Below are 56,537 nucleotides of genomic sequence, written 5' to 3' on the forward strand. Positions count from 1 at the left end.
GGGCCCGGCTTCTAGAGGGCGCCCGGGCGGGGGGTCGCCGGCCCCCGGGGGGCCCGGGGGGGGCCCGTGGGGCCCGTTTCCCGGCGGATCCCCCTTGGGGGGGGCCCGGGGCCCACGCCCCGGGGCGCCCCCTTCGTCATGTCCTCATGTCGGGCCCGGGTAACGGGGTCTCCGGGGGGACGGTGTCCGCACGCAGGTCTCCGGTCAGGTGCCGTTGGCGTTGCTGTCCCCGGTGGTCTCCTTCTTGTCCAACGGGCGGATCTCGATCTTGGTCGGCATTTCAACTCCCCCTTTTCGCCAAGGACGTTGAGTGCCCTCATGGGAACTCCCGGCATGACGGCTGTCAAGGGTGCACCCGAGTCCCTGCTCCCCATCACCCAGGCGGAGTTGAGTACCTGTGCTCACGCCGGGGGTGTCCGTGGGTTGCGAGCATCGGTGCAACGGCGCGGCACAGAGCGCCGGTTAGTCCAGTCGAGGCAGTCCTCAGTCATGGAGAAACCGTCATGTCCCGTCGTATCGCTCTGTCCGTCGCCGCCGGTGTCGTGGTCCTCGGAGGGGCCGGCGCCTTCGCCCTCGCCTACGCGGGGGACCAGCCGCCCGCCTTCGCGCACAGCACCGCCCGCTACACCGCGCCCGACGGCGGCCGGAACGGTTCGGTCACCTTCTCCACCGAGGTCACCGCGTCCGCCGGGGTGAAGAGCCTCAAGGTGCTGGCCTGGCCGGAGAAGTCCCAGTTCGCGAAGGAGCCGCCGACCGCCAAGGACATGGCCGAGGTGGAGTCGGCGACCTGCGCGCCGGCCGAGGGAGACACCGCGCGGTGCGTGTACAAGGCCGTGGTGCCCGCCGCCGACGCCGCGTCGGCCCCGCACGGCACCTGGCACATCGCCGTACTCGCCACCGCCAAGGACGGCCGCACCACCCTGGACACCAAGGTCACCGACTTCACCGTCGGCTGAGCCGGTCCGCCGCCGGTGGGATCCGCTCAGCCGACGTGTGCGGCCAACGCCGACCCGATGTCCGCGGCCCGGGCGTCCTCCGCCGCCCAGGCCGCGTACCCGTCGGGCCGCACCAGCAGCGTCGTACCGCGGTCGCTCGCCCAGTGCGCCACCGCCAGCCGGTCCGCGCGCCCCTCGCCCGCGTCGTACGCACCCGGGGTCACCAGGACGAACCGGCCGCCGCGCAGGGCCTCGTAAAGGCGGCCGCCGCCGGCCAGGGCGAGGTCGGGAACGCGCGCGCCGGTGAGGGGGTGGGCACCCCTCGGGGCCGGGTACCTGTACCCGACGCCGGTGATCCGGCCCATGATCCTGCCGCGGACGGGGGCCAGCCGGTCGAGGGCGGTCACGAGCACGGAACGCACCGGCAGCTGCCAGCCCTTGGCCATCGCCAGGCGGACGATCGCGCCGCTGCTGCGCAGCACCGACCTGCCGACCGGGTGCCGTTCGGCCTGGTAGGTGTCGAGCAGGTCGGGGGTGGCGTGGCCGTGCAGCACGGCGGCGAGCTTCCAGCTCAGGTTGGCCGCGTCCTGCAGACCGGTGTTCATTCCCTGGCCGCCGGCCGGGGTGTGCACATGTGCCGCGTCGCCGGCCAGGAAGACCCGGCCCACCCGGTAGCCGGGCGCCTGCCGCTCGTCGCTGTGGAAGCGGGAGATCCAACGGGCCTCGCGCATCCCGTAGTCACGGCCCAGGGCAAGCCGGGTGATCTCCCTGACCTCGTCGAGGTCGACCGGCTCGTCGTCGGGGACGTCGCGGCCGCGGTGCCAGCAGATGACACGGTGGTAGCCGTCGCCGAAGGGCGCGAGGAAGGCGAACGCGTCGCCGACCGCGGCGGCCGTGATCAGCGTCTCGGGCTTCTCGTCGAGCAGCACGTCGGCGAGGACGACGGACCGGATGGCCGACCTCCCCGGGAACGGCAGGCCGATCGCCTCCCGCACGGCACTGCGCATCCCGTCGGCGCCGACGACGTACCCGGCGCGCAGGTCCGCGGCACCCTTGACATGCACGGTGACCCCGTCGGCGTCCTGCGTCAGTCCCGTCACCTCGGACTCGTGGCGGAAGTCGACACCCGCCTCGACCGCACGGCGCTCCAGCACCTTCTCCACCTCGTACTGGGGGATCACCAGCACATGCCGGAAACGGGAGGGGAGACCGCCGAGGTCGAGGGTGAGCCCGTCGAAGAGGTTGAGCCGGGTGAGCGGCTTGCCGACGGCCTCCAGTTCGTCTGCGACGGCGCGGGCGTCGAGTTGCTCCAGGGCCCGGGCGTGCAGGACGAAGGCGCGGGAGAGGTTGCTGATCCGGTGGGGCCGCTTCTCCAGGAGGGTGACCGGGACGCCGGCGGCGGCGAGGTCACCGGCCAGGAGCAGGCCGGTGGGACCGGAGCCGACGACGATCACGCGGGAGGTTTCGGGGGCGGCGGTCGGGCCGTTCATGGGGGCCTCCTCGATGCCTACATTCGTTGACCAACTTCTGTTGACCAACAGGTGCTGGCCAACGCTTGTTGGCCAACGCTTGTTGACAAGAGTAGGGCGGGACGATCGCGTGAGTCAACACGCGTTGGCCTACACCTGTTGGCCTCCACTTGTTGACCGACCGACGTTGACCCACAGACGCTGGCCCACAGGCGTTGACCCACAGACGTTGGCCCACATTGTTGGCCCACGGATGTTGGCCTACGCTCGTTGACATGACCGGCACCCCCAGTAGAAACACTGAGCCCAGGAACGGTTCGGCGACGCGCCGCTCCGACGCCAGCCGCTCCGCCATCCTGGCCGCGGCCCGCGAGCGCTTCGCCACCGACGGCTACGAGCGCGCCACCATCCGCGCCATCGCCAAGGACGCGCATATCGACCCGTCCATGGTCATGCGCTACTTCGGCAACAAGGACGGCCTGTTCGCGGCGGCCGTCGCGCTCGATCTGCGGATGCCCGACGTGTCCCAGGTGCCGCGCACCGAGGTCGGGCGGGCGCTGGTGGCCCACTTCCTGACCATCTGGGAGGCGAACGAGGAGCTCACCGCGGTGCTGCGGGTCGGCATCACCAACAAGGCGGGGGCCGAGCGGCTGCAGGGCATCTTCCGGGAGCAGGTGGTACCGGTGGCCCAGCGGGTGTGCCCCGACCCCGAGCAGGTGCAGACACGGGCGGGGCTGTGCGCCGCGCAGCTGATGGGGCTCGCACTCACCCGTTACGTGCTGCGGCTGCCACCGGTGGTGGCGCTGGCGCGGGAGGAGATCCTGGCGTGGCTGGGGCCGACCCTGCAGCGGTATCTGACCGCGCCGAGCCCCTGAGCGACGCACCGAGGGCGCCGGTCAGCTTCCGTAGGTCCCACCACGGGACGTACGGAAGGCGACCGGCGCCCTCGGTGGAAGAGCGGAGGTCAGGCCTTCGCCTTGGCCTTCGTCGTGCCCGGCTTGGTGACCCGGATCTTGGACTTGTCCAGCACCATGACCAGGCCCGCGATGACCGCGAACAGCACGAGGGGGATCAGGACGTAGAGACCCAGCGTCTCGATGACGCTCAGGCCCTTGCCGGGGTCGTCGCCGTCGTCACGCGTGAGCGCGAGGGCAGGGGACGACAGGAGCAGCATCATCAGCGTCGTACCGGCAGCCAGGGCGCCGGCGCGCAGGGCGTTCTTCTTGTCCACGCTGCCCAAGTTAGCGGGCCGACTTGAGGGGCGCGCGTCCGGGGTACCTCTACGAGCCGCCGCACACTGCCGTGACCGCCCCCGAGAGCTGCCGGCCACCCGAAAGGCGATACCGGTCTCACGCCCCGGACGGGCCGGAAAGGGATACCGAGCGGCCGTCGCCCTCCGGGTCGGGCGGGTTGTCCGGCCGCAGTACCTCCAGGAGTGCCCGCACCCTGGCCGACGCCTTCAGCTCCTCCAGGGTCACCGGGCGGCCCGTCGCGTCGGCGATCGGGAGGCGCCAGTTCGGGTACTGGTCCCAGGTGCCGGGGAGGTTCTGGGGGCGGCGGTCGCCGACCGTGTCGGGGAGCCAGACACCGACCATGCGGGCCGGAGTGCGGAGCAGGAAACGGTGGACGGCCCGGATCTCGGCCTCCTCGTCACCGGCGTCGGACGCGGCCAGCAGGCCCAGCCGGGTCAGCAGGCCCAGCCACTCCGCCGTGTCGGCCGCCGCGTCCGCCCCTTCCTCGGCCACCGGGCGGGTCAGCAGGCCCAGCCGGTCGCGGAGTTCGACGTGTTCACCGGTGAGGCGGGCGGCGGTGGGCGGCAGGTCGTGTGTGGTGGCGGTGGCGAGGCAGTCGGCGCGCCAGGTCTCCGGGGGGAGCGGGCGGCCGTCGCCGTCCCAGTCCCGTTCGAACCAGAGCACCGACGTTCCGAGCACCCCGTGCCGCTGGAGCGTCTCGCGGACCCCCGGCTCCACGGTCCCCAGGTCCTCCCCGATCACCACCGCGCCCGCCCGGGTCGCCTCCAGGGCCAGCAAGGCCAGCATCGCCTCGGCGTCGTAGCGGACGTAGGTGCCCTCCGTGGGCGGCCGGCCCTCCGGCACCCACCACAGCCGGAACAGGCCCATCACATGGTCGATGCGCAGGGCGCCGGCGTAGCGGAAGAGGGCGCGCAGCAGCTGGCGGTACGGGGCGTGGCCGGAGGCGGCGAGGCGGTCGGGGCGCCAGGGCGGCAGGCCCCAGTCCTGACCGCGGGCGTTGAAGGCGTCGGGGGGCGCGCCGACGGACATCCCGGCGGCGAAGAACGCGCGCTGCGCCCACGCGTCCGCGCCCTGGGGGTGCACGCCGACGGCGAGGTCGTGCACGATCCCGACCGGCATCCCGGCCTCGCGGGCGGTGCGCTGGGCGGCGGTGAGCTGGGTGTCGGTGAGCCAGGCGAGCCGGGAGTGGAAGGCGACCCGGTCGCTCAGTGCGGCGCGGGCGCGGGCGGTCTCCGCCGAGCGGGGGTCGCGCAGGGCCTCGGGCCACCGGTGCCAGTCGGAACCGTGCCGCTCGGCGAGCGCGTACCAGGTGGCGTGGTCCTCCAGGGCCTGCCCCTGTTCGGCGCGGAAGGCGTCGTAGGCGGCCTGCCGGGCGGCGGTGAGCGGTACGGCGGCCAGCGCCTCCAGTGCCTCCCGCTTCAGCTCCCAGACCGCGTCCCGGTCGATGTGGGCGTCCTGGTCGAGGACGGTGGCGCGCAGCCGTCCGGCGCGTTCGGCGAGCGCGGGGTCCGGGACGTACTCGGGGACGGACTCCAGCCTCAGGTGCACCGGGTCCGGGAAGCGGCGGGAGGAGGGGCGGTACGGGGAGGGGTCGGTCGGGGGTCCGGGCACGGCCGCGTGCAGCGGGTTGACCTGGACGAATCCGGCGCCCGCGGTGCGTCCGGCCCAGTCGGCCAGGTCGGCGAGGTCACCGAGGTCGCCCATGCCCCAGGAGCGGTGGGAGAGGAGCGAGTACAGCTGGACGAGGAGTCCGTACGAGCGGCCGGCGGGGGTGGGCAGCCGGTCGGGGGCGACGATCAGGTGGGCACGGGCGGTACGGCCGTCGGGCGCGGCGGCGGTCAGCAGGTGCACGCCCGTCGGCAGGTCCGTCACGTCGTCCCGGGTCTCCCCGTCCTCCGTCCGCACCTCAAGGCGGGTGCCGGCGGGCAGGCCGAGGGCGGGGTCGCCGGAGCCGGCCCAGTGGACGACCGTCGGCGGCAGCAGCCGTTCCGCGAGGTCCCGCTCCCGGTCGGCGAGGGCGGTGCGGACGGCCTCCGGGCCGCTCGCGTCGACGCCCAGGGCGGCCAGTGCGGCGGTCACGGCGCCGGCGGAGGCCGCGACCGTACGGTCCGGGGACGGGCTGTAGGAGGTGGCGACGCCGTGCAGCTCGGCGAGCCGGCACAGCCCCCGGTCCAGGGCTCCGCTCATCTACAACCCCGGCTCACTGGTCAGCGGGGCCAGGTCGGCGAGCGGCGGTTCGCTGGTCAGGGGCTCGGCGTCGGGCAGCGGCGGCTCGCTGGTCAGCGGCGCCTGCGCGCAGACGGTCTCGGCGCTGAACACACACAGCAGGGAGTCCTCCTCGGTCTGCACCGCGGGTTTGAACTGGGCCGGGATCGGATGGTGAACCGTTGCGGCCACGGTGGCCTCCTTGTCCTTGACGTCGGGTACGGCGGCGGATGCCGCGTCCTGGCAGGCCTACCCCGTCGTGGCGAGCGCACTCCCCACGGCCGTCCCCGCACCGGGTGAACCGATCGCGTCCGGGTGATCGATAAAGACGGTGTGAGACTGTTCCGCCCCATGGGGGGCCACCGGGAGAACGAGGAGACGGCGGGCGGGGACGCGGCGCTGCTGCGGGCCGTCGCGGCCGGCGACGGCTCGGCGCTGGCCGTCCTGTACGACCGGCACGCGGGCTGGCTGCACGCCCGCCTGACCCGGCGCTGCGCCGACCCCGAGGTGGTACGGGAAGTGCTCCAGGACACCTTCGTCACGGTGTGGCGGTCGGCGGCCGGGCATCGCGGGCAGGAGGCAGGCGGCTGGCTGTGGACGATCGCCGCCCGCCGGCTGGTGGACGCCCGTCGGGTGCAGGAACGGGCCGCACGGGTGGAGCCCCTCCCCGACCCCGCCGTCACGCCCTCCGCGGAGGACCGGGTGCTCGCGGGCCTGGAGTACGGCGATGTCGGCACGGCCCTGGGCCGGATCTCCCCCGAACTCCGCGAGGTGCTGCGGGCGACGGTCGTGGACGGCCTGTCCACCCGGGAGACCGCGCGGCTGCTCGGCATACCGGAGGGCACGGTGAAGTCCCGCGCACTCCGGGCACGGGCCGAACTCCGCGCCGCCCTGGCCCAGTTGAACCCTTCGCCGACGGGAGGCCCGGCATGACGGCGATCTGGCACGCCTCGGACGACCTCACCCTGCGTTATGCCGACGGCTCCCTGCCGGAAGCGGACGCGTGGTCCCTGGAGAAGCACCTGGAGGTATGCACCGACTGCGCGACCCGGGTGTCGGCGGCGGTACTGGAGACAGCGGCGGGAGTGGAGCTGGCGGAGATACGGGACTTGATACTGACGGCGACCGCGACGCGCCCCAAAGGGGCGCGGGGCTCTGACATGTGCGGCTCCGCCGCGTGGGCGCGAGCAACCCCCGCCGGCCCGCGGCGACCCCCCCGCCTCCACCCCGCCCTCTGGTCCCTCGGCCCCGCCCTGCGCGGCACCTGGCTCCTGGCCCTCCTCGCAGTCGTCGTCGGCGCCGTCCTCCTGAACCGCGCCGCCGGCTACGAAGCCGCCCGCACCGTCCTCCTCACCCTCGCCCCGGTCGTCCCCGTGGCCGGCGTGGCCCTCTCCTACGGCCCGCACGCCGACCCCCTGTACGAGATCACCGCGGCCACCCCCTCCGGCGGCCTGCGCCTCGCGCTCACCCGCACCGCCGCCGTCCTCGCCGTGAGCCTTCCCGCGCTGACCGTGACCGGCGCCGCGCTGCCCGCCTCGGGCGCCCCCGGCGCCGCCGCCTGGCTGCTGCCGGGCCTCGCGCTGACCCTCGGCTCCCTGGCGCTCGCGTCCTACGTCGGCTGCCGTACCGCGACCGCGGTGACCGGCGGCGGCTGGCTGGCCGCCGTCCTCGTCCCGGCCGTCGCCGCCCACGGCGGCCCGTTCACCGCACGGCTGGCCGGACAGCTGTCCGCCCGCTTCGACGGCACCCAGGCCGGCTGGGCCGCGGCCGCCGTCGCGTGCGCCGCGCTCCTGGCCGTCCGCCGGGGCGCCTACGACCACCTGGAGAACCGTTGAGCATACGAGTGACCGGCCTGTGCGTCCGGCACCGCCGGACCGTCGCCCTGGACTCGGTCGACCTCACGCTCGGCACCGGCGTGCACGGGCTGCTGGGCCCGAACGGCGCCGGGAAGACCTCGCTGATCAGGGTGCTGGCGACGGTCGCCAGGCCGACCGCGGGCCGGGTGGAGCTGCTCGGCCGGGACACCGCCGGGCATCGCGCCCTCGGCGAGGTACGCGCCCGGCTGGGCTATCTGCCCCAGGAGTTCGGCTTCTACCCGGGGTTCACGGTGCGGGAGTTCGTGGCGTACGTGGCCTGGCTGAAGGAGATGCCGGCCGCTGAGGTCCCGGCGGCCGTGGAGCGGGCGGTGACCCGGGTCGGGCTCGCCGACCGGGCCGACGCGAAGATCCGGACGCTGTCCGGGGGCATGGTCCGCCGGGTCGGTATCGCGCAGGCGGTCGTCAACGAACCGGAGGTCCTGCTGCTCGACGAGCCGACCGCCGGCCTGGATCCCGAACAACGCGTGGAGTTCCGGGAGTTGCTGCGCGAGCTGGGCGCCTCGTCGACCGTGGTCGTCTCCACGCACCTGGTGGAGGACGTGGCGGCGGCCTGCACGGAGGTCACCCTGCTGGACGCGGGCCGGATCGCCTACCGCGGCACACCCGAAGCGCTGGCCGCCCTGGGCGAGGTGTCCGACGGCCCAGGCGACCATCCGATCGAGCGCGGCTACACGACGGCCCTGCGCACCCACCGCACCGCCCAGGAGGTATCGCGATGAGCGTCGTGACGGCGGCGAAGGCTCCGCTGCTCGCGGAGGCGCGCCGGGGCTTCGCCCCCTGGGCCGGGCTGACCGTGCTGCTGACGCTGGGCGTGGTGCTCGCCGCGTCGGCCGACAAGTGGCAGGGCGGCTGGGCGGAGACGGCCACCGAGCTGCACACGGCCGTGCTGATCACGGTTCCGGCGGCCGCGGCGGCGGGCTGCTGGCAGGGCGGGCGGGAGCGGCGGCGCCGTACGCGGGAGCTGTGGGGGACGGTCGTACGGCCGCCGCTGGCCCGGTTCCTGGTGTCGGCGCTGCCGACGGCGCTCTGGGTGGCCGCCGGGTATGCGGGCGCGGCGGGTCTGGCGCTGCTCGCGACCTGGCCGTACGCCCTGGGTGACGGTCCGCGGCCGGCCCTGCTGCTCACCGACGCGTTCGTGTCGGGGGCCGCCGTGCCGGCCGGCCAGGTGGTCGGGCGGGTGGTGCCCTCGCGGCTCGCGGCTCCGCTGCTGGCCGTGGCGGGCTATGTGGGGCTGGGCGTGCCGGCGGTGGCGGGCTCGGGGTCCGGGCGGTACCTCGACCCGGCGTTCGTGGTCATGGACACCTCGGTGCCGGTGTGGTGGCAGCCGGTGACGATGGCGGTCTGGACGGGCGGTCTGGCGGGGGCGGCCGTACTTGCGTACGCGGCTCGGCGCCGGTGGACCGCGCTGCTGCCGCTGGCCGCCGCGACGGCCGCCGCCGTGCTGCTCACGCAGACCGGGGACGGGCTGTGGCGCACCGACCCGCTCGTCCACCGGCAGGTGTGCGACACGTCCGTCACCCCGGCGGTGTGTGTGAACGCCCGGTACGCGGGTGCGCTTCCGCAGCTCACCGAGGCGCTGTCGGGCGTCACCGGGAGGCTGGAGGGCGTACGGAACCTGCCGGTGCGCTGGGCGGACCGGTACGGCGGGCCGCGCGCCGACGAGGCCGGCCTGCCGTCGCTGACGCCGCTCGGCTGGTCGTTCGTACGGGGGCGGCTGACCGATCCGGAGCAGTTCGCGTGGGAGGCGATGAAAGCGCTTCAGACGCGCGGTGACTGCCCGGACGAGCTGACCGACCGGCGGATCCTGCGGGCCGACGACGCCGTCGAGAACTACCTCGCGCCGCTCCCCGCCCGGCGGCACTTCGACGACCTGGCCCCCCGCGCCGAGACGGCCGCGCGCCGGGCGGCCCGGGCCCGCCTCGCGGCGATGGGCGCGCGGGAGCGCCGGGCCTGGCTGTCGGCGTACTTCGCGAGCCGGGCGGACTGCGACCCGAGCGGGGTGCCGGCCCTGTGACGACGACCACCGGTCCCCTGCTCTACGCCCGCTCGCGCACGCTCCCGGCCACCCTGGCCGCGCTCGCCGCCACGACCGCCTTCGCCGTCTGGGCGGCGGCCCGCCTGGACGGTTTCCTGGACCCCGACCGCCGGGTGCCGGTGGTCGCGCTGGCCCCGCTGCTGGCGGCCGCGGTGATCGGGGTGAGCCTGTACTCGCCCTCCGACGAACTGGACCGCACGGCGGTACGGCCGTGGTGGCCGCGCCGGCTGGCCCAGCTGGCCGGGCTCACCGCGCTCGCGGCCGTGCTGCTGCCGCTGGCGGTGCTGGGGCATCCGGAGACCTTCGGACCGCCGGCCGTCATACGCAACACGCTGGGCTGTACGGGAGTGACGGCCGCGGCGGCGGTGCTGCTCGGCGCCCGGCTGAGCTGGCTGCCGGCCTTCGGTTACGTCAGTGCCGTGTACCTGGGCTCGGTGGGGGCGCACGGAAGCGCGGCGACGGTGTGGGCGTGGCCCGTGCAACCGGGCGCGCAACCGGGCGCCTGGGCGGCGGCGCTAGGGGCGTTCGCGGTGGGCGGCGCGCTGTATGTCGTACGCGGTGCGCGTGCCGAAGGGCCCCGTGGCTGAGGCGGACAGCCACGGGGTGTGCGAAAGCCCGGATCGTCAGGCGGAGATGCCGTCGATCCGGGCCAGGGCGTCGTCCGCGCCGTACGGTTGCAAGTACGGCAGCCAGCGCGGGTCCCTATGGCCGGTCCCGATGATGCGCCAGGCCAGGCCGGTGGGTGGGGCTGGTTTGTGGCGCAGCCGCCAGCCGATCTCGAAGAGATGGCGGTCGGCCTTGACGTGGTTGCAGCGGCGGCACGACGCGACCACGTTGTCCCAGACGTGTTGACCCCCGCGACTGCGCGGGATGACGTGGTCGACGCTGGTTGCGACGCCACCGCAGTACATGCACCGGCCCCCGTCGCGCGCGAAGAGCGCCCTCCGGGTGAGAGGAACGGGCCCCCGGTAGGGAACCCGTACGAATCGCTTGAGCCGGACCACGCTGGGTGCCGAGACTGTGACGGTTGCGCTGTGCATATAGGCGCCGGATTCCTCCAAGGCGACTGCCTTGTTCTCCAGGACGAGGACGAGCGCGCGGCGGAGCGGTACGACGCCGAGCGGCTCGTACGACGCGTTGAGGACCAGGACATGCGGCACGGGGGCCTCCTTGGGCGTCGGCGGCGCGTGGCTCGCGCCGGGACGATCTGTGGCCAGTCTCCCCTCTTGCCTGGTGGACGCGCCACCATGTCCGCGTAACGGCCTGGGAGTGTTTTCGACCACACCGTATTCATCCCCCGGATACGCGCCTTTTCAAGCGAGCCTGTTCAACCGGGAGGCCCGCGAAGTGAGCACTGTCTCTCCTTCTCGTACCGGTCGGGCGCACACACAATGCCCCGTTAGTGTGGTGGTCCTGCCCGTCCGGTGACCTTTTCGTGACCTTGAACGCCGTACGTGACCGTGAACGCCGTACCGGAGGGCAGTACCGCACCGCCTGGAGGTACCCGCCGTGTCCTTGCCCGCCGTCCTACTGGCCGCCGGTCCGTCGCCGTCGCCGACCCCCTCGGGGTCGGCCACCCCGGCGGTGCCCACGCTCCAGGACGCCCAGGAGAGCGCCACGAACGCCGCGAGCTGGGTCGAGCAGAACTGGTCGACCTGGCTGGCGATAGGTCTGAAGGTGCTGCTGATCCTGGTGATCGCGGTGGTCCTCAGAAGGGTCGTGCTGCGGGCCATAACCAAGCTCATCGACCGGATGAACCGGACCGTCGAGTCGGCGGAGGGCACCACCCTCGGCGGACTGCTGGTCAACGCCGAGCGGCGGCGGCAGCGCTCGCAGGCGATCGGGTCCGTGCTGCGGTCGGTGGCGAGCTTCGTGATCCTGGGCACGGCCGCGCTGACGGTGCTGTCCGCCTTCCAGATCAACCTGGCGCCGCTGCTGGCATCCGCCGGCGTCGCCGGTGTGGCGATCGGTTTCGGCGCCCGCAACCTGGTCACGGACTTCCTGTCCGGCGTGTTCATGATCCTGGAGGACCAGTACGGCGTCGGCGACTCGATCGACGCGGGGGTCGCCTCCGGCGAGGTGGTCGAGGTCGGCCTGCGGGTGACCAAGCTGCGCGGCGACAGCGGCGAGATCTGGTACGTCCGCAACGGCGAGATCAAGCGCATCGGCAACCTCTCGCAGGGCTGGGCCACGGCGGGTGTCGACGTCACCCTCCGGCCCAGCGAGGACCTGGACCGGGTCCGGGCCACCCTGGACGAGGTCGCCGAGAAGATGGCCAAGGAGGAGCCCTGGAACGAGCTGCTGTGGGGCCCGATCCAGATCCTCGGCCTGGACTCCGTCCTCATCGACTCGATGGTGGTCCGCCTCTCCGCCAAGACCATGCCGGGCAAGGCGCTGACCGTGGAGCGCGAACTGCGCTGGCGGATCAAGCGGGCCTTCGACGAGGCGGACATCAGGATCGTCGGCGGGGTCCCCACGGGGCTCTCGGAGGACGAGACCCCGGACCCGACGGCGGCCGTGGCGGCACCGTCGGCGTTCTCCAACGCGGACTCCCCGCAGGTGGCGGCGACGACACCGATCGCCGCGCAGCGGCCGACGGCGGCGGGGAAGTAGCGGAACGGTTCAGCACACTCGTTCGAGTGAACGGTGGGGCATTCCGGCGTCTCACGACGTGCGGGGTGCCCCATCGTTCTGCCGGGGCGCCCGGCGCGGGCTTAGCCTGGCAGGGGCGTGAGGAGAACCAGGGATGAGCGCCGAACCGATCATGGAGAAGCTCATGACGGAGCAGGACCCCATCGATCTGTTGATCGCGATCGAGGAGGCGTCGGTAGCGCCGATTCGACCCGAGTACGTCGAGGGGACGGTCATCGTGCCGCCGCAACCGAACAACCAGCACAATTCCGGCGCCTTCCAGCTCGCCGTCCAGTTCTTCACGGCGGGGCTCGACTTGGCCGGCATGGGCAACGGCTACCGGGGCGCGCACCAGGACGGCAGCACCATGGCCCTCGTGATCCCGGACTTCTACGTGCTGCGACGCACCCCGACGGAACTCGACGAGGCCTACCGCAAAGCCCACAAAGGCTGGTATCCCATCGACATGATCGCCCTGGTCGGCGAGGTCACGTCAACCAATCACGCGGTCGACACCGGCGCCAAGCTGGCCACGTGTGCCGCAGTCGGCATCCCGGTCTACGTCCTCATCGACCGCCACACCAGGACCGCCCACTGCCACACCGACCCCGTCCTCCCCGGCGACGACCCCACCGAGGCCTACTACCAGACCGACGAGAAGGTGAGCCTCGGCGACCCGCTCCCCCTCCCGGCGCCGTACCCCACCCTCGACACGGCGCCCTTCGTCGGCGACTGACCGGCCACCGTCGGCTCAGCGGTCTTCGAGCGTGCGCACGACCTGACAGAGCGCGATGAAGACGGCACCGCGGCGAAGGAGGACATTGCCCCTGAGGCCTTTGCCCGCACGCACCTCGACGCGCGCCTGGCCCGTGGAGTCCTCATAGGCAACCGTCCCCTCGGCCCACGCCCGGCTGTGGAACGGACGCCACCGGAAGTCGACCGGATCGCCGCCGCGGATCTCGGACGCCCGCCGGGCCGCGCCCAGTCCGGCACGGACGCGGGAGAGCGGGACCCCGGTGAGGGTGTGTGCTTGGATGTCGTCGAGGGCGCTCCCGGAGACCTCGACGCCCAGCCCGCGTGCCACCCGCACCAGCGAGCGGGTCCGCCAGGCCGCCCACAGCAGGGCGAGCAGCCACCACGTCAGCGAGAGCAGGGCCGCCTCGCCCACGGCCGACCAGGTGATGCCGTGGTTCACGAAGGCGAGTACCCACATCACCAGCATCGAGGGTACGAAGTCGGTGAACGTGCTCCACAGCAGCCTTAGGAACAACCCTTTCAGAGGGGTCACGTCTCAGCCGCCGCTCTCCTGGTCGGTATCGGGATGCAGGAGCAGGAAGCCGTACCCGGGGCGCGTTTGACCAGGGGTGACGAAGATCGTGACGGAGTCGTGATCACGGAGCGGGGGACCGGGCCGCACCCGGACGTTCTTCACAGGACCCCCGCATCCTCCGCCCATCTCGCAGTGATCTAGGGTCGCTCCACCACGGGTCCTTGTTCTGGAGCGCGAAGCCGCCCGGGCACCCGTTGCGAATGTGGGGACACATGAGAAAGCTCGCCATAGGCGCCGCCCTGTCCGGCGCCCTGGCCCTGGCCGGTGTCGCGGCGCCCGCCGCCTCCGCGGCCCCGACCACGCCCGACCTGAAGTTCACCGGCATCCAGGTGAACAACGGCAAGGCGATCGTGGTCGGCACCACCAAGACGGTGCACGTGCCGGTGACGTACACCCTGACCCGGCCCGTGGGCGTGGACGTGGACGGCGACTCGTCGTTCGCCGGCGTGATCCTCTACCGCGGCACCCTGAAGTCGGTGGGCAACATCGCCGGGCCCGACGACCTGCCCACCTGCACGACGACGGCGACGACGGACACGACCGTCACCGCGAGCTGCTCCGAGAAGATCGTCTTCGTCCCGGAGGACGGCCTGCTCCAGGCCGCCGACGCCACCACCTGGAAGGCCGGCGGCTTCTACAGCTACATCGACGGCACCGTCTCGGACGACTTCCTCAGCTCCAATTCCGGCACCGCGATCTGGGGCAACCTCGGCACCGCCCAGGTGCAGCGCGCCGCGAAGCTGACCGCCGACGCCTCCCCGGAGCCGGTGGCCAAGGGCAGGACGATCACCGTCAGGGGCAAGCTGACCCGGGCGGACTGGGACGCCTTCGCGTACAAGGGCTACCAGGGACAGAAGGCCGTCCTGCAGTTCCGCCCCGAGGGCGGCAAGACGTACACGAACGTCAAGGGCATCACCTCCGGCACCGGCGGCGCCCTGTCCACCACGGTGAAGGCGTCGAAGAGCGGCTACTACCGCTACGTCTTCGCGGGTACGACGACCACCGCGGCCGCGACGGCCACGGGCGACTTCATCAAGGTCAAGTAGCACCTGCGGTCGCCTCACCACAAGGGCCCGTCCGGTCTTCCGGACGGGCCCTTCGCGCGTCCGAGCCCAGGTAACGAGTGGGTTGCCGCGCAGTCGGGCTATTGACGCTCTCCTTCCGGCGGCCTACGTTTTCCAGCCAACAGGAAACTTTCCTAACAGTGATCATGGGTGAGCGGTCCCGGGCGGGTGACCCCCGTGCGTGATCCCGAAGCGTCACCCGGGGTGGACGGATCACCCAGGTCACTGGGAAACTGAGCGGCTGGAAAGGCAGGTGTCGAACCGCATGGCAGGAACCGCCGGTACGCCGGGCACCCCGCGCGTACTCCGCGCCATGAACGACCGCGCCGCACTGGACCTGCTGCTGGAGCACGGCCCGCTGTCGCGGACCCGGATCGGCAAGCTGACCGGCCTCTCCAAGCCGACCGCCTCCCAGCTGCTGGCCCGCCTGGAGGCGGCCGGGCTGGTGCTGGCGACCGGCACCAGCGAGGGCCGGCCGGGCCCCAACGCCCAGCTGTACTCGGTGAATCCGGGCGCCGCCCACGCCGCCGGCCTCGACGTCAACCCGGCCCGGATCCGGGCCGCCGTCGCCGACGTCACCGGCCGTACCGTCGGCGAGTACGAACTGCCCACCCCGGGGCGGCGGTCGGCCCAGTCCGTCGTACGGCAGGTCACCGACGCCCTCGACGGTGCCGTGAAGACGGCCGGGCTGGCCCGGGACGACGTCCGCCGGCTGGTCATCGGCACGCCCGGCGCCTTCGACCCCAACACCGGCCGGCTGCGCTACGCCTCGCACCTGCCCGGCTGGCACTCCCCCGCGCTGCTCGACGACCTCGCCGCCGCGCTGCCGATGCCCGTCGAGTACGAGAACGACGTCAACCTGGTCGCCATCGCCGAACAGCGGCTCGGCGCGGCCCGCGGCCACGGCGACTTCGTGCTGCTGTGGAACGAGGAGGGCCTCGGCGCCGCCCTGGTCCTCGGCGGCCGGCTGCACCGCGGCTGGACCGGCGGCGCCGGCGAGGTCGGCTTCCTGCCGGTGCCGGGCACCCCGCTGGTCCGCCAGGTCATCAAGGCCAACAGCGGCGGTTACCAGGAACTCGCCGGTGCGCAGTCACTGCCCAGGCTGGCCGGCGCGCTCGGCATCGGGGACCTGCCGACCGGGTCGCACTCCGAGGTGGCCGCCGCGCTCGTCGCCCGCGCCGCCGATCACGGCAGCGGCCCGCACCACGAACTCCTGCGGACCTACGCGACCCGGGTCGCCACCGGTCTCGCCTCCCTCGTCTCCGTCCTCGACCCCGAACTCGTCGTCCTCAGCGGCACCGTCCTGACCTCCGGCGGCGAAGTGCTGCGCGCCCTGGTCCAGGCCGAACTGGAGGAGCTGGCGGCAGCCCGGCCACGGCTCGTCGTCGGCGACGTCCAGGAACACCCCGTGCTGCGCGGCGCACTGGAGAGCGCGCTCGCGACCACCCGCGACGAGGTCTTCGACACCTCGCGCTGACCCGTACCAGCCCCGCACCAGCCCCCCGCACCGGCCCCTTCCCTCACCGCCCGCCCTTGGGAGACCTTGCCATGCCCATACCCTCCGCTGCCCGAAAGACGGCTTTTGCCCTGACTGCCCTGACCAGTTCGCTCGCCCTTCTCACCGCCTGTACCGGCCAGTCCTCCTCCGGCGCCACCGACGACGCCTCCGCGAACACCACCATCAACTTCTGGCACGCCTGGAGCGCGCCGAGCGAGGTCAAGGCCGTCAACGCGCTGATCGCCGGCTTCGAGAAGGCGCACCCCAACATCCACGTCAACGTCGTCGGCAACATGACCGACGACAAGATGAACCAGGCGCTGCGCACCGGCGGCGACAAGGCCCCGGACGTCATCTCGTCCTTCACCACCAACAGCGTGGGCAAGTTCTGCGACTCGGGCGCGCTGGTCGACCTCAACCCCTTCTTCAAGAAGGCGGGCGTCAACCCTCAAACGACGTTCCCGAAGGCGATGAACGAGTACACCCAGTTCGACGGCAACCGCTGCTCGGTGCCGCTGCTCGGGGACGCGTACGGGCTCTACTACAACAAGACGGCGTTCAAGAAGGCCGGCATCACCACTCCGCCGAAGACCTGGTCCGAATTCGAGGCCGACGCCAAGAAACTGACGATCACCCAGGGCGACAGCTACAAGCAGCTCGGTTTCATGCCGGACTACCACGGCTGGGAGACCACGACCGAGCACTACCTCGGGCAGTTCTCGCCGACGTACTTCGACGGCCAGGGCAAGTCGAACGTCGCCAAGGACCCGGCCTTCGAGAAGTCCTTCACGCTCCAGAAGGACCTCGTCGACCAACTCGGCGGCTACAAGAAGCTGGAGACGTTCCGCGCCACGCTCGGCGACGAGTGGGGCCCCAAGCACCCCTTCCAGACCGGCCAGGTCGCCATGCAGCTCGACGGTGAGTGGCGGCTGGGCATGGCCCTGGACGCCAAGCCGAAGTTCGACATAGGCGTCGCCCCGATGCCGGTTCCCGACGACCAGGCCGCCCAGTACGGCAAGGGCTACATCACCGGCACCATCGCCGGCATCGCCGCCACCAGCAAGAAGCAGAACGCGGCCTGGGAGTTCGTGAAGTACATCAGCACCGACACGGACGCGGTGGTGAACTTCTCCAACGCCATCCACAACGTGCCCTCCACGCTGGCCGCCCTGAAGTCGCCGAAGCTGAAGTACGACCCGCGGTTCAAGACGTTCCTGGACATCGCCGCGAACCCGGACTCCACGACGGCACCCGCCTCCGTCAACGGCGGTGTGTACCTGGTGACGATCCAGCAGCTCGGCTACGACTACGAGAGCGGCAAGGTCACCGACCTGAAGGCGGGCCTGAAGCAGGCCGCCGCACAGATCGACACGGACATCGCGCAGGCGAAGTAGCGATGAGCACGATCACACTGGCGTCGAAGCGCCGCAACTCTGGCCTTGTGGCGAAGCGCAGGAAACAAGCACTTCGCACTCTCGCCTTCATGTCGCCCTGGCTGATCGGCTTCGCGGTCTTCTTCGCGTATCCGCTGATCTCGACGGTCTACTTCTCGTTCATGCACTACGACGGTTTCAAACCGCCGACGTGGAACGGCACGAAGAACTGGACGTACGTCTTCGAGCACTATCCCTACTTCTGGCCCGCGATGCGCAACACCCTTTGGCTCGTGGTCGTGATGGTCTCGCTCCGGGTCGTCTTCGGCCTCGGCATCGGCATGCTCATCACGAAGATCAAGACGGGTACGGGTGTCTTCCGCACCCTCTTCTATCTGCCCTACCTGGCCCCGCCGGTCGCGGCCACCATGGCCTTCGCCTTCCTCCTCAACCCCGGTACGGGCCCGGTCAACTCGATCCTGGAGAAGATCGGCATCCCGGCCCCGGGCTGGTTCAACGACCCCACCTGGTCCAAGCCGGCGCTGACCCTGCTGGCGCTGTGGGGCATCGGCGACCTGATGGTCATCTTCATGGCCGCGCTGCTCGACGTGCCGGCGGAGCAGTACGAGGCGGCGGAGCTGGACGGCGCGTCGGCCTGGCAGCGCTTCCGGTACGTGACGCTGCCGAACATCTCGCCGATCGTGATGTTCGCGGTCGTCACGGGTGTCATCCAGACGATGCAGTACTACACCCAGCCGCTCATCGCCGGGAAGGTCGCCTCGGGGGTCATCCAGGGCGCGGGCACCCAGTTCGAGCCCGGGTATCCGGAGAAGTCGACGCTCACCCTGCCCCAGCTCGTCTACAACCTCGGTTTCCAGCGCTTCGACTACGGCTCCGCGTGTGTCGTCGCCCTCGTCCTCTTCGTCCTGTCCATGGTGTTCACGTCGTTCCTGATGCGGCGGCGGGGCGGTCTCATCCAGGCAGGTGACTGAACATGGCCCAGGTACTGGACCGGCCGGTGGACGTGACCCCGCAGCCGATGACCTCGGCCGAACGCACCGCCCGCCGCAAGGCGTTGCTGAACTGGGTGGCGGTCCACTCCCTCGGTGTCGCCGCCGCCCTCTTCTTCACCCTCCCCTTCGTGTTCGTCTTCCTGACCTCGCTGATGAGCGACAGCCAGGCGCTCAGCCGCGACCTGATCCCGCACACCTGGGAGTGGGGCAACTACCGGAAGGTCTTCGACACCCCCGGCTTCCTGACCTGGTGGCGCAACACGCTGTTCTACGCCGGTCTGGGCACCGTCCTGACGGTCGTCTCCTCGTTGCCGGTGGCGTACGCGCTCGCGAAGTTCCGCTTCCGGGGCCGCAATCTCTCACTCATGCTGGTGATCTCGATGATGATGCTGCCACCGCAGGTGGTCATCATCCCGATGTACCTGTTCTGGGCGAAGCAGCTGGGCCTCTCCGGCACCCTGTGGCCCCTGATCGTGCCGATGGCGTTCGGCGACGCGTTCTCCATCTTCCTGCTGCGGCAGTTCCTGACGACGATCCCGAACGAGTACCTGGACGCGGCGAAGGTGGACGGCTGCGGGGATCTGCGGACCCTGCTGCGGGTGGTGATCCCGATGGCGAAACCGGGTATCGCCGCCGTCGCGCTCTTCCAGTTCTTCTACGCCTGGAACGACTACTTCGGCCCCCAGATCTACGCCTCGGAGAACCCGGGCGCCTGGACGCTGTCCTACGGCCTGGAGTCGTTCAAGGGCATGCACCACACCGACTGGAATCTCACCATGGCCGCGACCGTACTGGTCATGGCCCCCGTGATCCTCGTGTTCTTCTTCGCCCAGAAGGCGTTCGTCGAGGGCGTCACGCTCACCGGAGTGAAGGGTTAACCAAGTATGAAACTCACTGTGGTCGGCGGAGGCTCGACCTACACCCCCGAACTCATCGACGGCTTCGCGCGGCTCAGGGACACCCTGCCCATCGAGGAACTGGTCCTGGTGGACCCGGCCGCCGAACGCCTGGAACTGGTGGGCGGACTGGCCCGCCGGATCTTCGCCAAGCAGGGCCACAGCGGCCGCATCGTCACCACCTCCGACCTGGACGCGGGCGTGGAGGGCGCCGACGCGGTGCTGCTCCAGCTGCGCGTCGGCGGCCAGGCGGCCCGGCAGCAGGACGAGACCTGGCCGCTGGAGTGCGGCTGCATCGGCCAGGAGACGACCGGCGCCGGCGGGCTCGCCAAGGCCCTGCGGACCGTCCCCGTCGTCCTGGACATCGCCGAACGCGTCCGCCGGGCCAACCCGGACGCCTGGATCATCGACTTCACCAACCCGGTGGGGATCGTCACCCGCGCCCTGCTGCAGGCCGGGCACCGGGCGGTCGGACTGTGCAACGTGGCGATCGGCTTCCAGCGGAAGTTCGCGAACCTGCTCGGTGTCACGCCCTCCGAGATCCACCTGGACCACCTCGGCCTCAACCACCTCACCTGGGAGACGGCGGTCCGCCTCGGCGGCCCCGAGGGCGAGAACGTGCTGCCCAAGCTGCTCGGGGAACACGGCGACACCATCGCCGCCGACCTGAAGCTGCCGACGGCCCTCCTCGACCGCCTGGGCGGCGTGATCCCCTCCTACTACCTGCGCTACTACTACGCGCACGACGAGGTCGTACGGGAGCTGCGCACCAAACCGTCCCGCGCCTCCGAAGTCGCCGCGATGGAAAAGCAGTTGCTGGAGATGTACGGCGACCCGGCGCTCGACGAGAAGCCCGGGCTGCTCGCCAAGCGGGGCGGCGCGTACTACTCGGAGGCGGCCGTGGACCTGGCGGCGGCGCTGCTCGGCGGCGCCGGCAACCCCTACCAGGTGGTGAACACGTACAACGGCGGCACGCTCCCCTTCCTCCCCGACGACGCGGTGATCGAGGTGCAGGCGGCGGTCGGCCCGGGTGGACCCGTGCCACTGTCCGTCCCGGACGTCGACCCGCTCTTCACCGGCCTGGTGGCGAACGTGACGGCGTACGAGGAACTGGCCCTGGAGGCGGCGCTGCGCGGCGGCCGCGACCGCGTCTACAAGGCCCTTCTCTCACATCCCCTGGTCGGCCAGTACGAGTACGCCGAAGCCCTCACCGACCGACTGATCGCGCACAACCGGGAGCACCTCGCGTGGGCCTGACCGCAAGTGTCCTCGCCATCGACGCGGGCAACAGCAAGACCGACGTCGCGGTGGTGGCGGCGGACGGCGAAGTTCTCGCCACGGCCCGCGGCGGCGGCTTCCGGCCGCCGGTGGTGGGCGTGGAGCAGGCCGTGGACGAGGTGGCGGCGGCGGTCGCCGAGGCGTACGCCGCCGCCGGCGTCACCTCGGTCGCCCATGTCTCCGCCTGTCTCGCCAACGCCGATCTGCCGGTGGAGGAGGAGCAGTTGGCCGCCGCGCTGGCGGCCCGCGACTGGGGCGGTTCGGTGACCGTCCGCAACGACACCTTCGCGATCCTGCGGGCGGGCGTGGCCGAGCCCCGGGGCGTCGCCGTGGTCTGCGGGGCGGGCATCAACTGCGTGGGCATGCGCCCCGACGGCCGCACCGCCCGGTTCCCCGCGATAGGGCGCATCTCCGGTGACTGGGGCGGCGGTTGGGGGCTGGCCGAGGAGGCCCTCTGGCACGCGGCGCGGGCGGAGGACGGGCGCGGCGGGCCGACGGCCCTGGTCGACACCCTCCCGGCGCACTTCGGGCTGACGTCCATGTACGCGCTGATCGAGGCGCTGCACCTGGAGCACGTCGAGTACGGCCGCCGGCACGAGCTGACGCCGGTGCTGTTCGCGACGGCGGCCGACGGCGACCCGATCGCCCGCTCGGTGGTGGACCGGCTGGCGCAGGAGGTCGCGACGATGGCCACGGTCGCCCTGACCCGTCTCGACCTGCTGGACGAGTTGACGCCGGTGCTGCTGGGGGGCGGCGTGCTGACGGGCGGTCATCCGCAACTGGACGACGGCGTAAGGGAACTGCTGGCGGCGCGTGCGCCCAAGGCGGTGCCGAGGGTGGTGACGGCGCGGCCGGTACTGGGGGCGGCGCTGCTGGGGCTGGATGTGGTGGGGGCGGGGGTGTCCGTGCAGGAGAGGGTGCGGGCGTACTTCGAGGGGTGACCCGGGGCGGGGGCTCGCGGCGGGCGGGGACGCTGACCGGCGCTTGCAGGGTGCCGCCCGCGCCCACCCGTGCCGCCGGGGGTCCCCCAGGCCTTTCGGGCTCTGGGGGAGGCACGACTGCCCGCGGCTACGACGAGCCCCCCGTAAGGGGCGCGGGGAACTGCGCGACCAGCCCCCACCGGCCCGCGCCCCGAACACGACCGATTCACCCCTCCGGAACCGAACCGATTCCCCCGGCGTATTCATGGGCAGGGGTTCCGCTGCGATCGGATCAAGATCCCGTGACGGCCGGTGCCGAATGTCAGTCCGGGCGGCGATACTGGGCGGCGACCGGATGACCATGGGGGAGGTCAAGTGACACACCCGCCGACGAAGAGCGCGGCACCACCAGGCGCAGGCACCGTCCTGCCCGCACAGCGGACCGGCTCCCCCACGCCCGAGGCAACGCCCGCGCGCCGCAGCGCCTTCGCGGAGGGCGTCGGGCAGGTGCGCGCCGCCGTCACCACCGAGCCCGGCCGGCTCCGGCTCATCGGCGCCGTCCTGGCCGTCCTGATCGTCGCCTTCGGTGCCGTCACCGCCTGGCAGATGACCGACCGCGCGGCCGCCGCCGACGACGTGCTGCACCGCAGCCAGCCGCTCAGCTCGGGCGCGGCCGACATCTACCGTTCGCTGGCGGACGCCAACACCGCGGCCTCCAGCGGCTTCCTGGCGGGTGGCCAGGAGACCGCGGCCTCCCGCGCGCGGTACGAGGCGGACATCCGGACGGCCGCCGCCAAGCTGGTCACCGCCGCCGCCAACTCCGAGCCCGGCTCCCCCTCCGAGGCGGCCGTGGCGAAGCTGAACAAGCTGCTCCCGGAGTACAAGGGGCTCGTCGAGCGGGCCGGCGTCTACAACCGGCAGGGGTACCCGGTCGGCGGCGCCTACCTGCGATACGCGAACGAGAAGATGCAGAAGGAGATGCTCCCGGCGGCGGAGGATCTCTACACCAAGGAGAACGCGCGGCTGTCGTCCGACTACGCGGACGCGACCCCGTACCCGTGGGCGGCGATAGTCCTCGGCCTGCTCGCCCTCGCCGGGCTCGCCTGGGCCCAGTTGCGCCACTACCGCCGTACCAACCGGGTGCTCAACCACGGCCTGGTCGCGGCCTCCGCGGCCACCGTCGTCACGCTGCTGTGGCTGGTCGTCGGCCACACCTTCGCCCGCGCCGGCCTGGACGGCTCGTACGACCACGGCGTCCGCTCGCTGAACGTGCTGCACGACGCCCGGATCGCGTCCCTGAAGGCCCGGGGGAACGAGAACCTCAGCCTGGTCGCGCGGGGCGCGGAGACGGTCACGGTCGACGGTGAGACCTACGACGCGTACTACTACGACTTCGACCAGGACATGGCCGCCCTCGGCAAGGGCCTCACCCAGGCCGCGGCGCTCGCGGACGACTCGGCGGGCAGCAAGCCCGTGCAGGCGGCCGAGGGGAACATGAAGGTGTGGAAGGAGCGGCACGCCGACGCCCGCACCGAGGACGAGAACGGCGACTACCAGGCGGCGCTGGACAAGGTGATAGGCGCCAAGGGCGCGACCGCCGAGTGCTTCGACAGCGTCGACGCGAACCTGAAGAATGCTCTCGCCCACGAGGAGACCGAGTTCCAGGAGCGGGCCACCGACGGGCGGGACGCGATGTCCGGACTGCCGATCGGTGCCGCCATGCTGGGTGTGGCGGCGGCGTCGGGCGCGCTGTTCGGTATCGGGCGCAGGCTTTCGGAGTACCGGTGAGAGGGGGCGTGGCGGTGTTCGTGCAGAGGATGCGGGCCTCCCTGCGGGGCTGGGGCGGAGTGGGCGCGATGGCGGTCGGCTGCGCTCTGGCGCTGGCGTTCGTCCTGCTGCTGCCCCTCACCCAGTCCGCCGGGGGGAGCGAGACGGACGAGGGGCTCGGCGGTCCGGGGCTGGCCACGGCCGGCCCGGCGAGGGCCGACAGCTGCGTCGACTCCCAGGCACAGAACGAGACATGGTCGCCGTCGAGCGCGGACGGCACGACGATCGACGCCATCAAGGCCCGTACCGGCGCCAAGCGGAAGCTGATCGTCGGCATCGACCAGAACAGCTACCGCTGGGGCTACCGCAACCCGAACAACTCGGGTGCGGAGCTGGAGGGTTTCGACATCGACCTGGTGCACCGGATCGCCCAGGACGTCCTCGGTGACCCCGACGCGGTGCAGTTCAAGGCGATTCCGACCAGCCAGCGGATACCGGCGATCCAGGACGGCCGGGTCGACATGGTCGTCCGTACCATGACCATCAACTGCGACCGGCTGAAGGACGTGGCGTTCTCCGCGCCCTACTTCAAGACCGGTCAGCAGGTGCTGGCGCCCAAGTCGTCGTCGATCACCGGCTACAACGGCACGCTGGCGCACAAGAGGATCTGCACGGCGGCCGGTTCGACCGCGTACGCCAAACTGGACGCGGACAGGAAGTCCGGGAAGCTGGCCGCCTCGGCCGACATCTCCACCACCGTGCCCAACCAACTCGACTGTCTGGTGCGGCTGCAGCTCGGTGAGGTGGACGCGGTGGTCACCGACGGCGCGCTGGCCGCCAGCCAGGCCGCGCAGGACCCGACGGTCGAGCTGAAGGGTGCCGCCTTCACGACCGAGTACTACGGCGTGGCGATGAAACAGGGTGCGACCGATCTGGTACGCCGGGTCAATCAGATCCTGGTCGGCTACCGGGCCGACGGCTGGCAGGCGTCGTACGACAAGTGGCTGTCGGCGACACTGGGAGCGGACTCGGCGGCGTCGAAACCGTCGGCGCCGCAGTACCTGCGCACAAGCTGACCCGCATCCGCAGGGCCGGTCCCGACAAGCAAGCGAGAGGTGATCGATGGGCGTCACGGACCCCGCCGGGCCGGTGATGGACCGGGACGAGGTGGACCGTGCGCTGGCGCGGCTCGGCGCGGAGCACGAGGCGATCGAGACCTCACTGCTCGCCCTGCAGGACCACGCGGGCCGCAGGCTCCTGGAGGGCGCCGAGCTCACCGGGACGACCCGGGACCGGTGGACGTCCGCCGACGCCTCGATCACCCTGCTGTGGGCGTACTTCGACGCCTACACGGACACCCTGCGCGCGGCCCGGGAGATCCGGGCCCGGCGCCGCTGGTCCAGCCGTGAGGACCTGGTGGAGCTGACCGAGCTGCTGCGCGGCGAGTCGGTGACGGTGGCGGGCAGCGCCACCGCGACGGCGAACGCGCCGACGCTGCTGTCCGCGGCCGGCCGGCTCAGCGAGCGCTTCTCGCTGGTGACCCTGGTCGACCGGATGAACGAGCTGTACGCGACCTCGCTGGACATGGTCGTCACCGCCGACGCGGTGTGGTCGGCGCTGCCCGCGCGGATCGATTTACTCGCCGCCGAGCTGCAGCGCACCCGCAAGCTGGCGCACTCCGTCGGGGTGCGCCCGGGCGAGCACCCGGCGGGCGACGACCTGGAGCGGATCACCCGCACCCTCACCGGGCTCCGCGAGGACGTCGTGTCGGACCCGCTGGCCTTCTGGGTTCCGGCGCAGGGGAGTTCGGCGCCGGGCGGCGGCCGGCCGGACACCACGGTGTACGACCGGGAGGCGCGGGCGCTGGAGGAGGTACGGCGGGAGATCGACGCCGTGCTGACGGTCCGGCAGGACGCGGAGGCCCGGCTGCTCAAGCTGCGGGACGTGCTCTCCCGGGCGGACCGCACCCTCGCCGAGGCGCGCACCGCGCGCGGTGAGGTGCTGGCGAAGATCGCGGCGACCGAGGTGCCGGTGGTCAGCGGCCCGCCGACCGCGCTGCAGGAGCAGCTGGCGACGGCCGCCGAGTACCGCAGAATGGCCCAGTGGCACCGGCTGTCGCCGCTCCTGGAGTCCCTGGAGCAGAAGGCGGAGGACGAACTGCTGCGCGCCCGTGAGTCGTTGACGGCGGTCACCGCGCCGCTGGCGGTACGGGCGGAGCTGCGCGGCCGGCTGGACGCCTACAAGGCGAAGGTGGCCCGCCATGGCCTGGCGGAGGACCCGTTCCTGATCGAGCGGTACGACGCGGCCCGGCGGATGCTGTGGAGCGCGCCCTGCGACCTGCGGGTCGCGGAGCAGGCGGTGCTGCGCTATCAGCAGGCGGCGGCCGAGGCGCTGGCCGCGCCGCGGGTGCCGCAGCAGAGCGGTCCCGAGGACCGGAGAGGGCCCGGAGCGTGAGCGACAAGGGGGATGCGGCGGCGATGAGTCAGGCGGGACAGACGTGCCAGCGGCCGGACTGCGAGGGGACGTACGAGGACGTCGGCGGCGGTGAGCTGTACTGCGACACCTGCGGTCTGGCCCCGGTCGTCTCGGCGAGCGGAATGGTCGGTTCGCCGCCCACCGGGATCACTGCCGGCGGCCGGGGCTCGTCGAGCGGCGGGAGTTCGCGCTCCAGCAGCCGCAGTTCGCGTACGTCGTCGCAGTCGTCGAAGTCGCGGCGCTCGGTCTCCGGGCGGCTCTCGCGGTCCCTGTCGGGCAAGCCGACGGGCCGTTCGGTGTCGGTGCGCAGCTCCGGTTCGTCGACGAGCGGGTCGGGGCGCAGCCGGCTGGGCGCGGGGCTGGTCACGGTCCCGCAGGTGCCCAAGCCGGACCCGCGCGAGATGGTCCTCGAGAACCCGGAGGTGCCCGAGCGGAAGCGGTTCTGCTCGCGCTCGGACTGCGGGGCGCCGGTCGGGCGGGCCCGCGGTGACCGGCCGGGCCGCACCGAGGGGTTCTGCACCAAGTGCGGCAACCCGTACTCGTTCGTGCCCAAGCTGAAGGCCGGGGACGTCGTGCACGGCCAGTACGAGGTCGTGGGCTGTATCGCGCACGGTGGCCTGGGCTGGATCTACCTGGCCGTGGACCGGGCCGTGTCCGACCGCTGGGTGGTGCTCAAGGGCCTGCTGGACACCGGCGACCAGGACGCGATGGAAGCCGCGATCTCCGAACGCCGGTTCCTCGCGGAGATCGAGCACGCCAACATCGTGCGGATCTACAACTTCGTGGAGCATCTGGACCAGCGCACCGGCTCGCTCGACGGCTACATCGTCATGGAGTACGTCGGCGGCAAGTCCCTCAAGGAGATCGCCAACGACCGGCGTACCCCGGAGGGCCGCCGCGACCCGCTGCCGGTGGAGCAGGCCTGTGCCTACGGCATCGAGGCGCTCGAAGCCCTCGGCCATCTGCACAGCCGCAACCTGCTGTACTGCGACTTCAAGGTCGACAACGCCATCCAGACCGAGGACCAGCTCAAGCTGATCGACATGGGCGCGGTGCGCCGCATGGACGACGACGAGTCGGCGATCTACGGCACGGTCGGCTACCAGGCCCCGGAGGTCGCCGAGGTCGGCCCGTCGGTCGCCTCCGACCTGTACACGGTCGGCCGCACCCTCGCGGTCCTCACCTTCGACTTCCAGGGCTACACGACCGTCTTCGTGGACTCCCTGCCCGACCCGGACAACATCGAGGTGTTCCGGCAGTACGAGTCCTTCTACCGGCTGCTGGTCCGGGCCACCGATCCCGACCCGGCCCGCCGGTTCGCCTCCGCGCAGGAGATGGCCGAGCAGCTGACGGGGGTGCTGCGCGAGGTCGTGTCGGTGCAGACCGGCAAGGCCCGGCCCGCCCTGTCGACGCTGTTCGGGCCCGAGGTGAAGGTCACGGACACGGAGCTGTTCCCGAAGCTGGCCGGTGACGTGTCCCGGCTGGGGGCGCGGGCGGTGGCCTCCAGAACGCTCGCACTGGAGCCACCGGGAGCGGCCGGAACCCCGGCCGGCGACGGCCGCCCGGCGGGCGCCCCGGCCGGCGCTGCGGCCCCGGTCTCCCCCGCCCTGGTGCGGCCCGTCCCCACCCCGGCCGCCGCGCTCGCCCTGCCGGTCCCGATGGTCGACCCGAACGACCCGAACGCCGGATTCCTGGCGGGGCTCACGACCTCGGGCGCCGGCGAGGTCAGCCTGCTCAGCGCACTGGCCGCGGCACCGACGCAGACGGTCGAGACCCGGCTGCGCCAGATCCGCGCCCGGCTGGAGAACGGCGACTTCGAGGCCGCGCTGGTGACCCTCGGCGAGTTGGAGGAGGAGCAGCCCGACGACTGGCGGGTGGTCTGGTACCGGGGCGTGACCGCCCTGGTCACCGGGGACTTCGAGGGCGCGGCGCTGTCCTTCGACGCGATCTACGACGCCTTCCCGGGCGAGACCACGCCCAAGCTGGCGCTCGGCCTGTGCGCGGAGGTGCTCGGCCAGCTGGACAACGCGGCCGAGTACTACCGGCTGGTGTGGGCGACCGACCCGAGCTTCGTCAGCTCCGCCTTCGGTCTGGCCCGGGTGCAGCTGGCGGCCGGGGACCGGAGCGGTGCGGTGCGTACCCTGGAATCGGTGCCGGAGGCGTCGATCCACTACACGGCGGCCCGGGTGGCTGCCGTACGGGCGCGGCTGCGGCACCGGACCGGGACGCCCGACGACACGCCGTTCCTGGACGATCTGACGGCCGCCGCCGGGCAGATCGAGGCGCTGGACGCGTACGGTCTGGATCCGGCACGGCGCGAGCAGTTGTCGGCGGAAGTCCTCGGCTGCGCGCTGGACTGGATACTCTCCGGAGGCCAGGACTCCCAGCCCGTCGTCGGCGGCCGGGTGCTGCTCGGCAGCGGTCTGGACGAGCGGGGCCTCCGCTTCGGCCTGGAGCGCTCGTACCGCACGCTGGCCAGACTGGCGACCGGCGGTGAGGAGAGGATCGACCTGGTGGAACGGGCCAACCGTTACCGCCCCCGGACGTGGGTGTAGTTGATGTCGCAGATGCCCCAGCAGGCCGCACCGGCCAAGTGCCCGAGCTGCGCGGAGCCGCTCGAATCGGGTGACCTGTTCTGCGGTGCGTGCGGGTACGACCTGTCGGCCGTGCCCGCCGCGCCGCAGGACCACCCGACCCTCACCATGGGCGCCTCCGGCGTGGCCTGGCCACCGCCCGAGCCGGACAGCTCCGGCCCGCCGTCGGCCCCGCATCTGCCGACGGACCTGCCCGGCACGGACTCGGGCGGCAAGCCGCTGCCGGGTTCGCCGCCGCACGGCTCGCCGGTGTCGCCGGCCTCCGGGGTGCGGTTCGACCGGCCGCCGGAGCCCGACGAGGACTACGCGCTGCAGGCGCCGGACCCGCGGCTGGCCACCTCCGCCGCGGAGAACACCGAGACCACCGAGAGCGCCGAAAGCGCCGAGACCACGGAGCTGCCGAAGGTGTGCGTGGCCTGCCGGGCGGGCCAGGTCGACGACGACGGCTACTGCGAGAACTGCGGGCACGCCCAGCCGCGCGAGCGCGACCATATGGAGCAGGAGGTGGGCCCGGTGGCCGCCGTCAGCGACCGCGGGCTGCGCCACCACCGCAACGAGGACGCGTTCACCGTCGCCCACACCGCGCTGCCCGACGGCACCCCGGCGATGCTCGCGGTGGTCTGCGACGGCGTCTCCTCGGCGACCCGCCCCGACGAGGCCTCGCTGGCCGCCTCCCGGGCCGCGAGCGACGCGCTGCTGGCCGCACTGCCGCAGGGCACGCATCCGCAGCAGGCGATGCACGAGGCGATCGTCATCGCTTCCCAGGCCGTCAACGCCCTCGCCGAGGAGCCTCCGACGGCCCGCGAGCACAGCCCGCACCAGAACGCCCCGGCGTGCACGATCGTCGCCTCGATCGTCACCGCGGGCCTGCTGGTGGTCGGCTGGGTCGGCGACAGCCGCGCCTACTGGGTGCCGGTGGACCGCGGCGCACCGCCGGCCCGGCTCACCGAGGACGACTCCTGGGCGGCACAGATGGTGGCCGCGGGACTGATGAGCGAGGCCGAGGCGTACGCCGACGAACGGGCCCACGCGATCACCGGCTGGCTCGGCGCGGACGCCTACGAACTGGAGCCGCACACCGCTTCCTTCAAGCCGGACCGGCCTGGTGTGGTGGTGGTGTGCACGGACGGCCTGTGGAACTACGCGGAGTCGGCCGAGGAGATGTCCGAGGTCGTCCCCGCCGACGCGGCCGTACGACCGCTGCACGCGGCCCGGGTCCTGGTCGGCCATGCCCTGGACGGCGGGGGCCACGACAACGTAACAGTGGCGCTGCTCCCGTTCCCGGCACCGCCGCAGGGGGCAGGATCCGCCTGAGGCCGCGCAAAACGGCCGTAAACGGGGGATCAGGAGCGGTGCACGGGGCACGGGGCACGGGGCAGCACAGGGAAACACCGGCGGACCGGAGGGGACCGGTCCGCACACCGTCAGCACCCACCACGCGTGGGGTGGAGGGGGACCGGAGCAGTCATGGCCAATTTCTCGAAGTCGAACGTGCCGCAGTTCTCGGTGGACGTCTACCAGAACGAGTACCTGCCGGACGGCGGCCGCGACGTCAACGCGATCGTCACGGTGACGTCGACCGGCGGCGGCACCGTCGGCAGCGTGGTCGGGACGTCGTACGCACCCGGGCAGGGGCCGGCCGCCGGGGTGGCGATCATGGTCGACTGCTCGGGCTCGATGGACTACCCGCCGACCAAGATGCGCAACGCCCGGGACGCCACGGCGGCCGCGATCGACACCCTGCGCGACGGCACCCACTTCGCGGTGATCGGCGGCACGCACGTCGCCAAGGAGGTCTACCCGGGCGGCGGCCGGCTCGCGGTGGCCGACCGCACCACCCGGGACCAGGCCAAGCAGGCACTGCGCAGGCTGAGCGCGGGCGGCGGTACGGCGATCGGGACCTGGCTGCGGCTGGCCGACCGGCTGCTGTCCTCGGCGGACGTCGCGATCCGGCACGGCATCCTCCTCACCGACGGCCGCAACGAGCACGAGTCGCCGGAGGACCTCAGAGCCGCCCTGGACTCCTGCGCCGGACGGTTCACCTGTGACGCCCGCGGCGTGGGCACCGACTGGGAAGTGAAAGAAGTCACAGGGATAGCCTCCGCGCTCCTCGGCACCGCCGACATCGTCGCCGACCCGACGGGTCTGGCCGCCGACTTCACGCAGATGATGGAGACGGCGATGGGCAAGGAGGTCGCGGACGTCGCGCTGCGGCTGTGGACCCCGGTCGGCACGACCATCAAGTTCGTCAAGCAAGTGGCGCCCACCGTCGAGGAGTTGACCGGCCGCCGCACCGAGGCCGGGCCGCGTGCCGGGGACTACCCGACCGGCTCCTGGGGCGACGAGTCCCGCGACTACCACGTCTGCGTGGAGGTCCCCACGGCCGGCCTCGGCCAGGAAATGCTCGCCGCCCGGGTGTCGTTGGTGGTCCCGCAGTCCGACGGCAGCGTCCAGAACCTGGGCGCGCAGGGACTGGTCAGGGCGGTGTGGACGGACGACATGGTCGCCTCGACCTCCATCAACCCCCAAGTCGCCCACTACACCGGCCAGGCCGAACTGGCACAAGCCATCCAACAAGGGCTGGATCTTCGCAAAGCGGGCGATATGGATGGAGCAACGGCCAAACTGGGCCGGGCCGTTCAGCTCGCCAGTGCCTCCGGGAACGCGGATACTGCGAAACTGCTTGCGAAGGTGGTGGACGTGGTCGACGCCGCGACAGGTACTGTGCGATTGAAAGCGAAGGTTGCGGAGGCCGACGAGATGACTCTCGAAACACGGTCCACAAAGACTGTTCGTGTAAAGAAGTGACCTAGCAGCACACGCAGGACACTCAGACAGGCTCAGGACGAACCTGACAGAGAGGGAACCACCGACATGCCGACCTGCCCGAACGGACACCAGTCGGGTTCCGACGACTGGTGCGAGGTGTGCGGTCACCGCATGGCCGGTGCCGTGCCCCCGCCGCCCCCGCCCCCGCCGACCGCCGGCGGCTACGGTTTCCCGCCGCCCGCACCCGGCGCCCCGGCCGGCGGCCGGCATCTGTCGGCCGTGCCGAACGCGCACGAGCCGGAGCTGTGCCCGCAGTGCCGTACGCCCCGGGAGGGCGGTGCGCCGTTCTGCGAGGAATGCCGCTGGAACTTCCTGACCAACACGGCCACCTCGTACACCCCGGCCGCCCCGCGCCCGCCCGCGGGCGGCGGCCCGGCCGCGCCGACCTTCCGGCCGCCCACCCCGCCGTCGTACGGCGGCAACACCGACTCGTACGAGTACCAGGGCTCGCGTCCCTCCCAGATGAACCGTCCGGCCGAGCCGATCCCCTCCTTCGGCAGCGAGCCCTCGGGCCCGACGCCGTTCGCGAACGAGCGCGGCGGCGGCCCGTCGGGTCCGCCGGCCCCTCCGGCCTTCGGCAACGACCGCGGCCAGTCCGGCCCGCCCGCCTTCGGCAACGACCGCGGCCAGCCCGGACCCCCGGCGTTCGGCGGCGACCGCGACCCCGCCGCCCCGCCCGCTCCCCCGGCCTTCGGCAACGACCGCGGCCAGTCCGGCCCGCCCGCCTTCGGCAACGACCGCGGCCAGCCCGGGCCTTCGGGGTTCGGTGGTGAGCGGGGGCAGTCCGGGCCGCCGCCCTTCGGTGGTGAGCGTGGTCCTTCGGCTCCGCCCCCGTCGTTCGGTGGTGCTCCGGGCCAGAACGCCGGCGGGCCGTCCGCCTTCGGCAGCGCCCCCGGCGCCGGCCCGGCCTCCGGGCCGTTCACCCGCGATCCCTCCGGTGGCCCGGCCGCCGGTCCCTTCGGTGGCGGGGACCCGTCCCGGCCGTCGGTTCCGCCGCCGTCCGGCGGTGGCGCTCCCGGGGCCTTCCAGCAGTCGGCTCCGCCCGCACCGCCCGGCTTCCCGCCGGAGACCGGCAGGCCCCCGGCCGGTGGCCCGTCCTTCGGCGGCGGTGACGACGACTGGGTGATCTCCCCGCCGGCGGCCGGCCCCGGCGCGCCCGCCGCCCCCGCCCCGGGCGCCCGTCCCGGCGGCTACGGCTACCCGCAGCCCGGTGCCCCGGCCGGTCCCGGCTTCCCGCAGGCCCCTCAGGGCCCGGCGACCTGGACGGCGACGATCGGCCCGGACCGCGACTACTTCATGGCGATGATGCAGCGCTCCGGCCCGGAGGCGGCCGGCCTCAACCTGCCCGCGTACTCCCCCGAGCAGCAGCGCACGCTCGCCGGGAACCAGGTGACCATCGGCCGCCGCCGGCACTCCACCGGTGACACCCCCGACATCGACCTGGCGGTGCCGCCGGAGGACCCGGGCGTCTCGCACCAGCACGCGGTCCTGGTCCAGCAGCCGGACGGCAGCTGGGCGGTCGTCGACCAGAACTCGACGAACGGCACGACGGTGAACGGCGGCGAGGAACCGATCCAGCCGTTCGTCCCGGTTCCGCTGCAGGACGGGGACCGGGTGCACGTGGGCGCCTGGACGACGATCACTGTTCGACGGGGCTGAGTCGTGGCGCCCCGTCAGGGGCGCGGGCTGCAGCGATGTGCGGCTGCCGCCGCGTGGGGCGCGACCAGCTCCCACCGGCCCGCAGCCGAGGACCGATGCTCAGACCGGGAGAGGCCAGACCCACGGCCCCTCCCGGTCGTCCAGCCACACCCACTCCCCGTCCTCCGCCACCGTGACCCCGTACCGCTGCCGGCCGGGCATCCCCGCCCGCTCCCACACCTCGTGGGCCTCCCGAGGACTGAGCACCCCCTGAGTCAGCTCCATCAGGAACTGGAACAGCTCGTCCTCGAGCGCCCGGGACGGCACCCCGCTCACATCCCCCGCGCCGGCCCGCTCCACCCCGCGCAGCGGCACGAAGAACGCGGCCGACGGCAGGAACCGGCCCTCGGCGCGCCCCTCGCCCCGCACGGTCAGCGCCAGCAGCCCGGTGGCGACCGGCGTGAGAATCCGCGCGCCCGCCACGCACTGCGTGACCCACGCCCGCGGCACGCTCGGCAGCGCGCAGGTCGCGATGATCCGGTCGTACGGCGCACGCTCGGGCACCCCCCGCGCCCCGTCCCCGGTGACGACGGCCGGCCGATGCCCGACCGCGGCCAGATGCAGCCGCGCCGACTCGGTGATCTCCGGATCGACATCCACCGTGGTGACGAGATCGTCGTCGCCGAGCCGATGGGCCAGCAGCGCCGCGTTGTACCCGGTCCCGGCGCCGATCTCCAGCACCCGGTCGCCGTCGGCCACCCGCAGCTCGACCAGCATCCGCGCCATCAGCGAGGGCTGGCTGCTGGAGGACAGCAGCTCGCCGTCGCGTAGCCGGGTGGCCAGCGGAACGTCCTTGTAGGCACCCAGCACCCAGCGTTCCCGGGCCCCGGGATCGGCGCTCTCACCCCACCTGCGCTCATAGCCGCGCGCCCCGGCGACGTAGTAGTACGGCACGAACAGATGCCGGGGCACGGCCTCGAAGGCCTCCCGCCACACCGGCTCCGCCGCCCAGACCCCCTCGGCGTCGATCTCCCGCACCAGCTCGCCCCGTGCCACCGCGGCCAGCCCCTCGATGTCCAGGATCTCCGAGTCGTGGGCGCCCATGCGTCCACCCTAGAGCCCCGCCTCCGCACCGGGTCCTAAGCCTCGGGTCCTCGGTCACCGCGTCTGAGACCATGTAAGGGTGAGAGAGATTCGGCGCGGCACGCTTCAGGAGAAGACCTTCTACGAGCAGGTCGGCGGGGAGGAGACCTTCCGGCGGCTGGTCCACCGTTTCTACGAGGGCGTCGCCGGGGACCCGCTCCTCAAGCCGATGTACCCGGAGGAGGACCTGGGTCCGGCCGAGGAGCGGCTCACCCTGTTCCTCATGCAGTACTGGGGCGGCCCCACGACGTACAGCGACAACCGCGGCCACCCCCGGCTGCGGATGCGGCACGCCCCGTTCACCGTGGACCGGGCGGCGCACGACGCCTGGCTGCGGCACATGCGGGTGGCCGTGGACGAACTGGGTCTCTCCGAGGAGCACCGGGAGACCCTCTGGAACTACCTCACCTACGCGGCCGCCTCGATGGTGAACACCCCGGACTGACCCCCGACCGGCCGCGGGCGCCGGCTCAGCGGACGCTGACGTCCAGCGCCCCGAGTCCCGCCCGCCGTACGGCGATCGACCCGAACGGCGTGCGCAGCCGCAGCCACGCCCCCGCGGAGAGCAGCACGGCCTCGTCGGCCGGGCGCAGGAAGCGCAGCGACTGGGCCGCGTGCACGGCCCGTACCGGAAGGCGGGTGCCGCCCACGGGCCGGGACCAGATGTCCCGCCCGATCCGGTCGAGTTCGGCCCGGGTACGGCCCTCCGGCGCCAACTCCGCCGTACGGGACCGGAATTCACCCACCGCGGCCGCCACCGTGGCCTGCAGCGCCCGCGGCGCGGGCAGTCCGGGCTCGGGCAGCCAGCCACCGCGGGGCGGCAGCACGCCCGCCCACGGCGGCCCGGTGACCGCCCCCGGCACTCCCGCCGTGGCGGCCTGCTCGTCCACCGACTCCAGCAGCTCCCCCGCGGAGACGGTCACATCGAGCGTGACGTCGAGACCCCGCTCGTACGGCTTGGCGAGCCGCACCGCGCGGATCGCCAGTACCTCGAAGGACGGCGGCCGCCCGAAGACGGCCAGCGCGGTGCCGGCCGCCTGGAGGCGTACCGCCGCCGAACGGTCGTAGTGGAGCAGCCGGGAGAGGAAGGCCGCGAGATCCGCCGCCTCCCCGTCGTCGGCGAGGTGGAGCACCGTCATGCGGCGACGGCCTCCTCCTTGTCGTCCCGGTATTCCTCCAGGAAGTCCCGCTCGTCGGCGGTGATCCGGCGCGGCCGGCCCGTCTCGAAATCGAAGGGCACGACCACCGTGGAGGCCCGTACGTAGATCAGGTCGTCGTCCTTCACCTCGTAGGTGATGGTGAACGACGCGGCCCGGATCTCGGTGATCCACAGCTCGATGTCCACCGGGTGGTGCCGGTGGACGAGCTGCCGTTTGTAGTCGATCTCGTGGCGGGCCACCACCGACCCCTGCTTGAAATCCTTTTCCGGCCGGAACAGGAAGTCGATACGGGCTTCCTCCAGGTAGCGGATGAAGACCGCGTTGTTGACATGGCCGTAGGCGTCCATGTCGGACCAGCGCAGGGGGCAGCGGTAGTGATGACGCAAGTCCGATCAGCCCCGGGTCAGCTTCTTGTAGGTGGCGCGGTGCGGACGGGCGGCGTCCGGGCCGAGCCGCTCGATCTTGTTCTTCTCGTACGACTCGAAGTTGCCCTCGAACCAGAACCACTTGGACTCGCCCTCGTAGGCGAGGATGTGGGTGGCGACCCGGTCCAGGAACCAGCGGTCGTGGGAGACGACCACGGCGCACCCGGGGAACTCCAGCAGGGCGTTCTCCAGGCTGCTGAGGGTCTCCACGTCAAGGTCGTTGGTCGGCTCGTCGAGGAGCAGCAGGTTGCCGCCCTGCTTCAGGGTGAGCGCCAGGTTGAGACGGTTGCGCTCACCACCGGAGAGGACGGCGGTCGGCTTCTGCTGGTCCGGACCCTTGAAGCCGAACGCGGACACATAGGCCCGGCTGGGCATCTCGACCTGGCCGACGTTGATGTAGTCGAGGCCGTCGGACACGACCTCCCACAGCGTCTTCTTCGGGTCGAGGTTGGCGCGGCTCTGGTCGACGTAGGAGATCTTGACGGTCTCGCCGACCTTGATGTCACCCGCGTCCGGCGTCTCCAGGCCCTGGATCATCTTGAAGAGGGTGGTCTTGCCGGCGCCGTTCGGGCCGATCACGCCGACGATGCCGTTGCGCGGCAGGGTGAAGCTCAGCCCGTCGACCAGGACCTTCTCACCGAAGGCCTTGTTGAGCTTGTCGACCTCCACGACCACGCTGCCCAGGCGCGGGCCCGGCGGGATCTGGATCTCCTCGAAGTCCAGCTTCCGCATCTTGTCGGCCTCGGCGGCCATCTCCTCGTACCGCGCGAGACGGGCCTTGGACTTGGCCTGGCGCCCCTTGGCGTTGGAGCGCACCCACTCCAGCTCCTCCTTGAGGCGCTTCTGCCGCTTGGCGTCCTTCTGGCCCTCGACCTTGAGACGGGTGGCCTTGGTCTCCAGGTAGGTGGAGTAGTTGCCCTCGTACGGGTAGGCGCGGCCGCGGTCCAGCTCGAGAATCCACTCGGCGACGTTGTCCAGGAAGTACCGGTCGTGGGTGATCGCGACCACGGTCCCCGCGTACTTGGCGAGGTGCTGCTCCAGCCAGTTCACCGACTCGGCGTCGAGGTGGTTGGTGGGCTCGTCGAGGAGCAGCAGGTCGGGGGCCTCCAGCAGCAGCTTGCACAGCGCCACGCGGCGCCGCTCGCCACCGGAGAGGGTGGTGACGGGCCAGTCGCCGGGCGGGCACCCGAGCGCGTCCATGGCCTGCTCCAGCTGGGCGTCGAGGTCCCAGGCGTTGGCGTGGTCCAGCTCCTCCTGGAGCTTGCCCATCTCGTCGAGCAGCGCGTCCGAGTAGTCGGTCGCCATCAGCTCGGCGATCTCGTTGAACCGGTCGAGCTTGCCCTTGATCTCGGCGACACCCTCCTGGACGTTCTCCAGGACGGTCTTGTCCTCGGTGAGCGTGGGCTCCTGCATGAGGATGCCGACGCTGTAACCGGGCGAGATGAAGGCGTCGCCGTTGGACGGCTGCTCCAGACCCGCCATGATCTTCAGCACGGTCGACTTACCGGCACCGTTCGGACCGACAACGCCGATCTTCGCCCCCGGCAGGAAGCTCAGGGTGACGTCGTCGAGGATCACCTTGTCGCCGTGCGCTTTGCGCGCCTTGCGCATGGTGTAAATGAACTCAGCCAAGAGAAACCGTCCGGCAGCTTGAATCTGGCAGTGGGCAGATACACCCCATCTTGCCTGACGTCCAGCCTTGGGTGTTAACCCGTTTGGTCAGGGGGCTGTGACCTGGGGGTTCGCTGGTGGCGGCGGTGGCCTGTCTGTCACTGACCGCGATTGCCCGTCAGCCTCGGTCGCCCTCACACGGCCCGGAGACGGCCCTGGACGGCACTGCTCCTGTCCGAGGACGGGACTGCTTCGGGGTGGCCGTGAACGTGCCGCCGGCGCTCGCACAACCTTCGTTTCCCGGTATGTGTCTAGTGGCGGGCGGCAAGTACCACGCCGCATGGAAATCAGGAGCACCATGATGTCCAGCAATGCGCTGATGATCTTCAAGAGCCACATCGACGGCAAGAACGCCGACGTGGCCATCTATCACGACCGTGTCGAGTGGGCCCGAGCCCGCGGTATGAGCGCCAAGAAGCTCACGGCGGGCTTCCTGACCGGCGGTGCGTCGCTCCTGGCCACGGGGGTCCGTAGTTCCGACGCGGGTACCGAGATGATCCCGGCCAAGAGCATCTCCAGCGTGGTGACCAAGCGGGACGGCCTGATGTACACCAAGGTCGTGGTGGTGGCTTCGGGCAACACGATCGAGTTCCGAGTGCCGCACGGCTCGGCTCCCGGTATCAAGGCGCTGCTCACCGACTTGGTGCTCGGAAAGGTCCCTGCCCCCGGCCAGACCCCTCCTCCTGCCATCAATCCCCCTGTTCAGGCCGCGGCTCCCGCGCCGCAGGCGAGTACGCCCGTTGAGCAGCTGCGGCAGCTGGCGGAACTGCGGGATGCGGGCATCCTCTCGGAGGAAGAGTTCGCGGCCAAGAAGGCGGAGATCCTCGCCCGCATGTGATGCGCGCCGACGCGGTGATCGCGAAGTGGACGGTCGTCGCAGTGGCGTAGCCGGGTGGTTCGACACCAGCGGAGTGTTGTTGGCCGAACCCAGGCCCTGAACAATCTTTCGCCCTCTCGGTCGGCACCGGACAGATGCAGCTGCCCGGCTGCCTCCGCGTACGCGGTGGTGATCTGTTCGGGGCCGGTGGCTCTCGCCCACACCAGCACGTCCAGACCGGCATCCGTGGTGTGCTCCTGGTCCCGTAGCTGGCGGGCCAGGGACGCCGCCAGCCGGCTCTTGCCCACTCCGCCCGCCCCGGGGAGCACCACGTCACGGCCCTCGCGACGCGCCTCATCGGCCTGGTCCCGGATCGCCGTACGCGGCTGGAACGCCGCGGCACGTCCCCCACCCACACCGGCCACTGCACCGACGGGCCCGGCACCGGCGGCGGACACACAAGCATGTCCCCCGCCACCTGCGTGACATCACGCTGCGCCCGTGCCTGCTGACGCGCACGGCGCTACCCCGAAGGCTCCACCACTAGCTGGCCCCCTCAGGCCCGGTCAACGCACCTGGAACACCACACGGTTGCACCAAGCGCGCCACCAGAACCCACCCTCGGAGAAACCAGCTCCCGCACACGTGCTGGCCCGCCCCAGACTTGATCGCCGACGGCTTGGCCTCCCCACCGAAGTGTGCTGCGCCGACGTCCCTCGGGTCATCGTCGATGGACCCAGAAATCGAACACGTGATTGAATCTGGCTATGCGATCGTTCCCCGACGACCTCGCCCAGGCGCAGCGGGAGTGGAGTGCCACCTACCGGCAGCTCGCCGAGCGGCCGGGCCGTACCGAGCTGCGCCGGCGTCTGTACCGGCTGTCGACTCAGCTGTACTTCCATCCCTACTGGCAGCAGCAGCGCCCGCACCCCGCAGCATGGTGGGAACTGCGTCACCTGGGACGCCCAGAGGGACACATGAGTGAGCGGGTTCATTCATGACGCGCTGCAACACGGGGGATCATGTCCCAGACGACCCACAAGGCAGGCGTGGGCCGGTCCGCGTGATTGTCCATCCGCCGTCACCCACAGGCGGCAGACGGGTGTACGTGGGCGGTGAGGTCCTCGGGCTGGCTCACCACGTGGTCGATGTTGCGGAGTTTCTCCGCCGGGCCGGGCTGGAGATCGATCCGGCGGAGGTGGCGGAGTCTTCGTGGATCGACTGGCGCGGAGTGGGACCTGAGCGCTGGGGGCCGGAAGCGATCAGCTGAGCGCCCCGCGGGTTCCGTCGGCAGAGCTCACCGTGCTTGCCACGGTTCTACGTGATGACACCTGTCCCGCCGGGTGTAGCCGCCGGGAACGTCCACGCTGACGGAATCCCAGAAGGGCTTGGACTCCCGGAAGTACCCGCCTCCCGTGTGCCACTGGAGTCCGGGATGAACGCGGCGCAGGGAACGCAGAGCCGCTGAGGCTGAGGGGGATCTTTGAAATCGACTCTGGCCGCAGTTCCGTGAATGATCTCGTCACTGGGCATTGCGGGTCCTGATGCGGCATCAGGTGCGGTACTTCTTGCTGGGACGGTCCAGCACATCTGTCCTCGACCGCCAGCCATGGCCAAGGAGCCCCCCACCTGGCCAGGGGTCCTTTGCGTTCACTGGTGTTCGGATGGTGCCGCACTGGATGCCGCGTCCCTATCGTTGCGCCATGACGGACGAACAGCTCCCTGCGCAGGTCTTTCCGAACCGTTTTCCCGAGGCGATGGACTCCCGGCCCGGGGTGCCGCAGGACCGCTGCCACTGCTTCGGCCAGGTTCGGGCGAGTTCCCCCGGCGCGGTGACGTCCTTCCACGCCGAGATCCAGGACACCAGGTCTCCGGGCTGGCTCCGGTTGCTGGAGCTGATCGAAGAGGCGGCGGCCGACGGACGGGAGGAATTCCGCCCGCTGCCGGAGCTGAGCCCTGAGGAGCGGCGGCAGATCGTGACGCTGCCGGCGTCGATCGGGCGGCTGACGGCGGTGCGGACCCTTGTGCTGTACGGGAGCAACCTGGTGCGGATACCTCCGGAGATCGGCGACATGACGAGCTTGGAGCAGTTCAGCCCGTACACTTCCCGGCGGCTGCACTGGTTCCCGTACGAAATCACGCGGTGCCCTCGGCTGGCGAACAGCACGGTGAGCACGCGTTCGATCTACGGCAACCACAAGTACCGGCCGCCCTTCCCGCGGCTCCTCCCGCCCGGCGATACGGCCCTGGACCTCGACAGCCTGGCTCCCTTCCGCTGGGGCACCACCGCGGCCCGCACCTGCAGTGTCTGCACCGGGCCGATCTCGGCAACGGGCCCTCACCAGGTTTGGCTCTCCCAGGTGGTGGCGACCGACGTCCTGCCGCTATTGGTCAACGCCTGCTCCCAGGCGTGCCTCGCCGATCTGCCACCTGGGGCGAAGGGCTACATCCCTACGCCTCATCGGGGCGGCGCGATCGAACAGCCTCCGCCGCGTTGACCGAGTAACCGCGCGCCTCGGGAACACCGCTTCAGGAGTTCGATCCACGCCCGCTCCTGGGGCCGTCGGCGGCTGGTCCGATGGTCGTGCGGGGGTGCTGGTGTATGCCGCCGTCCGGCCTCGTTGATGTCAGCCGTGGATGTCAGAAGCCCGGCCGGAGGGCCGAAGACTGCAAGGAACGGTCTTCGGCCCTCCGCTGGGTGTAGCGGCCGTGCCGGCTATGACGACGGGTGGCAGCGGGTATGGGCCTCCGCGTCACAGCAGAGCCTCCAAGGCGGCCTAGCGGTGGCCGAGGTAGCGGTCCTGATCCCGGTGCCGGTCGCTGTACCAGCCGTGGTGCTCGCCCCGGTCCCGGTCCCGGTCGCGGCCCCGGTCGCGGTCCCGGTCCCGGTCGCGGTCCCGGTCGCGGTCCCAGCCCCGGCCCCAGCCCCGGCCCCGGTCCCGGTCGCCGAAGTGGCGGTCGTGGTCGTGGTCGCTCCTGTGACTGTGCGAGTAACCCCTCCCGTTGTCGCGGTCGTGGCCGGCTCCGGCCGCCAGGGCCGGCATGGCGGCCGCGCCGACGAGTGCGCCCGAAGCCACACAGGTGGCAATCAGGCGGACCGTCGTACGAGAAACAGACATGAATCTGTCACCTCACGTTCGTGCACACCGGCCCTGGTTGGGGCCAGCCGTGCAATCCGTAATTCCCGGCTCGGTGCCGATGCCCCACACTGTGGCCCTCCACGGCGACACCAGACGAAGGACACGATTCACGTTACTAAATGCAGATATATCCGTAACTCTCCCTTGTATGGGCCATTGATACGGGGGGAGGGGCCTGGGGGCCGGCCCTGTCCTAGCTTGGAATCACGCTGAGAGCCGGGGAAAAGCAGCTGACGGTCCGTGACACTCTTGGCTGTCTCGCTGCCTCGACTCCTTCGAACGGCCCAATGGCTTCAGTAACGACGGGGCCTCTGTTCGGGGGACCCGTGGCGGTCCGCGGCGATCCGGTCGATCGGTAGCAGGGTGTCGTCGTGATTCTGGGACGCCTTGGTGGAAGCAGCCTTCGCGGCCTGGAGGTCAGGGTCGGGGCGACGGGCGCCAGTAGCTCCACGGCGTTGGCGACGCAGTCAGACCCGGGTCGACATCCGCCAGGCCCCTGGCGCCCGTGTCGTATCCACCGGGTGAGCCGGTCGGCAGACCTGGATGCGAAAGGGCACCTACGGCCATCCGCAGGTGCCCTTCTCTCTGTGCCCCCGGCAGGATTCGAACCTGCGACACCCGCTTCAGGAGCGAGGTGGGGCGGGTTGGGCGCTGACCTGTAGGAGTCTTGCTCGTGCTGACGTCAGTCTGAGGAGCCGTCAGTGTCCCCGAGTCCCCATGATTCCCCGCTCCTTCCGGCACCGCTGTGGCACGGGCTTACCCCCTCGATGCGAACTACGGGCGGGGACGATGCTGGATCGCGGTATTCGCTGCTTCCGCGTCCACTCGACTGCGCCCATCACCTCCGCCGCGCGTGTCGGCCGGTTGATCACCGGCGTAGGCCCCACGCATCCGCATGCAGCGCGCTGGGGGGCGTGGTGGCTCAGTGGAGGCCGGTGGGCGGCTTCTGGAGTGTTCGGTGGAGTAGGAGGGCGGTCACTGCCGCCGTGCCCACGACTCCGGCCGCGCAGAGGGCGTGGGAGGAGCGCCAGGACAGGACCGACCAGCGGGACTGGGCCGACAGGAGGGATCCTGTGCTCAGCCAGGAGCATGCTGAGATCACGGACAGCGCCGAGCCGACCGAGAGGGCGCTGCCGATCGAGCCGACGGACAGGGCCGAGCCGACCGATCCGATGGACAGCACGGATCCCACCGAGCCGATCGACAGGACCGAGTCCTGCGACCACAGGGACAGCACCGAGTCGGAGGAGGCGGCGCTGGGTGACTTGGTCATGGGGTCATACTGCCCTGCGGGGCGCCTCCGCAGGGGTCAGTGGCCCGTCGGGTTCTCGCGGCGGCGGAGGATCACCAGGACCGCGCCGCCGATCACCACCAGGCCGATGGCGACGCCCGTGATCACGCCGGTCGCCGAGTCACCGCCGGTGGCGGCGAGGTTGACGTCGGAAGCGGTGCCGCCGACCGAGGCGGGGCTGGGCTCGCTCAGGGTCTGGGTGGTGAGCCCGCTCTCGACGGCCTGGGTCCTGCAGTCGAAGACGCCGGTGAAGCGCCGTTCGAGGCTGTTGGCGCCGGCGATCGTGAAGTCGTAGGCCTGGTCCTCCTGGAGCGGGATGGTCACCGTCCGCGAGGTGTTCGCGGGGATGGTGTGCTCGGCGCCCATCAGCTCGAAGGTGAACGGCTGGTCGCCGGTGTTGGCCGCGGTGATGTCCACGCCGCCCGCGGCGCAGTTCTTCTCGGCCGACAGTGCCGGTATCGCGCCCTGCTCAGCCCAGGTCGCGTTCGCGGTCGCGGCGACCGTGGACTCGCTGGAGCCGGCCAGGATCTGCGTCTGGCTGCGGCTCTCGGAGGTGAAGGCGCGGCCGACCGGGACGGTGGTCGACGCCTGGACGGTGAGTTCGGCGGACGCGTCCGTGGCGTCGTCAGGGACCTTGAAGTACAGCTCGCTGCCATTCTGCGCCGCGGTGACCGGCTTTCCGCTCTTGTCGGTGATCCGTACGCCGGTCAGGGCCGCGTCGGCGGGCGGGATCACGGTGACGGTGCGCGCGTTGGTGTGCACCTTGACCGGGCCCAGCAGGCCGCCCGGCCGGCCGGAGACCGCGGGCGGGTCCAGGGTCAGCGACGCCTGCGGCTCCGACTGGCCGCGGGCGCTCTTCTCCAGGTAGTCGGCGAGCTTCTCGGCCTGCGGGTCGACGGCGTCGACGTCCGCGCCGTCGGAGTAGCGCCAGATCGCCACCTGGGTGCCGGCCGCCGCGTCCTGCTCGGTGAGGGTGCCGGCGCCGGCCTTGCGGGCGAGCGCGGCGAGATCGTTGACCTGCGGGTAGGAGTTCTGCAGGATCCAGCGGATCTTGCCGGCGTTCTTGTTGGCGCCCAGCGAGGTGCCGCTCCAGGCCGTCTCGTGGTACTTGGCGTCCCGCTGGGTGGGGTTGTGGAGGTCGACGCAGTACGTCTGGAGCATGCCGCCGCCGTCCACGGACATCTCGAACAGGCCCGCGGCCACCTGCTCGTCGCCGCTGCCGCCGTGCACGACGGCCTCGCCGTAGGTCTTCAGGCCGCCTATGGTCGCCGTCGCCCCGCCCTGGCTCTGGCCGGTCCCGTCGTCGGCCGCGGCCCGGCCGGCTCCGGTCAGCACGGCGGCGGCCACCAGCCCGGCCGCCAGTGCCGCTGCGGCGAGGCGGGACACGCCTCTCGCGGACACGGGCGTACCGGAGTGCCTGGCGGACGCGCCGGGCGCCGAGGGACCAGAGAACGCAGCGAGCACAGAATTCCCCTTCGAGCAGGACCCCTTGAACGCGGGGGGTGGTCCCACCAGCAGAATCAGCGACCCCAGGGGCCACGCCCGGCATCCTATGGATCAGCCGGACCGCCCATTCCCGGTGAGATGGTCGGATGAGCGATCCGATCCGTAATCGTTATCGCGGAACCCCGGACGAGCAGTGCTTATCGACAAATCCACCTGGCCGTCGCGGCGGGCACTTCGGAGTGCATTCGCCGATAAGCCGTCAAGGGACGGTCAATGGGCCGCAGTTCGGGCAGTCCATGGCGAACGCCGCCACGCCCGGGGCGACTTCACGTCACCACCGGCGGTTCCGGTTCACACCACCGCCACCGGTTCCGGTTCCGGTTTACGCCACCGGTTCCGGTTCACGCCACGGCCACCGGTTCCGGTTCACGTCACCGCCACCGGTTCCGGCTGCTGTTGCGCGAGGGTGTCGGGGGACTCCTCCGGTGTCTCCCAGTTCGGCTCCGGGCGAGGCGGTGCCGGTGCCGCCGTCTCCGGCTTCCCGGCCCGCCGGAAGGCCGCCGTACCCCGGGCGAGGTCGTGGCCGATCGCCACCGCGTCGATGTCGGCGGAGGTCCACTGCTGGCCCTCCCGGGTCTCGGTGCGCACCTTCAGCCGCCCCTGCACGACGACCGGGTCGCCGACGGACAGCGAGGCCGCCGCGTTGGTGGCGAGCTGCCGGTTGGCCCACACCGTGAAGAAGTTGGTGTGGCCGTCCGTCCAGGTGCTCTTCTCGCGGTCCCAGTAGCGCGAGGTCACCGCCAGCCGGAACCGCGCCGACGGTCCCGCCGCCAGCTCCCGGTAGACCGGCTGCGTCGCCACGTTGCCGACCGCGCAGACCAACGTCTCGTTCATCACGAACCCCTCCCTCACCCGGCCGTCGGGGCCGGGGCGGATCCGCGTACGGGCCCGTCCCGTACGGCTGTGTCCATCGCGGCGGCCGCCCTCGTGGCGATCGCCGCGGGACCAGACTGCCGCCGCCGGGCCGGACCCGCCGAGCGCTGTGGACCACCGCCGGCCTGTGGAAAAACCCACCACCCCGACGAGTGACCCGCGTCCCCCGCGACGGGCCTCAGCCCGCCCCGCCGACGTCACATCACCCCACCCCACCCCGCCCCGCCGGCGTCACCCCACGCCGGCCCCCGTCCGCGTCACCCTGCCGTACTGCTCCCGTACCTCCCGGTAGCGCAGCAGTTCCGATGCCACCGGGTCCAGTACCCGGGCCCGGCCGCATCCGGCCGCCGCCTCCCGCAGTCGGCGTTCCGCCTCCAGGCCGTACCGTCGGGCCGGTCCCCGGGCCGCCATCCGGCAGCCCCATTCGACCAGCGGCCCGCCGACGATCCCGGCGATCATCAGGAGCACCGGCACGCCCAGGTTGGGCGCCACCACCCCGGCGATCTGCCCGACCAGCCACAGCCCGCCGACCACCTGGAGGAGCGTCATGGCGGCCTGGGCGAGCACCGCCACCGGCCACCAGCCCGGCCTGGGCGGCCGCCCCGGTGGCAGCCCGGCCTGTGCGGCCAGGTCGTCGAGAGCCTCCGACAGGCCCTGCGAGCCGCGTACGGCCGCCTCCCGCACCGCCTGCGCCCAGGGCGCCGGCAGTCCGGCCGAGGCCCGGTCGGAGACCGTGCGCACCGCGTGCTCGACGCGCTGCCGCGCGGTGGCCTCCTCCTCCGGCTGGGCCTGCTGCAGGCGCCCCGTGGGCGGCTCGCCGCGCCCCTGGTACCAGCGCCGCAGCCGCAGCCAGGGGGTGCCGCAGGCCCGGTTGGCATTGCGCAGCCAGGCGCGTTCGGCGGCCTCGCCGGCGGCGGTGGCACCCACCGCGTCGGCCAGCCGCGCGGCGAAGTCGTCGCGCGCCTCCTCGCTGAGCCCGGGGCGGCGCCCGGTGGCGTACACGGGCCGCAGCCGGGCCGCGGCGGCGTCCACGTCGGCGGCGACCCGGCGGGCCGCCGCGCCCCGCTCGGAGACGAACTGGCCGAGGCTCTCGCGCAGTTCGCCGATGCCGTCCCCGGTGAGCGCGGACAGCGCGAGCACCGTGGCGCCCGGTTCGCCGTACTCGCCGAGCGCGACACCGTCCTCGTCGAGCACCCGGCGCAGATCGTCGAGGACCAGGTCGGCGGCCTCGCCGGGGAGCCGGTCGGTCTGGTTGAGGACGATGAACATGACCTCCGCGTGACCGGACAGGGGCCGCAGATAACGCTCGTGGAGCACCGCGTCGGCGTACTTCTCGGGGTCGACGACCCAGATCACCGCGTCCACCAGCTTCAGGATCCGGTCGACGTGGTCACGGTGCTGGACCACGGCCGAGTCGTGGTCGGGCAGGTCGATGAGGACCAGCCCGCGCAGCTGCGCGTCCGCCTCCGGGTTGTGCACGGGGCGGCGGCGCAGCCGGCCCGGGATGCCGAGCCGGTCGATGAGGGCCGCGCCGCCGTCGCTCCAGCTGCACGCGATGGGCGCGGCGGTGGTGGGGCGCCGTACGCCGGTCTCCGAGATGGCGACTCCGGCGAGCGCGTTGAACAGCTGTGACTTGCCGCTTCCGGTGGCTCCGGCGATGGCGATAACGGTGTGCTGGCCGGAGAGCCGGCGCCGGGCCGCGGCCTCGTCCAGGACCCGGCCGGCCTCGGAGAGGGTCTGGCTGTCGAGTCGGGTGCGGGACAGGCCGACGAGTTCGCGCAGCGCGTCGAGGCGGGAGCGCAGCTTGCCGTCGTAGGCCAGCGGGGCGGGGGGCGGGGCGCCCGGACCCCGGGTCTCCAGGACGGGGGCGGCCGGTTTGGCGGTCTCGGTGACCCGGCGGGCGATGAGGCCGTCGTCCCAGACGCCGTCGTCGTCGACGGCGGCGGCGGCGGCGGCCGGGTCGTCGTCGCCCGGCTCACGCTGCCCACGCTGCCCATCCGGCTCACGCTGCCCGCCCGGCTCACGCCGCTCGCGCTGCTCCCGGGCGCGCGCGTGCGGCACGGTCTCGGTGTCGGCGGCGCCCTCGGCCGGGTGCGCGGGCTCCGCCCCGGTCCCGTCCCGCCGGCCCTCGGACCCGTCCGGTACGGAGTCCTTCGCGGCGGCGTCCTTCGGGTCCGGCCCGGAGCCCTTCCCCGAGCCACCCGCCGAGTCCCTCCCCGGGCCCTTCCTCGAGCCCGTTTCCACGCCCGTCCCCGGACCCTTCCCCGAGTCCCTCCCCGAATCCCTGACCGACTCCATCACGGTGCCCTTCGCGGTGTCCTTCACAGAGGCCTTCACCGGGTCCGGACCGGGGTCGTGGACGAGGTCCGGCCCGGACTCCCGTCCAGGGACCCGCCCGGACTCCCGCCCCGACTCCCGTCCCGACTCCCGTCCGGGCTCCCGCGCGGATTCCCGTCCAGGCTCCCGGCCTGGCTCCCGACCCGCCTCTCCTCCCGGCGCCCGCCCCGGCTGCCGACCCGCCTCTCCTCCCGGCGCCCGCCCCGCGTCCGGCGCGGGGTCCGTCGCGGTCAGGCCGGTCTCGAAGTCACCGATGTGGTCACTCGGGCGGTCACCTGTGTAGTCACCGGTGTGATCCATGCGTTCCATGTGATCTGTGTGGTCGTGGTCAGTGACGGCGGTCACCGGTCACCTCTCCTTCTGGAGGACGGACAGGGCGGCGATGAGTTCGGCCTGGGGTTCGGGGTGGACGTCCAGGGCGTCCAACGGGGCGAGCCGGCGTTCGCGTTCGGTGTGCATGACGCGGTCCAGGTGCTCCCCGAGCAGCCGTCCCGCCCGGTCGCGCAGCCGCAGCGCGCCGTGGGCGCCGATGCGTTCGGCGAGCCGCTCCCCCGCCACCCGGGTGCGGCGCCCGCCGAGCAGCGCGGTGGCCACCAGGGCGGCGACGCCCTCGGAGTCCGGCGCGACGCTGCGGTCGAGCTCGCGCACCTCGTCGTCGGCGTACTCCTCCAGCTCGCGCCGCCAGCGCCGGACGGCGATGCCGATGCGGTGCTCGGCGCTCTCCAGGGAGGGGTCGCGGTCGGTGAGCCCGGAGGCGGCGGAGGCGGGTTCGCGGCGCCAGGAGTCGTCGATGCGCTCGTCGGCGGCGGTGACGGCGCACAGCAGCAGCGCGGCGAGGCTCTCCACCAGGGCGTCCAGGAGTTCGCCGGGGGTGCAGTCGACGGGGAAGGCGCGCCAGCGCTTGAGGGCGTCGCCGGCGAGGACGGCGCCGTTCTGCAGCCGACCGCGCACGCGCGCGTGCTCGCTGTCGTAGGCCGTCTCGACGGCGGAGGTCAGCCGCAGGGCCGCGGCGTACTGGGCGGCGGCGGCGCCGGCCAGCTCGGGCAGCCGGGCCTTGAGGGAGTCGAGGACGCCGTGGGCGGTGCGGGCCAGGGTGTGCCGGCGGGCGCCGGGGTCCTGGGCCTGCTGCAGGAGCCAGGCGCGCAGCGGGGCGACGGCGGTGGCCGGGAGCAGCCCGCCGCCCCAGGCGGACTCGGGCAGCTCGGGCACCGTGAACCGGGGTACCTCGCCGAGCCCGGCCTTGGTGAGGAGGGCGCCGTACTGCCGGGAGACCTCGGAGACGACCGTGTGCGGGACCCGGTCGAGGACGGTCACCAGGGTGGCGTCGTACTCCTTGGCGGTGCGCAGCAGATGCCAGGGGACGGCGTCGGCGTAGCGCGCGGCCGTGGTGACCATCACCCAGATGTCGGCGGCGCAGATGAGTTCGGCGGCGAGGAAACGGTTGTCGACGACCAGGGAGTCGATGTCGGGGGCGTCGAGGAGGGCGAGTCCGCGCGGGAGGCTGTCGACGGTCTCGACGCGCAGCACGCGCCCGGGGTTCTCGCCGGGGAGGAGGGGGTCGTCGCCGGGCTCCTGGTGCGGTACCCACACGCGCGTGAGGTCGGGCAGCACACGCATGCCGCTGAACCAGTGATGGTCCTCCGGATGACAGACCAGGACCGGTGTGCGGGTGGTCGGCCGCAGCACACCCGCCTCACTGACCCGGCGGCCCACCAGAGAGTTGACGAGGGTCGACTTGCCGGCACCGGTCGATCCGCCCACGACGGCCAGAAGCGGCGCTTCGGGCTCTTTGAGCCGGGGCACCAGATAGTCGTCGAGCTGGGCGAGTAGTTCGTCGCGATTGGCACGCGCGCGTGCGGCCCCCGCCAGGGGCAACGGAAAGCGTGCGGCGGCGACACGGTCGCGCAGAGCGGAGAGTGTGTCGAGCAGCTGAGGCCGTACGTCCAAGGTCACCACATGCGAAGAATGCCCAATTTTAGGGGAATTCTGAAGCATATAGACATGTCTGCGCGCCGACAGAACACAACGGGCGGAAGGGACGACTGGGACGGAGGCACAGTCCAGGCATAACGAGTGCACAACACCCGGTGCCTCAGGCGCCAAAAGCGATGCACGATTCGTACCTGCCTGCGATTATCAGGACCGCTTCACTGAACCTCCACATTGAGCCACGGAGGCGAAGCAACCGGGACGAGGACCGGGGAGTTCTATCCTTGTCCCCGGCAACGTCACGGACCGGCCCGACCGGGGCAGTACGTACGAGGCCAGCACAGCCGGCCCCCGTAGCTCAGTGGATAGAGCAGGCGCCTTCTAAGCGCTTGGCCGCAGGTTCGAGTCCTGCCGGGGGCGCCCACTCCGCAGCCATCCGTTTTCACGGGATGCCGCAGGTCAGGCCCGCTTCCGGGGCCGTATGGGCAGGGTTTCGCCGATCACGGGCGCGGGCGTCACAGGCAGCCGAGAATGGGCTTGTTGTCGACGCTGCGGACAGCAGCTCGCAGACCACCCGCAGCCGACCGCCGCGTTCAGGACAGCGGGCCCTGTTCACAGACCCGGCGGGCGACCTCGCGGAGCTTGATGTTGTTCTCCTGCGAGTAGCGGCGCAGCACGTCGAAGGCCTGTTCCTCGGTGAGGTGGTGGCAGCCCATCAGGATGCCCATGGCCTCGCCGATCAGGTGACGGGTGGCGACGGCCTGTTCCAGCTGGGCCTGGGTGCGGGCGCTGGAGAAGGCGACCGCCGCATGGGAGGCCAGCAGCCAGCCGGCCAGTTCGCTGGCCTCGGTGAAGGCCCCGGGCCGGCGGGAGTAGATGTTCAGCGCGCCGAGTTCCTCGTCCTCGGTGTAGAGCAGGAAGCCCATCATGCTGCCCACGCCCAGCCGGTGGGCCCTGGGGGCGAATTCCGGCCAGCTGGGCTGCTCCTGGGTGAAGTCCCGGATGCGGTACACCCGCTCCCCGTCCCCCGCGTGGGCGACGTCGAAGCACGGGCCCTCGCCCAGCCGCTCCTGGAGCCGGTCGCTGTCGACGACCAGCTGCTCCGTGGGGGCGAGCGTCCGCACCTCCTTGCCGCGCAGCACCAGGATGCCGGCCGCGTCGCAGCCCTCCACCAGCTCCGTGGCCGAATCGGTGATCCGGCCCAGGGTGGCGTCGACCGACTCCTGCGCCAGCAGATCCCGTGCCAGCGACGCCAGCCGCTGCGCGAACCGCGCCCAGTCCATCGCGTCCGCCGCCTCTCGCCGCCTTCCGGCCCGTCCCGCTCTCAGCATGTCACGCGGCGGACGCCGGGCTCGGTTGGAACCGACGGGCGACGGGTGACATCGTTGTCAGAAGTCGGCAGGAGCCGCTCCTGGGCCGATGGGCCGAGATGCCGGACATCTCGCGCTCAACGGCACAGGAGCCTGGTGGCGGCCACCGGGGAGGCTCAGGTCCGGTCGACCAAGTCGCTCAGTGTCGCGGCCAGTTCGCCCACCGACTGCTCGCGCAGGAGGTGGTGGGCGGGCACCGGGATGTTCAGGGCCGACTCCAGGGTGCGCTGGAGGGTCAGGGCCGTGAGGGAGTCGATGCCCTGGGTGTAGAGGGGGCGGTTGCGGGCGATGCGGTGGGCCGGCGGGATGTCCAGGTGCTGGGCCAGATTCCGGCAGAGGAAGGTCTCGAACGCGCGCCGGCGGTCGTCGCCGGGAGTCTCGCGCAGGGCGCCCAGGTCGAGCGCGGTGGTCGGTGTGCCTGACACGGTCTCATCGTCCTTTCGTCTGGCGTGGGCGTGGCTGGGAACTGCGCAGTGCACGGGGGTCGGGGCCGGGGCGCGGGCCGGCCCCGTCGGACCACATCAGGTGGAAGCGCCAGCGGCTGAGCCGCCAGCCGTCCGGGGTGCGGACCGCCTCGCCCTCGCTGTGGCCGCCGATGTCGAAGCGGCCGTCCGGGTCCGGACCGTCGTCGTGGTGCACATGGGACGCGATGAGGTGGATACGGATCCGGGCGGTGTCCCCGTCGACCCGGATGCCGTAGTTGGCGGCCAGGTGGTGGGTGCGGGCGAAGCGGGACTTGCGGTCGTAGTGGAAGGCGGCGGCCTGGTCGCGGCCCTCGACCGCGCCGACCGGGAACTCCAGCCGGCAGTCCGGGGTGAAGACCGTGGCCGGCCAGGCGGGGTCGAAGCCGTGTTCGTCCTGGGTGTCGAGCAGGGTGATGTAGCGGTCGATCAGTTCGGCGACGGCCGCACGGTCCGCGAGTACGGCGAACTCGGCGCGCAGGGCGTCGAGTTCGGCACGCAGTTCGAGGACCGTGCCGGCGCGGTCGAGGGACGGGGACGTCATGGGGTCCGTGGCTCCAATTCGGGTGAGGGGGGCCGTCAGGCCGCGGGACTGCCCGCGACACGCCAGCCGCGGGGGTCGCGGTGCGCCGCGAGGCGTTCCGGGCGGCGCCAGCCGGCCACCGGACGGGACTCCAGCGGGCACGGGCCGACCGCGGCCAGGGCAGCCGCGCGGGCCAGCAGGACGGTGGTCAGCGCGGCCAGCTCGGCGGGGCTCGCCGCGCCCTTCACGACCCTGATGACCAGCGCGCCGTCCGTGCCGTCCGTGCCGTCCGTGCCGCCTGTGCCGCCTGTGCCGTTCATGCCCGCCGCCGCGCTCACTGCGGCGGGTTGCCGTGCTTGCGGCATGGCAGGTCGGCCTGCTTGCTGCGCAGCATCGCAAGGGCGCGGATCAGGGTGCTACGGGTCTGCCGCGGGTCGATGACGTCGTCGATCAGACCGCGTTCGGCCGCGTAGTAGGGGTGCATCAGCTCCGCCTGGTACTCCTTGATCTTCTGCGCACGGGTGGACTCGGGGTCGTCCGCGGCCGCGATCTCCCGGCGGAAGATGACGTTCGCCGCGCCCTCGGCGCCCATCACGGCGATCTCGTTGGACGGCCAGGCCAGCGCCAGGTCGGTGCCGATGGAGCGGGAGTCCATGACGATGTACGCGCCGCCGTACGCCTTGCGCAGCACCAGGGAGATCCGGGGCACGGTGGCGTTGCAGTAGGCGTAGAGCAGCTTCGCGCCGCGCCGGATGATGCCGTTGTGCTCCTGGTCCACGCCCGGCAGGAACCCCGGTACGTCGATCAGGGTGACCAGCGGGATGTTGAAGGCGTCGCAGAACTGCACGAACCGCGCCGCCTTCTCGCTGGCGTCGATGTCCAGGACGCCGGCGAAGGAGGCCGGCTGGCTGGCCACGATGCCGACGACCTCGCCGTCCAGCCGGGACAGCGCGCACACCACGTTGGTCGCCCAGCCGGGCTGGATCTCGAAGTAGTCGCCGTGGTCGACGATCTCCTCGATGACGGACCGGATGTCGTAGACCCGGCCAGGGTCCTCCGGGACCAGCTCCAGGAGGTGGTCGGTGCGCCGGTCGGCGGGGTCCTCGGTCGGCACCCGGGGCGGCAGGTCGCGGTTGTTGGACGGCAGCAGCGACAGCAGGTGCCGTACGTCCTCCATGCAGCCGCGTACGTCGTCGTAGGCGAAGTGGGCCACGCCGGAGGCGGTGGCGTGCACGTCGGCGCCGCCGAGGTCGTTCTGGGTGATCTCCTCGCCCGTCACCGCCTTGACCACGTCCGGTCCGGTGATGAACATCTGGGCGATGTCCCGGACCATGAAGACGAAGTCGGTCAGCGCCGGCGAGTAGGCGGCGCCGCCCGCGCACGGGCCGAGCATCACGCTGATCTGCGGGATCACCCCGGAGGCGCGGGTGTTGCGCTGGAAGATGCCGCCGTAGCCGGCGAGGGCCGAGACGCCCTCCTGGATCCGGGCGCCGGCACCGTCGTTGAGGGACACCAGCGGGGCCCCCGCCGCGACGGCCATGTCCATGATCTTGTGGATCTTCTGGGCATGGGCCTCGCCGAGGGCGCCGCCGAAGATGCGGAAGTCGTGCGCGTAGACGAAGACGGTACGGCCGTGGACCGTGCCCCAGCCGGTGATCACACCGTCGGTGTACGGCCGCTTCTTCTCCAGGCCGAAGCCGGTGGCCCGGTGCCGGCGGAGCATCTCGACCTCGTTGAACGACCCCTCGTCGAGCAGGAGTTCGATACGTTCGTACGCGGTGAGCTTGCCCTTGGCGTGCTGGCGCTCGGTGGCCAGCGGGTCGCCGTGCCGGGCGGCCTCCTTCATGAGGCCGAGCTCCTCGATCCGCTCGGCGGCGCTCCACTGGCCGCGATGCTCACGGTCGTGCAGGCTCGGGCGGCCGGTTTTCTGTTCGAGTGACATTGGTGGGTCACGCTCCCCAGTCGGATACTCCGGTGGTCGTGCCTTCGGCGCCCCGGTGCACGGGCACGCCCACGGTGCCGTCGGCGTCCAGGTCGACCGTCTGTCCCGCGTACAGCGCGACCGGCGGCACCCAGCGCACGGTGACCTGCTCCGGCGCCCGGCCGCGCACCGCGACGGCCGCGTTGTGCCGGGGCCCCGACGGCAGGTCGAGCAGCGTCCACCCGGCCGGCCTGCGGTACGGGTCGGCGCCCAGGTAGTCGTGGCCGGGGTCGCGGGACAGACCGGTACCCAGCGCCTTGAGATAGGCCTCCTTGCGGGTCCACAGCCGCCCGAAGGCCGCACGCCGTGCCCCGGCGTCGTCGAGCGCCGCCAGCTCCTCCTGCTCCCCCGGGTGCAGCGCCGGGGTGCACACCTCGACGGTCTCGGCCCGCGGCAGCCGCTCCACGTCGGCGCCGACGACCGTACGGGAGACGGCGACCACGGCCATGCCGTGGCTGTGCGCCAGCGAGAAGTGCAGCGGCGGGTCGGGGTGGGCGACGGCCGGGCGGCCGTGCGGCTCGGCGCAGCCCGGGCAGGGCTCCCGCACGAACGGCACGTCCTGCGGGGCCAGCCCCAGGTAGGCCCCGAGCAGCCGGCGCAGGGCGACATGCGCGGAGGCGTACGTCACCCCGTCCGTGGGCCGGACGAAGGACGCGGTCCGCCTGCGCTCCGGCTCGCTCAGCTCGGTCAGGTCGAGCAGCTCGGCCGCGGTCTCCAGCTGCGCCCGGCGGATCAGCCAGACGTCCAGCTGCCCGGCCGCCGGCAGCCTGGGTTCGGCCGCGAGGGTGGCCGCGCCGAACTCCAGGACCGGCATCTGCCCGATCACCTCGGGCTCGGCACGTCGTGCGCGACCAGGTGGTACTCGTCCTTCCCGGCGTGCTTGTGCGGGCTGTCCTCCGGGCCGAGCTGTCCGGCCAGGCACTCGACCAGCTCGGCGGCGCTGTTGGCGCGCAGCAGCCGGTTGAGGTTGACGTCGACGCGCAGCGCGGCCTCCATCCGGCGCTGCAGCTCCAGGCCGTTGATGGACCCGATGCCCAGGCTGTTCATCGGGCGGCCCACGGTGTCGATGCTCTCGGGTGACACCCGCAGCACCCGGGCGAGTTCGCCGCGCACGTACGCGTCGATGATCCGGGTGCGTTCGGCGAGGCCGACGGAGGCGAGGTGCACGAGGCTGGGCGGCACCACCTCGACGATCTGGTCGCGCTCGAACTCGTAGTCCAAGTCGTCCAGTTCGTCCTCCAGGTCGTCGAAGACCCAGGTCTGCGTTGTCTGGTCCATGGTCATTCCCCGTCGTGGAGTGAGGAGGGTGGGGTTCGGATCAGGCCGGTGAGGCCGACGAGCAGGCCCAGGAAACCGAGGACGGCGACCAGGGTCAGTGCGGGCCGGCAGGCGGCGACCGCGGCGGCCGGGCCCGGGGTGGTTGCGTACGCGGCGAGCAGGGCGGCGACCAGGGCGACCGTGACGACCGCGGCGAGCTGTACGGCCGTCTGGTACAGGCCACTGCCGGTGAGCCTGTCGGCGGGCGCGAGGCGGGACATCGCCTGCATGTTCAGCGCGGCGAAGGACAGCACGAAGCCGGCGCCGACCAGCAGGAGCGTGGGCAGCATCCGGCCCGGGTAGTCCAACGGCCATGGATCCGGACGTAGTTGGAGCAGGTAGCCCGCGAAGGCACAGGCGGCGCCGGCCACGATGAGACGGGGGGCGCCGAACTTGGCGACCAGGCGGCCGGAGGCGAGCGCGGTGAGCGCCGGGGGTGCGGCGGCCGGGGTGAGGGCGAGGGCGGCGCGGAGGGGGGACCAGCCGGCCAGGGTCTGGGTCTGGTACGTCAGGACGAACAGGAGGCCCAGGTAGGAGCCGTTGAGACAGGCGGCGCCGGCCGCGGAGCGGAGCAGGGCCGGGTTGCTGCGCAGCGCGGGGCCGACTTTGAGCAGGGGGTCGGCCGATCTGTGCTCGATCTGCCAGAACGCGAGCAGCAGCAGGGCTGCGGCGCAGAGCGGCCCGACGGCTCTCGGGTCGCTCCAGCGGTGGGTGGCGAGTTGGGTGACGCCTTGGACGAGGGCCAGCAGGGCGCCCAGGAGGGTAAGGGCGCCCGGGATGTCGTAGCGCTGCAACGTCGTCGTTCGGGTGCGGCTCGATGGGGGCTGGTCGCGCAGTTCCCCGCGCCCCTTTGGGGCGCCTGGAATCAGCCTCAGTCCAAAGGCGAACAGCACCAGCACCACCGGCGCCGGGAAGGCGAAGGCCCAGCGCCAGGATGCTTCCGTCAGCCAGCCGGAGAGGATCAGGCCTGCTGTGAAGCCGCCTGCGCCGAAGAGGGTGTAGACCGAGACCGCCCTGCTGCGGGGCCTGCCCTCGGGGAAGGTGCTGGTGATGATGGCGAGGCCGGTGGGGGCCGTGAGGGCCGCGCAGAAGCCCTTGACCAGGCGGGTGGTGAGGAGCAGCCACGGGTCCTGGGCGAGGGCGCTGAGTGCGGAGGCGGCGGCGAAGGCGAGGAGCGCCGCGAGGTAGACGCGGCGGCGGCCGAGGAGGGTCACCACGCGGGCGCCGAACAGGAGGAGGCCGCCGAAACCGGCGGCGAAGCCGGTCATCGCCCACTGGGTGACGGTCGGCGCCGCTCCCAGGTCCGTGCCGATGGCGGGCAGCGCCACCACCGCCACGGACACCTCCAGCGCGTCGATGAGCATGTTGCCCGCGAGGACGAGCAGCAGGCCCCACAGCCGGGGGCCGAACCGCTCGTCCGGGCCGGCGGCGACCGGTGACGGAAGGGTCCTGGTCACCGCGTCACCCGAGGAGTGTGCCGCCGCTCGCGTCGACGAAGGAGCCGGTGACCCAG

General features: G+C 72.1%; 53 protein-coding genes, 1 tRNA gene and 1 pseudogene (1 of these 55 running past the window's edge). 29 read left to right on the top strand and 26 right to left on the bottom strand.

Features of this window, described 5'->3' with window-relative positions; translation table 11 throughout:
- The first annotated feature begins 503 nt into the window (after positions 1-503).
- Positions 504-956, top strand: a complete 453-nt coding sequence (locus ACWGJB_RS10155) for a DUF5707 domain-containing protein (RefSeq protein WP_453379724.1) — start codon at positions 504-506, stop codon at positions 954-956.
- A gap of 26 nt (positions 957-982) precedes the next feature.
- Here ACWGJB_RS10155 and ACWGJB_RS10160 read toward each other — a convergent pair whose 3' ends face one another.
- Positions 983-2,425, bottom strand: a complete 1,443-nt coding sequence (locus tag ACWGJB_RS10160) for an FAD-dependent monooxygenase (protein WP_453379725.1) — start codon at positions 2,423-2,425, stop codon at positions 983-985.
- 254 nt (positions 2,426-2,679) lie between these two features.
- Between ACWGJB_RS10160 and ACWGJB_RS10165 the strand changes: the two genes are divergently transcribed.
- Positions 2,680-3,279 carry a TetR/AcrR family transcriptional regulator gene (locus ACWGJB_RS10165; protein WP_453379726.1) on the top strand — a complete coding sequence of 200 codons (600 nt, stop codon included), beginning with the start codon at positions 2,680-2,682 and terminating at the stop codon, positions 3,277-3,279.
- Positions 3,280-3,368: 89 nt separating this feature from the next.
- Here the strand turns inward: ACWGJB_RS10165 and ACWGJB_RS10170 are convergent, their stop codons facing one another.
- From ACWGJB_RS10170 to ACWGJB_RS10180, 3 genes are all read right to left on the bottom strand, one after another.
- Positions 3,369-3,635 carry a hypothetical protein gene (locus ACWGJB_RS10170; protein WP_360483747.1) on the bottom strand — a complete coding sequence of 89 codons (267 nt, stop codon included), beginning with the start codon at positions 3,633-3,635 and terminating at the stop codon, positions 3,369-3,371.
- A gap of 118 nt (positions 3,636-3,753) precedes the next feature.
- Positions 3,754-5,844 (bottom strand): 4-alpha-glucanotransferase, encoded by a 2,091-nt coding sequence (malQ, locus tag ACWGJB_RS10175; RefSeq protein WP_453379727.1) that lies wholly within the window; start codon positions 5,842-5,844, stop codon positions 3,754-3,756.
- Complete coding sequence (locus ACWGJB_RS10180; protein WP_453379870.1) at positions 5,845-6,054, bottom strand: hypothetical protein; 210 nt, start codon at positions 6,052-6,054, stop codon at positions 5,845-5,847.
- A gap of 159 nt (positions 6,055-6,213) precedes the next feature.
- On the opposite strand from ACWGJB_RS10180, the gene ACWGJB_RS10185 reads away from it, so the two are divergent.
- The 5 genes from ACWGJB_RS10185 to ACWGJB_RS10205 are packed head-to-tail and all read left to right on the top strand — an operon-like array spanning position 6,214 to position 10,361.
- Positions 6,214-6,795 carry an RNA polymerase sigma factor gene (locus ACWGJB_RS10185; RefSeq protein WP_453379863.1) on the top strand — a complete coding sequence of 194 codons (582 nt, stop codon included), beginning with the start codon at positions 6,214-6,216 and terminating at the stop codon, positions 6,793-6,795.
- Positions 6,792-7,697, top strand: coding sequence for a zf-HC2 domain-containing protein (locus ACWGJB_RS10190; protein WP_453379728.1), 906 nt, complete (start codon positions 6,792-6,794; stop codon positions 7,695-7,697). Before ACWGJB_RS10185 ends, ACWGJB_RS10190 begins: the two co-directional genes overlap by 4 nt.
- Before the next feature lie 8 nt (positions 7,698-7,705).
- Entirely contained in the window at positions 7,706-8,458 is a 753-nt protein-coding gene (locus ACWGJB_RS10195) for an ABC transporter ATP-binding protein (RefSeq protein ID WP_453379864.1), read from the top strand.
- Positions 8,455-9,753, top strand: a complete 1,299-nt coding sequence (locus ACWGJB_RS10200; RefSeq protein WP_453379729.1) for a hypothetical protein — start codon at positions 8,455-8,457, stop codon at positions 9,751-9,753. The genes ACWGJB_RS10195 and ACWGJB_RS10200 overlap by 4 nt, the downstream gene beginning before the upstream one ends.
- Positions 9,750-10,361, top strand: coding sequence for a hypothetical protein (locus tag ACWGJB_RS10205; RefSeq protein WP_453379730.1), 612 nt, complete (start codon positions 9,750-9,752; stop codon positions 10,359-10,361). Before ACWGJB_RS10200 ends, ACWGJB_RS10205 begins: the two co-directional genes overlap by 4 nt.
- Before the next feature lie 36 nt (positions 10,362-10,397).
- On the opposite strand, the gene ACWGJB_RS10210 is transcribed toward ACWGJB_RS10205, so the two are convergent.
- Complete coding sequence (locus tag ACWGJB_RS10210; protein WP_089107458.1) at positions 10,398-10,934, bottom strand: HNH endonuclease; 537 nt, start codon at positions 10,932-10,934, stop codon at positions 10,398-10,400.
- A 349-nt stretch (positions 10,935-11,283) separates the two neighbouring features.
- On the opposite strand from ACWGJB_RS10210, the gene ACWGJB_RS10215 reads away from it, so the two are divergent.
- Complete coding sequence (locus ACWGJB_RS10215) at positions 11,284-12,387, top strand: mechanosensitive ion channel family protein (RefSeq protein WP_453379731.1); 1,104 nt, start codon at positions 11,284-11,286, stop codon at positions 12,385-12,387.
- 133 nt (positions 12,388-12,520) lie between these two features.
- Positions 12,521-13,141: a Uma2 family endonuclease gene (locus ACWGJB_RS10220; RefSeq protein WP_453379732.1), complete on the top strand. Its 621-nt coding sequence runs from the start codon at positions 12,521-12,523 to the stop codon at positions 13,139-13,141.
- Between the two features lie 15 nt (positions 13,142-13,156).
- Here the strand turns inward: ACWGJB_RS10220 and ACWGJB_RS10225 are convergent, their stop codons facing one another.
- On the bottom strand, positions 13,157-13,693 hold the full coding sequence (locus ACWGJB_RS10225) for a hypothetical protein (RefSeq protein ID WP_453379733.1): 537 nt from the start codon (positions 13,691-13,693) through the stop codon (positions 13,157-13,159).
- 254 nt (positions 13,694-13,947) lie between these two features.
- On the opposite strand from ACWGJB_RS10225, the gene ACWGJB_RS10230 reads away from it, so the two are divergent.
- From ACWGJB_RS10230 to ACWGJB_RS10295, 14 genes are all read left to right on the top strand, one after another.
- On the top strand, positions 13,948-14,781 hold the full coding sequence (locus ACWGJB_RS10230) for a hypothetical protein (RefSeq protein ID WP_453379734.1): 834 nt from the start codon (positions 13,948-13,950) through the stop codon (positions 14,779-14,781).
- Between the two features lie 283 nt (positions 14,782-15,064).
- Positions 15,065-16,276 carry an ROK family transcriptional regulator gene (locus tag ACWGJB_RS10235; RefSeq protein WP_453379735.1) on the top strand — a complete coding sequence of 404 codons (1,212 nt, stop codon included), beginning with the start codon at positions 15,065-15,067 and terminating at the stop codon, positions 16,274-16,276.
- 71 nt (positions 16,277-16,347) lie between these two features.
- Entirely contained in the window at positions 16,348-17,691 is a 1,344-nt protein-coding gene (locus tag ACWGJB_RS10240; protein WP_453379736.1) for an ABC transporter substrate-binding protein, read from the top strand.
- A 2-nt stretch (positions 17,692-17,693) separates the two neighbouring features.
- Positions 17,694-18,662, top strand: coding sequence for a carbohydrate ABC transporter permease (locus ACWGJB_RS10245; protein ID WP_453379737.1), 969 nt, complete (start codon positions 17,694-17,696; stop codon positions 18,660-18,662).
- Positions 18,663-18,664: 2 nt separating this feature from the next.
- Positions 18,665-19,561, top strand: coding sequence for a carbohydrate ABC transporter permease (locus tag ACWGJB_RS10250; protein ID WP_453379738.1), 897 nt, complete (start codon positions 18,665-18,667; stop codon positions 19,559-19,561).
- A 6-nt stretch (positions 19,562-19,567) separates the two neighbouring features.
- The gene (locus ACWGJB_RS10255; RefSeq protein WP_453379739.1) at positions 19,568-20,836 is read left to right on the top strand and encodes a 6-phospho-beta-glucosidase; all 1,269 of its coding nucleotides are present in this window, start codon (positions 19,568-19,570) and stop codon (positions 20,834-20,836) included.
- Entirely contained in the window at positions 20,827-21,798 is a 972-nt protein-coding gene (locus ACWGJB_RS10260) for an N-acetylglucosamine kinase (protein ID WP_453379740.1), read from the top strand. The genes ACWGJB_RS10255 and ACWGJB_RS10260 overlap by 10 nt, the downstream gene beginning before the upstream one ends.
- A gap of 354 nt (positions 21,799-22,152) precedes the next feature.
- Complete coding sequence (locus ACWGJB_RS10265) at positions 22,153-23,565, top strand: hypothetical protein (protein ID WP_453379741.1); 1,413 nt, start codon at positions 22,153-22,155, stop codon at positions 23,563-23,565.
- A gap of 29 nt (positions 23,566-23,594) precedes the next feature.
- On the top strand, positions 23,595-24,620 hold the full coding sequence (locus tag ACWGJB_RS10270) for a glutamate ABC transporter substrate-binding protein (RefSeq protein ID WP_453379865.1): 1,026 nt from the start codon (positions 23,595-23,597) through the stop codon (positions 24,618-24,620).
- Positions 24,621-24,666: 46 nt separating this feature from the next.
- Positions 24,667-25,998: a hypothetical protein gene (locus tag ACWGJB_RS10275; RefSeq protein WP_453379742.1), complete on the top strand. Its 1,332-nt coding sequence runs from the start codon at positions 24,667-24,669 to the stop codon at positions 25,996-25,998.
- Between the two features lie 23 nt (positions 25,999-26,021).
- Entirely contained in the window at positions 26,022-28,574 is a 2,553-nt protein-coding gene (locus ACWGJB_RS10280) for a tetratricopeptide repeat protein (RefSeq protein WP_453379866.1), read from the top strand.
- On the top strand, positions 28,575-29,927 hold the full coding sequence (locus ACWGJB_RS10285) for a PP2C family serine/threonine-protein phosphatase (RefSeq protein ID WP_453379743.1): 1,353 nt from the start codon (positions 28,575-28,577) through the stop codon (positions 29,925-29,927). It begins immediately after the preceding gene.
- Positions 29,928-30,080: 153 nt separating this feature from the next.
- The gene (locus tag ACWGJB_RS10290) at positions 30,081-31,421 is read left to right on the top strand and encodes a vWA domain-containing protein (RefSeq protein WP_453379744.1); all 1,341 of its coding nucleotides are present in this window, start codon (positions 30,081-30,083) and stop codon (positions 31,419-31,421) included.
- A 66-nt stretch (positions 31,422-31,487) separates the two neighbouring features.
- Complete coding sequence (locus tag ACWGJB_RS10295; protein ID WP_453379745.1) at positions 31,488-33,101, top strand: FHA domain-containing protein; 1,614 nt, start codon at positions 31,488-31,490, stop codon at positions 33,099-33,101.
- A 99-nt stretch (positions 33,102-33,200) separates the two neighbouring features.
- Here the strand turns inward: ACWGJB_RS10295 and ACWGJB_RS10300 are convergent, their stop codons facing one another.
- Positions 33,201-34,184 carry a methyltransferase domain-containing protein gene (locus ACWGJB_RS10300; RefSeq protein ID WP_453379746.1) on the bottom strand — a complete coding sequence of 328 codons (984 nt, stop codon included), beginning with the start codon at positions 34,182-34,184 and terminating at the stop codon, positions 33,201-33,203.
- A 79-nt stretch (positions 34,185-34,263) separates the two neighbouring features.
- Between ACWGJB_RS10300 and ACWGJB_RS10305 the strand changes: the two genes are divergently transcribed.
- Positions 34,264-34,668, top strand: a complete 405-nt coding sequence (locus tag ACWGJB_RS10305) for a globin (RefSeq protein ID WP_351935380.1) — start codon at positions 34,264-34,266, stop codon at positions 34,666-34,668.
- 25 nt (positions 34,669-34,693) lie between these two features.
- Here the strand turns inward: ACWGJB_RS10305 and ACWGJB_RS10310 are convergent, their stop codons facing one another.
- From ACWGJB_RS10310 to ettA, 3 genes are read right to left on the bottom strand one after another with little or no spacing between them, the layout of a single operon-like run.
- On the bottom strand, positions 34,694-35,362 hold the full coding sequence (locus ACWGJB_RS10310; protein ID WP_453379747.1) for a hypothetical protein: 669 nt from the start codon (positions 35,360-35,362) through the stop codon (positions 34,694-34,696).
- The gene (locus tag ACWGJB_RS10315; RefSeq protein WP_351690947.1) at positions 35,359-35,769 is read right to left on the bottom strand and encodes an acyl-CoA thioesterase; all 411 of its coding nucleotides are present in this window, start codon (positions 35,767-35,769) and stop codon (positions 35,359-35,361) included. Before ACWGJB_RS10315 ends, ACWGJB_RS10310 begins: the two co-directional genes overlap by 4 nt.
- Before the next feature lie 6 nt (positions 35,770-35,775).
- A complete protein-coding gene (gene ettA, locus ACWGJB_RS10320) occupies positions 35,776-37,440 on the bottom strand; it encodes an energy-dependent translational throttle protein EttA (RefSeq protein ID WP_360483682.1) in 1,665 nt (554 codons plus the stop codon).
- A gap of 337 nt (positions 37,441-37,777) precedes the next feature.
- Between ettA and ACWGJB_RS10325 the strand changes: the two genes are divergently transcribed.
- From ACWGJB_RS10325 to ACWGJB_RS10340, 4 genes are all read left to right on the top strand, one after another.
- Positions 37,778-38,317 carry an SHOCT domain-containing protein gene (locus ACWGJB_RS10325; protein WP_453379748.1) on the top strand — a complete coding sequence of 180 codons (540 nt, stop codon included), beginning with the start codon at positions 37,778-37,780 and terminating at the stop codon, positions 38,315-38,317.
- 746 nt (positions 38,318-39,063) lie between these two features.
- The gene (locus ACWGJB_RS10330; RefSeq protein ID WP_453379749.1) at positions 39,064-39,297 is read left to right on the top strand and encodes a hypothetical protein; all 234 of its coding nucleotides are present in this window, start codon (positions 39,064-39,066) and stop codon (positions 39,295-39,297) included.
- Positions 39,294-39,566, top strand: a complete 273-nt coding sequence (locus tag ACWGJB_RS10335; protein WP_453379750.1) for a hypothetical protein — start codon at positions 39,294-39,296, stop codon at positions 39,564-39,566. The genes ACWGJB_RS10330 and ACWGJB_RS10335 overlap by 4 nt, the downstream gene beginning before the upstream one ends.
- Positions 39,567-39,999: 433 nt before the next feature.
- Positions 40,000-40,794 carry a leucine-rich repeat domain-containing protein gene (locus ACWGJB_RS10340; RefSeq protein WP_453379751.1) on the top strand — a complete coding sequence of 265 codons (795 nt, stop codon included), beginning with the start codon at positions 40,000-40,002 and terminating at the stop codon, positions 40,792-40,794.
- A gap of 279 nt (positions 40,795-41,073) precedes the next feature.
- On the opposite strand, the gene ACWGJB_RS10345 is transcribed toward ACWGJB_RS10340, so the two are convergent.
- From ACWGJB_RS10345 to ACWGJB_RS10375, 7 genes and pseudogenes are all read right to left on the bottom strand, one after another.
- Positions 41,074-41,415: a hypothetical protein gene (locus ACWGJB_RS10345; protein ID WP_453379752.1), complete on the bottom strand. Its 342-nt coding sequence runs from the start codon at positions 41,413-41,415 to the stop codon at positions 41,074-41,076.
- Between the two features lie 350 nt (positions 41,416-41,765).
- Positions 41,766-41,899 (bottom strand): annotated as a pseudogene (locus ACWGJB_RS10350) (IS5/IS1182 family transposase); the annotation flags it as partial.
- A 459-nt stretch (positions 41,900-42,358) separates the two neighbouring features.
- Entirely contained in the window at positions 42,359-42,709 is a 351-nt protein-coding gene (locus tag ACWGJB_RS10355) for a hypothetical protein (protein WP_453379753.1), read from the bottom strand.
- Positions 42,710-42,745: 36 nt separating this feature from the next.
- Positions 42,746-44,128, bottom strand: a complete 1,383-nt coding sequence (locus ACWGJB_RS10360; protein WP_453379754.1) for a Cys-Gln thioester bond-forming surface protein — start codon at positions 44,126-44,128, stop codon at positions 42,746-42,748.
- A 471-nt stretch (positions 44,129-44,599) separates the two neighbouring features.
- Entirely contained in the window at positions 44,600-45,067 is a 468-nt protein-coding gene (locus tag ACWGJB_RS10365) for a single-stranded DNA-binding protein (protein ID WP_453379755.1), read from the bottom strand.
- Positions 45,068-45,337: 270 nt separating this feature from the next.
- A complete protein-coding gene (locus ACWGJB_RS10370; protein ID WP_453379756.1) occupies positions 45,338-47,788 on the bottom strand; it encodes a GTPase in 2,451 nt (816 codons plus the stop codon).
- 3 nt (positions 47,789-47,791) lie between these two features.
- The gene (locus ACWGJB_RS10375) at positions 47,792-49,399 is read right to left on the bottom strand and encodes a dynamin family protein (RefSeq protein WP_453379757.1); all 1,608 of its coding nucleotides are present in this window, start codon (positions 49,397-49,399) and stop codon (positions 47,792-47,794) included.
- 320 nt (positions 49,400-49,719) lie between these two features.
- Between ACWGJB_RS10375 and ACWGJB_RS10380 the strand changes: the two genes are divergently transcribed.
- Positions 49,720-49,792: transfer RNA gene (locus tag ACWGJB_RS10380), tRNA-Arg, on the top strand.
- A gap of 173 nt (positions 49,793-49,965) precedes the next feature.
- On the opposite strand, the gene ACWGJB_RS10385 is transcribed toward ACWGJB_RS10380, so the two are convergent.
- The 9 genes from ACWGJB_RS10385 to ACWGJB_RS10425 form a co-directional block, all read right to left on the bottom strand.
- The gene (locus ACWGJB_RS10385) at positions 49,966-50,655 is read right to left on the bottom strand and encodes a GAF and ANTAR domain-containing protein (RefSeq protein WP_453379758.1); all 690 of its coding nucleotides are present in this window, start codon (positions 50,653-50,655) and stop codon (positions 49,966-49,968) included.
- Between the two features lie 203 nt (positions 50,656-50,858).
- On the bottom strand, positions 50,859-51,167 hold the full coding sequence (locus tag ACWGJB_RS10390; protein WP_351329174.1) for an acyl carrier protein: 309 nt from the start codon (positions 51,165-51,167) through the stop codon (positions 50,859-50,861).
- A 4-nt stretch (positions 51,168-51,171) separates the two neighbouring features.
- Positions 51,172-51,747 carry a nuclear transport factor 2 family protein gene (locus tag ACWGJB_RS10395; protein ID WP_453379759.1) on the bottom strand — a complete coding sequence of 192 codons (576 nt, stop codon included), beginning with the start codon at positions 51,745-51,747 and terminating at the stop codon, positions 51,172-51,174.
- A 35-nt stretch (positions 51,748-51,782) separates the two neighbouring features.
- Entirely contained in the window at positions 51,783-52,046 is a 264-nt protein-coding gene (locus tag ACWGJB_RS10400; RefSeq protein WP_453379760.1) for an acyl-CoA carboxylase epsilon subunit, read from the bottom strand.
- Positions 52,047-52,060: 14 nt separating this feature from the next.
- Positions 52,061-53,572, bottom strand: coding sequence for an acyl-CoA carboxylase subunit beta (locus ACWGJB_RS10405; RefSeq protein WP_453379867.1), 1,512 nt, complete (start codon positions 53,570-53,572; stop codon positions 52,061-52,063).
- A gap of 103 nt (positions 53,573-53,675) precedes the next feature.
- On the bottom strand, positions 53,676-54,521 hold the full coding sequence (locus ACWGJB_RS10410) for a 4'-phosphopantetheinyl transferase family protein (RefSeq protein ID WP_453379761.1): 846 nt from the start codon (positions 54,519-54,521) through the stop codon (positions 53,676-53,678).
- An 8-nt stretch (positions 54,522-54,529) separates the two neighbouring features.
- The gene (locus ACWGJB_RS10415) at positions 54,530-54,985 is read right to left on the bottom strand and encodes an acyl carrier protein (RefSeq protein WP_453379762.1); all 456 of its coding nucleotides are present in this window, start codon (positions 54,983-54,985) and stop codon (positions 54,530-54,532) included.
- Between the two features lie 2 nt (positions 54,986-54,987).
- A complete protein-coding gene (locus tag ACWGJB_RS10420; RefSeq protein ID WP_453379763.1) occupies positions 54,988-56,481 on the bottom strand; it encodes an MFS transporter in 1,494 nt (497 codons plus the stop codon).
- Between the two features lie 4 nt (positions 56,482-56,485).
- Positions 56,486-56,537 carry the final stretch of an SDR family oxidoreductase gene (locus ACWGJB_RS10425; protein ID WP_453379764.1) on the bottom strand. It continues 2,228 nt past the right edge of the window, so only the last 52 of its 2,280 coding nucleotides appear in the window; the start codon falls outside the window, past its right edge; its stop codon occupies positions 56,486-56,488.

Source organism: Streptomyces sp. NPDC054813 (assembly GCF_053611365.1).

What these genes read in the sequence shown, in the direction of transcription:
- ACWGJB_RS10155 (WP_453379724.1), top strand. Translation starts at nt 504, where the DNA reads ATGTCCCGTCGTATCGCTCTGTCCGTCGCCGCCGGTGTCGTGGTCCTC.
- ACWGJB_RS10160 (WP_453379725.1), bottom strand. Translation starts at nt 2,425, where the DNA reads ATGAACGGCCCGACCGCCGCCCCCGAAACCTCCCGCGTGATCGTCGTC.
- ACWGJB_RS10165 (WP_453379726.1), top strand. Translation starts at nt 2,680, where the DNA reads ATGACCGGCACCCCCAGTAGAAACACTGAGCCCAGGAACGGTTCGGCG.
- malQ (WP_453379727.1), bottom strand. Translation starts at nt 5,844, where the DNA reads ATGAGCGGAGCCCTGGACCGGGGGCTGTGCCGGCTCGCCGAGCTGCAC.
- ACWGJB_RS10185 (WP_453379863.1), top strand. Translation starts at nt 6,214, where the DNA reads ATGGGGGGCCACCGGGAGAACGAGGAGACGGCGGGCGGGGACGCGGCG.
- ACWGJB_RS10190 (WP_453379728.1), top strand. Translation starts at nt 6,792, where the DNA reads ATGACGGCGATCTGGCACGCCTCGGACGACCTCACCCTGCGTTATGCC.
- ACWGJB_RS10200 (WP_453379729.1), top strand. Translation starts at nt 8,455, where the DNA reads ATGAGCGTCGTGACGGCGGCGAAGGCTCCGCTGCTCGCGGAGGCGCGC.
- ACWGJB_RS10220 (WP_453379732.1), top strand. Translation starts at nt 12,521, where the DNA reads ATGAGCGCCGAACCGATCATGGAGAAGCTCATGACGGAGCAGGACCCC.
- ACWGJB_RS10230 (WP_453379734.1), top strand. Translation starts at nt 13,948, where the DNA reads ATGAGAAAGCTCGCCATAGGCGCCGCCCTGTCCGGCGCCCTGGCCCTG.
- ACWGJB_RS10235 (WP_453379735.1), top strand. Translation starts at nt 15,065, where the DNA reads ATGGCAGGAACCGCCGGTACGCCGGGCACCCCGCGCGTACTCCGCGCC.
- ACWGJB_RS10240 (WP_453379736.1), top strand. Translation starts at nt 16,348, where the DNA reads ATGCCCATACCCTCCGCTGCCCGAAAGACGGCTTTTGCCCTGACTGCC.
- ACWGJB_RS10245 (WP_453379737.1), top strand. Translation starts at nt 17,694, where the DNA reads ATGAGCACGATCACACTGGCGTCGAAGCGCCGCAACTCTGGCCTTGTG.
- ACWGJB_RS10250 (WP_453379738.1), top strand. Translation starts at nt 18,665, where the DNA reads ATGGCCCAGGTACTGGACCGGCCGGTGGACGTGACCCCGCAGCCGATG.
- ACWGJB_RS10255 (WP_453379739.1), top strand. Translation starts at nt 19,568, where the DNA reads ATGAAACTCACTGTGGTCGGCGGAGGCTCGACCTACACCCCCGAACTC.
- ACWGJB_RS10270 (WP_453379865.1), top strand. Translation starts at nt 23,595, where the DNA reads ATGCGGGCCTCCCTGCGGGGCTGGGGCGGAGTGGGCGCGATGGCGGTC.
- ACWGJB_RS10275 (WP_453379742.1), top strand. Translation starts at nt 24,667, where the DNA reads ATGGGCGTCACGGACCCCGCCGGGCCGGTGATGGACCGGGACGAGGTG.
- ACWGJB_RS10280 (WP_453379866.1), top strand. Translation starts at nt 26,022, where the DNA reads ATGAGTCAGGCGGGACAGACGTGCCAGCGGCCGGACTGCGAGGGGACG.
- ACWGJB_RS10290 (WP_453379744.1), top strand. Translation starts at nt 30,081, where the DNA reads ATGGCCAATTTCTCGAAGTCGAACGTGCCGCAGTTCTCGGTGGACGTC.
- ACWGJB_RS10295 (WP_453379745.1), top strand. Translation starts at nt 31,488, where the DNA reads ATGCCGACCTGCCCGAACGGACACCAGTCGGGTTCCGACGACTGGTGC.
- ACWGJB_RS10300 (WP_453379746.1), bottom strand. Translation starts at nt 34,184, where the DNA reads ATGGGCGCCCACGACTCGGAGATCCTGGACATCGAGGGGCTGGCCGCG.
- ACWGJB_RS10310 (WP_453379747.1), bottom strand. Translation starts at nt 35,362, where the DNA reads ATGACGGTGCTCCACCTCGCCGACGACGGGGAGGCGGCGGATCTCGCG.
- ACWGJB_RS10325 (WP_453379748.1), top strand. Translation starts at nt 37,778, where the DNA reads ATGATGTCCAGCAATGCGCTGATGATCTTCAAGAGCCACATCGACGGC.
- ACWGJB_RS10330 (WP_453379749.1), top strand. Translation starts at nt 39,064, where the DNA reads ATGCGATCGTTCCCCGACGACCTCGCCCAGGCGCAGCGGGAGTGGAGT.
- ACWGJB_RS10335 (WP_453379750.1), top strand. Translation starts at nt 39,294, where the DNA reads ATGACGCGCTGCAACACGGGGGATCATGTCCCAGACGACCCACAAGGC.
- ACWGJB_RS10340 (WP_453379751.1), top strand. Translation starts at nt 40,000, where the DNA reads ATGACGGACGAACAGCTCCCTGCGCAGGTCTTTCCGAACCGTTTTCCC.
- ACWGJB_RS10345 (WP_453379752.1), bottom strand. Translation starts at nt 41,415, where the DNA reads ATGTCTGTTTCTCGTACGACGGTCCGCCTGATTGCCACCTGTGTGGCT.
- ACWGJB_RS10355 (WP_453379753.1), bottom strand. Translation starts at nt 42,709, where the DNA reads ATGACCAAGTCACCCAGCGCCGCCTCCTCCGACTCGGTGCTGTCCCTG.
- ACWGJB_RS10365 (WP_453379755.1), bottom strand. Translation starts at nt 45,067, where the DNA reads ATGAACGAGACGTTGGTCTGCGCGGTCGGCAACGTGGCGACGCAGCCG.
- ACWGJB_RS10385 (WP_453379758.1), bottom strand. Translation starts at nt 50,655, where the DNA reads ATGGACTGGGCGCGGTTCGCGCAGCGGCTGGCGTCGCTGGCACGGGAT.
- ACWGJB_RS10395 (WP_453379759.1), bottom strand. Translation starts at nt 51,747, where the DNA reads ATGACGTCCCCGTCCCTCGACCGCGCCGGCACGGTCCTCGAACTGCGT.
- ACWGJB_RS10400 (WP_453379760.1), bottom strand. Translation starts at nt 52,046, where the DNA reads ATGAACGGCACAGGCGGCACAGGCGGCACGGACGGCACGGACGGCACG.
- ACWGJB_RS10405 (WP_453379867.1), bottom strand. Translation starts at nt 53,572, where the DNA reads ATGAAGGAGGCCGCCCGGCACGGCGACCCGCTGGCCACCGAGCGCCAG.
- ACWGJB_RS10410 (WP_453379761.1), bottom strand. Translation starts at nt 54,521, where the DNA reads ATGCCGGTCCTGGAGTTCGGCGCGGCCACCCTCGCGGCCGAACCCAGG.
- ACWGJB_RS10415 (WP_453379762.1), bottom strand. Translation starts at nt 54,985, where the DNA reads ATGGACCAGACAACGCAGACCTGGGTCTTCGACGACCTGGAGGACGAA.